This is a genomic window from Cedecea sp. VD22, from assembly GCF_037150195.1.
Classification (GTDB): Bacteria; Pseudomonadota; Gammaproteobacteria; order Enterobacterales; family Enterobacteriaceae; genus Cedecea.
In genome coordinates this window covers 1-55,998 of sequence record NZ_JBBCPX010000001.1, presented here as the reverse complement: position 1 = coordinate 55,998, position 55,998 = coordinate 1, and the positions used below count along the sequence as shown (strand labels likewise).

Here is a 55,998-nt window from a genome sequence, read left to right as displayed (position 1 = left end):
ATGTCTAATTTGTTATTTTTTTTGTTTTTATTGTTTTAAAAACAATGGGTTAATTTTATTTTTTATGGCTAAGAATATTCACTTCAGGCTATTTTTATCATTATTTCTGTGTTGCCTTGTTAATTCTATTTATGAATAATTTCTCCGCACAGTAATGGTTTAATTATAATAATGGAGTAATTTTAATGAATAATAAGTCTTTGTTGGCCTTTCTTGTTTCTGGATTATTAGTCACCCAGTCTGTCTCTGCTCTTGAATGGGGGGACTGGTCATCAGACGTGACTTCCAGTAACTCCCATGCTGATGCTGATAAAACCAATGGAAATTTCGGTGATATTAAAAATAACGTTGATACCATTGATTCAGCGCTGAATGAAAGCATTCAAAAACAGCAGACAGTCAATGACCAACAAAAAATGCTCAACGATCGGCAGAATGCCACCAACGTCAAGCAGGCCGAGTGGAATGAGAACCAGAACAGCGTAAATAGCCAGCAGAATGCGGTGAATCAACAGCAGTCCACGGTTAATGCGAACCAGGCTAACGTCAACAATCAGCAGGGGGCCATTAATCAGACCCAGGCAAATCTGAACAATCAGCAGGGGGCCATTAATCAGACTCAGGCAAATCTGAATACGCAGCAGAATACCATTAACCAGAGTCAGGCCAGGAGCAATGCTCAGTTCCAGGACTCCATCACCCAGCTTAATGGCGATCTTAACCATCTCGGTAACCGCGTGGATAAACTGGATCACAAAATGAAGCGTGGGTTTGCCTCCCAGGCGGCGCTCTCAGGGCTTTTCCAGCCCTACAGCGTTGGCAAATTCAACCTTTCTGGCTCGCTAGGCGGGTATGAATCTACCAGCGCGATGGCCATTGGTAGCGGGTATCGGTTCAATGAAAATGTCGCCGCAAAGGCCGGGATTTCAACCAATACCGAAGACTTCAAGGCCGTGACATACAATGCGGCAGTCAACTTTGAGTGGTAATGCAGCTCAACATAGCTAACTCAGTTCCCCTGGTTAACCTTATGCCCTGGTAACCAGGGGGCGGATTTTTCTGAACAGATACCTTAATCCCCCTGCGACCGCACCTCTTCTTGTTCCCGTAAAACTGAAAATTACTGGTACTTTATGGCGCTAATTTCGCATTCAGTGCGCTTCCAATCACATAAATAGATATTTTCTATACATCTTTTGTCTTGCCCGGTTCAGGCGTTTTTCATCTTTGATATTTCCTTTTACACCAGTAGCTTAAACAGCTCTTTTCGCCATCGGCAAGAGTTTCATGACGGTCTATCCTTAGTAAAGACGCCCAAAAAACCAGCGTTTCGCGAATACCCCTGTTTTCATAACGTTGTATTGATAATTGTTATCATTAACATAAGGGTATCGGCCTTCGGGCGCAGAGAATGATGAGGTGAAGAATGGATGTGCAAACCGGTTCCTTTGATCCCAATGATTTTGCCTGGCAGGGGCTGACCCTGACCCCGGCCGCCAGCGCGCATATCCGCGATCTGGCCGCCAAACAACCCGAGCTTAAAGGCATCCGCCTGAGTATCAAACAGACGGGCTGCGCTGGCTTTGGCTACGTGCTGGACACGGTCACCGAGCCGAAGCCGGACGATCTGGTCTATGAGTTTGACGGCGCGCGCCTGTGGGTGCCTCTCTCCGCCATGCCTTTTATCGACGGCACGGAAGTGGATTACGTGCGTGAAGGCCTGAATCAGATCTTTAAATTTAATAACCCGAAAGCGCAGCACGAATGCGGCTGCGGCGAAAGCTTTGGGGTATAGGCGGTACTATGTCTCGTAATACTGAAGCAACTGACGATGTCAAAACCTGGACCGGCAACCTCAATTATAAAGAGGGCTTTTTCACCGAGCTGCAGACCGAGCAGCTGGCGAAGGGCATAAATGAAGAGGTGGTTCGGGCAATCTCTGCCCGTCGTAACGAGCCCGAATGGATGCTGGAGTTTCGTCTCAACGCCTTACATGCATGGTTGAAAATGGAAGAGCCGCACTGGCTGAAGGCGAATTACGACAAACTGAATTACCAGGATTACAGCTATTACTCTGCGCCATCCTGCGGGAGCTGCGACGACACCTGTGCGTCCCAGCCCGGCGCGGTTCAGCAGCCGCCAAACGCCTTCCTGACTAACGAAGTCGAAGACGCGTTTAAGCAACTGGGTGTGCCGGTGCGCGAAGGCAGTGAAGTGGCGGTTGACGCCATTTTTGACTCAGTTTCCGTGGCAACCACTTACCGCGAAAAACTCTCCGAGCAGGGCATTATTTTCTGCTCCTTCGGCGAGGCGATTCACGACTACCCGGAACTGGTCAAAAAATACCTGGGTACCGTGGTGCCGTCTAACGATAACTTCTTCGCCGCGCTTAACGCCGCGGTGGCCTCTGACGGCACCTTTATTTACATCCCGAAAGGCGTGCGCTGCCCGATGGAGCTGTCCACCTATTTCCGTATCAACGCGGAAAAAACCGGTCAGTTCGAGCGCACTATTTTAGTGGCGGATGAAGGCAGCTATGTGAGCTACATCGAGGGCTGTTCTGCACCAGTGCGCGACAGCTACCAGCTCCACGCCGCCGTAGTGGAAGTGATTATTCACCGCGATGCGGAAGTGAAGTACTCCACGGTGCAAAACTGGTTCCCGGGGGACAACAACACCGGCGGCATTCTGAACTTCGTCACCAAGCGCGCCCTGTGCGAAGGTGAGAACAGCAAGATGTCCTGGACACAGTCAGAAACCGGCTCTGCCATCACCTGGAAGTACCCGAGCGTGATCCTGCGTGGCGACAACTCCATCGGCGAGTTCTTCTCCGTGGCGCTGACCTCCGGCCATCAGCAGGCGGACACCGGCACCAAAATGATCCACATCGGCAAGAACACCAAATCGACGATCATCTCGAAAGGGATCTCCGCCGGTCATAGCCAGAACAGCTACCGCGGCCTGGTGAAAATCATGCCCACTGCGACCAACGCTCGTAACTTCACCCAGTGCGACTCGATGTTGATCGGGCCGGACAGCGGGGCGCACACCTTCCCGTACGTGGAGTGCCGCAACAACACGGCGCAGCTGGAACACGAAGCGACCACGTCGCGCATTGGTGAAGATCAGCTGTTCTATTGCCTGCAGCGTGGCATCAGCGAAGATGACGCCATCTCGATGATCGTCAACGGGTTCTGCAAAGACGTGTTCTCAGAGTTACCGCTCGAATTCGCGGTGGAAGCACAAAAATTATTAGCCATCAGCCTCGAACACAGCGTCGGTTAAGGATTAAGGGAAAACTATGTTAAGCATTAAAGATTTACAGGTCAGCGTTGAGGATAAAGAGATCCTGCGTGGCTTAAACCTCGAAGTGAAGCCGGGCGAAGTTCACGCCATCATGGGGCCAAACGGCTCCGGGAAAAGTACCTTATCCGCCACGCTTGCCGGTCGTGAAGACTACGAAGTGACCGGCGGCTCGGTGCAGTTCAACGGCAAAGACCTGCTGGAACTGTCGCCGGAAGACCGCTCCGGCGAAGGTATTTTTATGGCCTTCCAGTACCCGGTGGAAATTCCCGGCGTCAGCAACCAGTTCTTCCTGCAAACCGCGCTGAATGCGGTGCGGGAATACCGGGGCCTCGAGTCGCTGGATCGCTTTGATTTTCAGGATCTGATGGAAGAGAAAATCAAGCTGCTGCAAATGCCGGAAGATTTACTCACCCGCTCGGTCAACGTCGGCTTCTCCGGCGGCGAGAAAAAGCGTAACGACATTCTGCAAATGGCAGTGCTGGAGCCGGAGCTGTGCATTCTCGATGAAACCGACTCCGGGCTGGATATTGATGCCCTGAAGATTGTGGCCGAAGGCGTTAACTCGCTGCGTGACGGCAAGCGTTCATTTATCGTGGTCACCCACTACCAGCGTATCCTCGACTACATCAAGCCGGACTTTGTTCACGTGCTGTATCAGGGGCGCATCGTTAAATCTGGCGATTTCAGCCTGGTGAAACAACTGGAGGAGCAGGGTTATGGCTGGCTTACCGAACAGCAGTAACGGCAACGCGCTCCAGCAGTGGCATCATCTGTTTGAAGCTCAGGGCACGGGCCGCTCGCAGGTGGCCCAGCAGCATATGCAGCAGCTGTTGCGCCTGGGTTTACCGACACGCAAGCATGAAAACTGGAAATACACGCCGCTCGACGGGTTGCTGAATAACCAGTTTGTCTTTGCGCCTCAGTCGCCTTTAAGTGCGCAACAGCGTGACGAGCTTGCCCTGCCTGTAGACGCGCTGCGGCTGGTGTTTGTTGACGGGCATTTCAGCGCCGAACTGAGCGATGACATCGCCGACAGCGGTTTTGTGATAAGTATCGACGATAACCGCCAGACGCTGCCCGCGCCGGTTCAGGGCGAAGTGTTCCTGCACCTCACGGAAAGCCTGGCGGAGACCGTGACGCATATCCGCGTGGCGCCTAACACGCAGCCTGAAAAAGCGCTGTTGCTGATGCACGTCACGCGCGGCAGCAAGGCGCAGGAGATGGCGACGGCACATTACCGTCACCACCTGATCCTTGAGCAGGGCGCTCAGGCCACGGTGATGGAGCACTTCGTCAGCCTTGACGAGGCGGCGCATTTCACCGGCGCACGATTTACCGCCGAAGTGGCCGCCAACGCGCAGCTTAGCCACTACAAGCTGGCGTTTGAAAATGCCGCCAGCTACCACTTTGCGCACAACGATCTACTGATTGAGCAGGACTCGACGGTGAGCAGCCACAGCTTCCTGTTGGGGGCCGCAGTGCTGCGCCACAACACCAGCACGCAGCTTAACGGCGAGAACAACCAGCTGCACATCAACAGTCTGGCGCTGCCGGTAAATAACGAGGTGTGCGACACCCGAACCTGGCTTGAGCACAACAAGGGCTACTGCAACAGCCGCCAGCTGCATAAAACCATCGTGCGTGATAAGGGCCGAGCGGTGTTTAACGGCATGATCAAAGTGGCTCAGCACGCGATTAAAACCGACGGGCAGATGACCAACAATAACCTGTTGCTTGGCCGCCTGGCGGAGGTGGACACCAAGCCACAGCTGGAAATCTACGCCGATGACGTGAAGTGCAGCCATGGCGCAACCATCGGGCGCATTGATGACGAACAGATGTTCTACCTGCGCTCCCGTGGTATCAGCGAACAGGCTGCACAGCAGATGATAATCTTCGCCTTTGCCGCAGAGCTTACCGAAAGTATTCGCGACGAGGCCTTAAAACAGCAGGTGCTGGCACGTATCGCCCGGCGCTTTGCAGGGGGCGAGGCATGAGTTTTTCAATCGAGCAGGTCAGGGCTGATTTCCCGATTCTGAGCCGCGAGGTCAACGGCCAGCCGCTGGCCTATCTGGACAGCGCCGCCAGCGCGCAGAAACCACAGGCGGTGATTGACGCCGAGCTTGAGTTTTATCGCCATGGGTATGCCGCAGTGCACCGTGGCATTCATACTCTGAGCGCAGAAGCAACCACCCTGATGGAAAACGTGCGCAGTCAGGCGGCACGCTTTATCAACGCGGCAAAACCGGAAGAGATTGTCTTTGTGCGTGGCACCACCGAGGGGATAAACCTCGTGGCCAATAGCTGGGGCAGCGCCAACGTCCAGGCCGGGGATAACATCATCATCAGCGCCATGGAACACCACGCTAACATCGTGCCGTGGCAGATGCTGTGTGAGCGTACCGGCGCGGAGCTGCGCGTTATCCCGCTCAACCAGGACGGCACGCTGCAGCTTGATGTCTTCCCGACGCTGATTGACGAGCGCACAAAACTGTTGGCGATTGCCCACGTTTCTAACGTGCTCGGTACCGAAAACCCGGTGAAGGAGATGATCGCTACCGCGCATCAGGCGGGCGTCAAAGTGCTGGTGGATGGCGCACAAGCGGTGATGCACCACGTCACGGATGTGGCGGCGCTGGACTGCGATTTTTATCTTTTCTCCGGGCACAAGATATACGGGCCAACGGGGATTGGCGTGTTGTATGTGAAAGAAAGCATTCTGCAGGATATGCCGCCATGGGAAGGCGGTGGGTCGATGATTGCTACCGTCAGCCTGACTGCAGGGACGACTTACGCCGCAGCCCCGTGGCGCTTTGAAGCTGGGACGCCAAACACGGCTGGCATTATCGGCCTTGGGGCAGCGTTGAGCTACGTTGAAGGGCTGGGCATGGAGGCGATTGGCGAGTATGAACGCAACCTGATGCGCTATGCTCAACACGCGCTGCAGGCCGTGCCCGATCTCACCGTATACGGCCCGGCAGAGCGCCGTGGTGTTTTGGCGTTTAATCTCGGGAAACATCATGCCTATGACGTCGGCAGCTTCCTCGACAACTACGGCATCGCGGTTCGCACCGGGCACCATTGCGCCATGCCGCTGATGGCGTTCTACAGCGTCCCGGCCATGTGCCGCGCCTCCTTTGCCATGTACAATACCGAACAAGAAGTGGATCGCCTGGTCGCCGGCCTGCAGCGCATCCACAGCCTGTTAGGATAACGGAGACGGTCATGGCCACGCTGCCGGATAAAGACAAACTGCTAAAAAATTTCAGCCGCTGTGCGAACTGGGAAGAGAAGTATCTCTACATTATCGAACTGGGCAGCCGCCTGCCGGAACTGGCGGCGGAGCAGCACAGGCCTGAACATATTATTCAGGGCTGCCAGAGCCAGGTATGGATAGTCATGCACCAGCAGCCCGATGGGGTGATTACGCTGGAGGGTGACAGCGATGCCGCTATCGTTAAAGGGCTGATCGCTATCGTATTTATTCTCTATCAGCAAATGACGCCGCAGGATATCGTGGCGTTTGATGTGCGCCCGTGGTTTGAAAAAATGGCGCTCGCACAGCATCTGACGCCGTCCCGCTCTCAGGGGCTGGAAGCGATGATTCGCGCAATTCGCAACCAAGCCACCAATCTCATTTAAGTTAGCTAAACTTAATCATACCTATGGTCCTGTTTTGCGAGGCGGTTTTCTGCCTCGCTTGTCTTTCAGCCTGCTGGCGCTCGCCAGCGCGACTACAGGAATAAAAAGTATGAAATACGCGTCTTTACTCACACTGGCCATTATCGGCGCTCTGAGCGCCATTCAGCCCGCTTTAGCCCTGGATTATCCCTTACCGCCGGAAGGCAGCCGCCTGATTGGCCAAAACCAGACTTATACCGTACAGGAAGGCGATCGTAACCTGCAGGCTATTGCCCGGCGTTTTGACACCGGTGCGATGCTGCTGCTGGAGGCCAATAACACCATTGCGCCAGTGCCTAAACCCGGCACGGTGCTGACCGTCCCCAGCCAGCTGCTGCTGCCGGACGTGCCGCGCGAGGGGATTGTGGTGAATCTTGCCGAGCTGCGGCTGTATTACTTCCCGCCAGGACAAAACATTGTGCAGGTTTATCCGATTGGTATTGGTCTGCAGGGGCTGGAGACGCCGCTGATGACCACCAGGATTGGGCAAAAGATCCCCAACCCTACCTGGACACCTACCGCCGGTATTCGCCAGCGCTCCCTGGAAAAAGGGATCAAGCTGCCGCCCGTCGTGCCTGCCGGGCCTAATAACCCGCTGGGGAGATTCGCCATGCGGCTGGCCTACGGTAATGGCGAGTACTTGATTCACGGTACCAGCGCGCCGGACAGCGTGGGGCTGCGCGTCAGCTCCGGTTGTATCAGAATGAATGCCCCCGACATCAAAGCCCTGTTTGAGCAAACGAAAACTGGCACGACGGTGCGGGTGATTAACGATCCGGTGAAATTCTCCGTTGAGCCAAACGGCGTTCGCTACGTCGAAGTCCATCGGCCGCTTTCTCAGGATGAGCAGCAGAACACGCAGACTATGCCTTACGTGCTTCCCGCGGGCTTTAGCGAGTTCCGGGCCGGTAGCGGCGTGGAGAAAGCGTTAGTGGAGAAGGCGCTATACAGGCGTGCGGGGTATCCCGTTGTGGTCTCTGCGGGGCAAACACCTGCGGCAACGATGGCGGTGCAGTCGGCGAGGAATGGCGTGGTAAATGCTGAAGAGGCGACTAGCGCGACACAGTAGCTGGTGGGGATAAATGACAGGCAAAAAAAATGGCGCACATTGTGCGCCATTTTATACCAGTGACTCTTACTTACGGTAAGAGTGAGCCTGGTTGTCCAGACGCTGGTTAGCGCGAGCGGCGTCGTCTTTAGCAGCCTGAACGTCAGAACGCACTGCGTTCACGTCGTTGCTCAGCTGATCAACTTTAGCGTTCAGAGTCTGAACGTCAGAAGACAGTTGATCGATTTTAGCGTTAGAAGAACAACCTGCCAGCATAGTAGAAGCCAGGATTACCGCGCCCAGTACCAGTTTAGTACGATTCATTATTAATACCCTCTAGATTGAGTTAATCTCCATGTAGCGTTACAAGTATTACACAAAGTTTTTTGTGATGAGAATAATTTTTTGTCGGGAATACCCCTAAATTTGATCGTTCGCTCAAAGAAGCACCGAACGGAGCCGGAAAGTTAAAAAAAAGAGAGAAAACAGGGGAATTTCATCGGATTCATCTTAATTAAGAGTAAGCTTAAATAGTAAAATCCGATTTGCATTTTTATTAAGATCTGACTGCAAGTGATATAAAAAAAGCGCCCGAAGGCGCTTTTTTGTTAATTAAACTTGTTAACAAGTCAATTACAGAACATGGACCGAGGCGGTGTTAGTGGTGCCGCTTGGGACCAGCGCACCAGAAACCATCACCACGATGTCGCCTTTACGAGCCAGGCCGCTTTCCAGCGCCACTTCTTTACCCAGGCGGTAGAAGTCGTCGGTGGAGGCAATTTCTTTCACCATCTGGGTGACAACGCCTTTGCTCAGCACCAGCTGACGCGCGGTTACTTCGTTGGTAGTCAGCGCCAGAATAGTCGCGTTCGGGAAGTATTTACGCACGGCTTTAGCGGATTTACCGCCCTGGGTGGCAACCACGATCAGCGGGGCTTCCAGTTTTTCTGCGGTTTCAACGGCGCCACGGCAAACGGCTTCGGTGATGCGCAGTTTACGGCTGTCGTTGCTGTTGTCCAGACGGCTGGTCATCACGCGGTCGGTACGCTCGCAGATAGTTGCCATGATGGTCACAGCTTCCAGCGGGTATTTACCTTTTGCAGACTCACCGGACAGCATCACTGCGTCGGTGCCGTCGATGATGGCGTTAGCAACGTCACCGGCTTCTGCGCGGGTAGGGCGCGGGTTTTTGATCATGGAGTCGAGCATCTGGGTTGCGGTAATCACCACTTTACGTGCACGAACGCATTTCTCGATCATCATCTTCTGCGCGAAGATAACTTCTTCCACCGGGATTTCTACGCCCAGGTCGCCACGAGCAACCATGATGCCGTCAGAAGCTTCGAGGATTTCGTCGAAGTTGTTCAGGCCTTCCTGGTTTTCGATCTTGGAGATGATCTGGATCCTCTCGCCGCCGTGGGCTTTCAGGTGCTCACGAATTTCAACCACGTCAGAACGCTTACGGATGAAGGAGGCTGCCACGAAGTCAACGCCCTGTTCGCAGCCGAAGATCAGATCCTGTTTGTCTTTCTCAGCCAGCGCTGGCAGCGCGATGGACACGCCCGGCAGGTTAACGCCTTTGTTCTCACCGAGGTCGCCGTTGTTCAGCACTTTACAGATAACTTTGTTGCCTTCGATGGCGGTGACTTCCATGCCGATCAGGCCATCGTCCACCAGAACGGTGTTGCCTACGGTCAGGTCATTGGTGAAGCCTTCGTAGGTCACTGCGACGATTTCGCTGTTACCAACCACGGATTTGTCGGTGGTGAAGGTAAAGGTCTGGCCTGCTTTCAGGGAGACGTCGTTACCGCCTTCCAGCTTGATGGTACGGATTTCTGGCCCTTTGGTGTCCAGCAGGATAGCGGCTTTTTTACCTGTTTTAGCAACGACGTTGCGCAGGTTTTTGATGCGCTGGCCGTGTTCTGCATAGTCACCGTGGGAGAAGTTCAGACGCATAACGTTCATGCCCGCGTCGAGCATTTTAGACAGCATCTCTTCGGATTCGGTTTTTGGACCGATGGTGCAAACGATTTTAGTCTTTTTCATGACAGTCTTATCTATAAGTTGAGGAGGAATGTTGAAATCGTGTTCCGGGAGACCGGGCTGCCGGAGCTTAAAAGAATACTGTGGTGTTGAAAGTGGCACCTGGTAAGGATAGGTGACAGAAATAAAGCGTGCAGAGGAAAGTGTGCTTGTGGTTCAGCAGGGGAAAGCGTTAGACGATGTTGTTGTATAAAAAAGGAGTCCAATGAGCTGAAACCATTCAAGTTAAGAACGGGCGTAGTATAGATAAATCTGGCTGGAAAAGGAATCAAAACCGTTGATTCAGCGACGGAGTGCACAGTTTTACAGCGAGTTGTTATCAGGGCGTTGCCAGATGTTTGAGCGTTTTCAGAGATGATGAAAATAAAAAGAAATGGTGCGTTCAATTGGACTCGAACCAACGACCCCCACCATGTCAAGGTGGTGCTCTAACCAACTGAGCTATGAACGCATTTAATACGATTTATAAAACGATAACCGACTGAATTGATTATTGTTTTATCTTCTTTGGTGAGAAGTGACAACATTATGACGGGCAATCGGGATGTTGACAAGCCCCGTAGAAACTGTCCGGTGAATGTTTGAGCTTTTTATGCTTGTTCTGGCTGGCGTTTCAATCTGGCTGCTGATAAAACCGTTTCTTCTCCGACAGTCAGAGGCATTTTTATGATAACCATTATTGGCGCTGGTGTAGCGGGGCCGCTGCTGGCTTACATGTTGCACCGCCAGGGTATTGCGGTCTGTATTCTCGAGGCTGATGCTTCTCTCGATTCACGCCATCAGGGTGGCATGCTCAATCTGAACGAAGGCACGGGTAAACCTGCACTTCGAGCGGCGGGGATGTATGAAGCCGCAATGGCTCTGGTGTTGGAGGGGGCGGATGCAACTCTGATGCGTGATAAAAACGGCCATATCTTGTATCAGGATGAAGGTGATGGCTCCCGCCCGGAAGTCGACCGCGGCGCGTTGCGCAAACTAGTGATAGAGGCGTTGCCCAAGGGGATCATTCGTTGGAACAGTCGGGTAAGGTCCGTCGAACGACAGGGCACAGGCTTTCTTCTCCGGCTAGAGAACGGCAGTACGCATGTTTGTGATGCCCTGATAGGCGCCGATGGTGCGTGGTCGAAAGTCAGGCCTTTGTTAACGGGACAGCAACCGCTTTATTCCGGAATAACCTTTGTTGAGCTGCGTTACCCGAACGTAAGCCAGCAATATCCTGCGTTGAAAGCGCTGGTGGGCAAGGGGTCGTTGTTTGCTCTGAGCGAAGGCCGGGGCATCATGGCTCACTGTGAACCTGGAGACGAGGTTTCAGCCTATGCCGCCATACCCGTACCGGAAGCGCAATCGCGCAGAACCTTTACTCGTGATGAATTGGCTGAACACTTCCGTGACTGGGGCGAATGCTATCGCGAAATGTTAATGCAAAGTGAGGGGCCGATGGTTGCCAGGCCAATCTATGTGTTACCTACCGCGGAGTTCTGGAAGGCAGCGGGAAATGTGACCCTGATTGGTGATGCCGCGCATGTTATGTCACCTTTTGCCGGGGAGGGCGTGAATCTGGCGATGGCGGATGCCGTCGATCTCGCCTATGCCATCATTTCCCAGCCTTCCAGCATGGAGGGTGCTTTTAAGGTATATCAGGAGGCAATGGCTGCACGAACCGTTCGTTTTCAGCAGGAGTCTGCCGCGAATTTTGCCATGGGGTTTGCGGCTGATGCGCCGCGGGAACTGCTGGGGTTATTCACCGGGTTAGGATCGCAGGATTAGGGCCTGTCATTCCCAAATCATTTCATCGGGATGTTGTTAATGGTCCATATGCTTCACCAGGCTGTCGATAAACAACCTCACTTTGGCTGCCAGATGTTTCCGATTAGGGTACACCACGTTCACGGTCAATGGTGTGCCGCCTAATTCAGACAGTACGGGCACCAGAGTGCCCTCTGCGACATCCCGGGCAACGAGAAAAGCTGGCAGGAAAGCGATGCCTAAGCCTGCAACAGCGGCGGCGCAAATAGCCTCTCCGCTGTCGAAGCGGATCCTGCTGTGCCCTTCAACCAACACGCTCTCATTGCTGGCCGTGAACAGCGTCCAGTTTGTCGTTTGAGGGCTCAGGCCGTAAATCAGCCGCTGGTGAAGGCGAAGATCTTCTGGCGAACCTGGTATACCTGAACTGGCCAGGTAGTCTGGGGAAGCAAACAGATGAGGGCGAATGCGCTGCACGGTTCGTGCAATAAGCTGCGAATCTTTCGGTAAATCACCCAGTCGGAGGCTGAGATCGAACCCCTCCGCGACGAGGTCCACCACGCGGTCGGTGAAATTGACTTCAATATCCAGTCTCGGGTAGGCCGCCATGAAGTGCTTCAGAAAAGGCAGAAGCACTACTTTGCCCCACGTTTCCGGGACGCTGAGCCGAAGCACTCCGCCGGGGCTGGAAAAATTCTGCCGGACACTCGCCTCTGCTTCTTCAATATCCTGCAAAATCTGTGCGCAGCGTTCATAAAAACCGTAGCCATCGCGGGTCAGGGCGACGCTTCGCGTCGTACGATGAAATAGCCGCGTTTCCAGCTGTGCTTCAAGGCGTGCAATCGCTTTTCCTGCGGCGGAACGGGTTAAGCCCAGCGCCTTTCCTCCGGCGACAAAGCTCCCGCTTTCCACGATAGCCACGAAAACTCGCAGGCTACCGAGATCGAGGTCTGAATGGCTTTTAGTGCCTGTGCGGAGTGACATTGGCGAACCTCTTTCGTCAAATCATTAAGCATAATCTTTTTTGTTTAATCACAGTAGACAATGGAGAAATAAATGCTTCCTGATAACGCACAGGCAGCCCTTAGGGGCTGGATAAAAGCCGCCAGGCCGGTTGTGAAGAAGGTATATGGCCAGTCTGATGCTGACTGGAAAGCAGTTCGGGCTGACTATGTGAAGCAGCTGGATGAGTTGTTCCCTCCCGTGGAGGGCGTAACCTTTGCCGATGCCAGCCTGGGCGGTATTGGTGCGATGTTGGTCACGCCTGAGGAAGTCACTGAGGGTCGGGTGATGATTTATATTCATGGCGGAGGCTATGTTCACGGTGGGGTCGACGCTTATCGGGGATTAACCGGGCGTTATGCTCGCGCCTTGAAGGCTAAAGTATATGCGGTAGATTATCGTCAGGCGCCTGAGTTTCCTTTCCCGACGCCAATTGATGATGTCTTTCAGGCCTACCGAGCCTTGCTTGAGCAGGGTACAAACCCGCGCTCGCTGATGATTTCGGGGGATTCTGCCGGTGGGGCGATGGTTGTCACGCTGATGCGTAAAGCGCGCGATGCTGGCCTGGCATTACCCGCCGCCGCAGTAGCTATTTCACCGTGGGCTAACTTAACGCATAGCGGCGTATCTGCAACGGTGCGGGATGGGCTGGACCCTTTATGCAGCGTAGCTTTCCTGAACCAACTGGCCCGAAGTTTCCTTGCCGGAGAACTGCCCACACATCCGGATGCTTCTCCGGTTTTTGCCGATGTACAAGGCCTTTCTCCCACGCTGATACAGGTTGGTGAAAACGAGGTGATGCTGAGCGACGCCATTCGCCTTGCATCCCACATGAGTGAGAGCCGGGTTCGTACCACTCTAGAAGTTTGGCCGGAAATGTTTCACGTCTGGCATTTGTTTGCCGGGATATTGCCGGAGGCGGACCAGGCGCTACGAAACGCGATAAGATTCTTCGAAGATGCGCTAAACCCGGTCAACATCGGGTGAGATAAAAATGATTCATCAGCAGGCGCGTGAATTGCGAGCCTTTAAATAATGGGGAGAGACAGTCGTGTCAGACAGAGAAATTATTATGCCGCCTTCCATGCAAGTACTTGCTGAACGGGCGGGATATGCACCTGCGGTGGTGGTAGGTAACACGGTTTATTGTGCCGGGCAGGTTGGGCGCACGCCTGATTTGCAGGTGATAGCTGACCCAAGGGCGCAGTTTATGGCCTGCTGGGAAAACCTGCGTCTGGTCCTTCAGGCCGCGGGCTGCAACTTTGAAGACGTTGTGGAAATGACTACTTACCACGTAGACATGAAAGAACACATGGCTGTTTTTCGGGAGGTGAAAGACGAACTGTTTCCGCGGGGACACTGTGCCTGGACCTGCGTCGGCGTGTCTGAACTGGCTCGCCCGGGGCTGCTGGTGGAAGTGAAATGTATTGCCGTGAGAAGAACGGCGTAACATAAAAAACCGGCTGAGTAAGCCGGTTTTTTATCAGATTTTGCAGGCGTCGCCGCAGTCGTCATCGGCCACAACGGCCTGAGCTTTTTTGTCTGCGTCTTCCTGGCGCTCGGCGTTGCGCGCTTCGGCTTCATCTAACCCGGAAAACACCAGATTATTGAGATCGATTTCCATAAGTTACCTGTCGTGGTTTAGTGAATGACTCGCTTTATGATATGCAACCTTTCGGGTTTTCGCATCCCCAAACACCGGCGGACGCTCAAAACGCTAAAAATGACGTTTTCATGCGCTACGGGCTTGCGTGTAAAAATGAAATTTGGAATTTATCAGCTTGAAGAAAAGCGGGTTAAAGAAGGAAACTGCTTTAGCAAATATGGTGCGTCCGAGTGGACTCGAACCACCGACCCCCACCATGTCAAGGTGGTGCTCTAACCAACTGAGCTACGGACGCACTGATATATTTGAAAATGGTGCGTTCAATTGGACTCGAACCAACGACCCCCACCATGTCAAGGTGGTGCTCTAACCAACTGAGCTATGAACGCATTGTTGTCTTGGCGACAGCGGGGACGAATATTAGCGATACACCTCGGGGCTTGCAAGGGAAAACTCGCAATTTTATTCCAGATTTCACACGATTGCCGAGCATCTGCGCAGAATGGAGAGAAAGTAGCCGCGGATGCGGCTACCGTTGTTTAATTAACGCGCGGCGCGCTGCAGGATTGTGACGGAAGGCTGACGCTGCAGCCAACGCATACGCAACATCATCATGACCGCGGCGGAAGTCAGGCCGATAATAAAGCCGATCCAGAACCCGGCCGGGCCCATCGGTTCGACGACCCAGTCGGTTAGCCCCAGAATATAGCCGGCTGGCAGCCCCAGCACCCAGTACGCGATGAACGTAATAAAGAAGATCGAGCGGGTATCTTTGTAGCCACGCAGAACGCCGCTGCCAATCACCTGGATTGAGTCGGATATCTGGTAAATGGCTGCCAGCAGCATCAGATGCGCCGCCAGCGCGACAACTGCCGGATTGTCGTTGTACAGCAGAGCAATGTGCTCCCGGAAAATAACGGTAAACAACGCGGTGCACATCGCCAGGCAAATGGCCACGCCAACCCCGGTGCGGGCGGCGATTTGTGCATCCAGGGTGGAGCCCTGCCCAAGACGGAAACCGACGCGAATAGTCACCGCGGCCCCTAAAGAGAGCGGCAGCACAAACATCAGCGAGCTGAAGTTGAGGGCAATCTGGTGCCCGGCAACGTCGGTGATACCCAGCGGGGAAACCAGCAGGGCGACAACGGCAAACAGCGTAACTTCAAAGAACAACGCCAGGGCAATCGGCAGTCCGAGCTGGCTCAGGCGCTTGACCACCGCCCAGTCCGGCTTGCTGAAACCTTCCGGGTTTTTGATGTCGCGCATCGAACGCGCTTTTTTGATGTAAGACAGCATGCTGAAGAACATCACCCAGTATACCGCCGCCGTTGCCACGCCGCAGCCCACGCCGCCCAGTTCGGGCATGCCGAAATGGCCATAAATGAAGACGTAGTTGACCGGAATATTGACCAGCAGGCCGATAAAGCCCATCACCATACCTGGCTTGGTTTTGGCCAGGCCTTCGCACTGGTTACGTCCTACCTGGAAGAACAGGTAGCCTGGCGCCCCCCACAGCAGCGCTCGGAGATAGCGAACGGCTTTATCCGCCAGTTCAGGATCGATATTGTGCATAGCGTGAATGATATGGCCCGCGTTCCACAACACCACCATCACCAGCACGGAAACCATGCCAGCCAGCCAGAACCCCTGGCGAACCTGGTGCGCAATGCGGTCACGTCGCGCCGAACCGTTGAGTTGCGCAACGGTTGGCGTTAAGGCCAATAGCAGCCCGTGGCCGAACAGAATAGCGGGCAGCCAGATGGAGGTGCCGATCGCCACGGCGGCCATGTCGGTAGCGCTGTAGCCGCCGGCCATCACGGTATCGACGAATCCCATTGCAGTTTGAGCGACCTGCGCGATGATGACAGGTATCGCCAGGGCAAGGAGCTGGCGAGCTTCGATGAGGTACTTCTGCATGATTACACCTGATTATTTTTATATGTATGAGAGACTAAAAAAGCCGCCAAAACAGGCAGCAAGAAGATGAACTGGGGAAATAACCAGTCTATTGTAGCGGGAGTTTATTTATACGCCAGTCAAAAATAGAGCCAGCGCACGCCCCGCACTGGCAAGCTGATTTTCCAACTGCTAAAGTGCGAAAATGTCTGTTAATGGCGGTAGCGTTACCGTCTGCGAATTGCCAGGAGTTTTTAGATGTTTACAGGTATTGTGCAGGGCACGGCGACCCTGATTTCCATCGATGAGAAACCGAATTTCCGCACCCACGTTATTGATATGCCGACTGAAATGCTGCCAGACCTCGAAACCGGGGCTTCGGTGGCGCATAACGGCTGCTGCCTGACGGTAACCGAAATCAATGGCAATCACGTTAGCTTTGATTTGATGAAAGAGACGTTGCGCATCACCAACCTCGGTGAGCTAAGCGTGGGCGACAGCGTGAACGTTGAGCGTGCTGCCAAATTTAATGACGAAATCGGCGGACATTTAATGTCGGGTCATATTATGACCACGGCCGAAATTTCAAAAATCCTGACCTCAGAAAATAACCGCCAAATCTGGTTTAAGATTCAGGATAAGACCCTGATGAAATATATCCTTTATAAAGGTTATGTGGGCATCGACGGGATCAGCCTGACGGTGGGCGAGGTGACCGCCACGCGTTTTTGCGTGCATCTGATCCCTGAAACACTGGAGCGCACTACGCTTGGTGCTAAAAAACTGGGGCAGCGCGTGAACATTGAAATTGACCCGCAGACCCAGGCAATTGTCGACACCGTTGAACGCGTGCTGGCTAGCCGTGAAGCGGCAATGGCAGCGGCGATTCCCGCTAGCGAATAAACATTCTTTAGCCATAAAAAACGGGGCCAGCTGGCCCCGTTTCTCGTTCTTAACCAGGATTAATCTTCTTCGTTAAACCCGTTTTCGACTGCAGTTTTCATAAACCATTCGCCGCTTTTCTTAATCGTGCGCTGCTGGGTATTAAGATCCAGCGACACAAAGCCATAGCGGTTTTTGTAGGCGTTGCACCATGACCAGTTATCGATAAATGTCCACATGTGGTAACCAAGGCAGTTGCTGCCCTCGCTGATGCCCTTATGCAGCCACTTCAGGTGGTCACGAACGAAATCAATCCGGTAATCATCGTTGATTTGGCCGTTGTCGATAAAGCGCTGTTCGTTTTCGACGCCCATGCCGTTTTCTGAAATATAGCAGGCCGGGTTGCCGTAATTTTCACGCAGATTGGTGAGAATATCGTAGATCCCGCGCTCGTAGATTTCCCAGCCACGATAAGGGTTCATTTTGCGACCCGGCATTTCGTAGGACTCAAAGAACCACTCCGGCATAAACGGACTTTCCGGGTTAACCAGCGTGTCGCGACACTTAATGCGGCGCGGCTGGTAGTAGTTAATCCCCAGTAAGTCTACGACGCCCGCAGCGAGCAGGGCTTTGTCCTCAGGCTGACAGGCCGGAAGTTTATCGTGCTCTTTCAGGAACGCGACCAGCTCAGCAGGATATTCACCGCGCAGTGCCGGGTCGAGGAAACTGCGGTTAAACATCAGGTCGGCCAGGTTGGCGGCCTTTACGTCAGCCGGGTTTTGCGAACGAGGGTAAGATGGCGTCAGGTTGAGAATGATGCCAATCTGGCCGTCATCGCTGCGGGCATGGTAAGCCTTGACCGCTTTAGCGTGGGCAAGCATGGTGTGGTAAGCGACGGTCACCGCGCGGTTGAAATCCACCACGTTAGGGTAGTGGTAGTCATAGAGGTAGCCGCATTCAACCGGAACAACCGGCTCGTTGAAGGTAAACCAGTGCTTCACGCGATCGCCGAAAAGCTCGAAACAGGTATTGGCGTAGGCGGCGTAGGCGTCAACCACTTCACGGCTTTCCCAGCCGCCTTTTTCCTGCATCACCATGGGCATATCAAAGTGGTACAGGTTGATAAATGGCTTAATGCCCTGAGCCAACAGTTCGTCAATCACCTGGTTATAGAACTCAACCGCCAGCGGGTTGACTTCACCCGTGCCCTCGGGAATCAGACGAGCCCAGGAAATGGAGGTGCGGAAAGTATTGTGATTGAGCTTTTTCAGCAGGGCGATGTCTTGCTTCCAGCGCTGATAAAAAGTTGAGGTGTTTTGCGGCCCGACGCCGTGGTGGAAACGGTTAGGCTGCTCGGCGAACCATCGGTCCCAGATGGTTTCAGATTTGCCAAAGTTCAGCGCTTCGCCCTCGGTTTGTGGGCCGGAGGCTGCGCTGCCCCACCAGAAATGCTCAGGAAATGCGTATTTCATCGTTGTCCTCACGGTCTGACCTGCCATCTCCGACAGGCAATCATTGATGCGGCTAATGCCCAGATTGTCTGTGATTGATGAAACCGGTTTCCATCCCAGGAAATGATATCTGTTAAGCAGATCAAGCCGCTAAGCGCAGGCAGGGCTAAACCTGTGAGGTTAATCACATTGGTGCGCAAAGAGAGACAATTGCAAAGAAGAAAACCCGGCATTCACCGGGTCTGTTTTAACGGGGTACGCGCAGGCCGTGCTCAATGCCCCGGCTGAAAACAACCTGCCAGAGCTGAATGTCGCGCGCACGGAAAGCGCCGGCGCAGGCATTCAGGTAGTAGCTAAACATCCTTTTAAAGCGCTCAGAATAGTTGCCTTCGATTTCTGACCAGGTTGCCAGAAAACGCTCGTGCCAGGCCATCAGCGTTTTGTCATAGTCGGCGCCGAAGTTGTGCCAGTCTTCCATCACAAAATGCGGTTCGCTGGCGTCGGCAATCTGCCGCACCGACGGCAGGCAGCCATTAGGGAAAATGTACTTATTGATCCACGGATCGACATTATTGTCGGTCTTTTTAGAACCTATTGTGTGTAGCAGGAAAATGCCGTCCGGCTTGAGGTTGCGGTCGGCAACGTCAAAGTAGGTGGCATAATTTTTAGGCCCGACGTGCTCAAACATGCCGACGGAAACAATGCGGTCAAATTGTTCGTTCAGGTCGCGGTAGTCCTGTAAAAGGATGGTGACATCCAGGCCTTTGCAACGCGCCTGCGCCATTTTTTGCTGTTCTGCTGAGATAGTCACACCAAAGACGGATACGCCATAGTTGCGTGCTGCAAACTCGGCCAGACCGCCCCAGCCGCAGCCGATATCCAGCAGCTTCATACCGGGTTTCAGCTGCAGCTTTTCGCAGATCATTTTGAGCTTGGCATCCTGAGCGTCGCTGAGATTTGTCGCGTCTTTCCAGTAACCGCAGGAGTATTGCATGTGCTTGTCCAGCATTCGGCTGAACAGATCGTTGCCAAGATCGTAATGCTCTTTCCCGACTATCCATGCGCGTTTTTTAGACTGCAGGTTAACCAGTCTTGCCGCCGCAATGCGCAGGGTATCTTTGAAATGGTGGGGGAGTTGGTTTTCCAGCCCGGCACGCAGGACTTTAGTGAAAAATATATCCAGCCGTTCGCATTCCCACCAGCCGTCCATATAGCTTTCGCCAAGGCCGAGAGAACCTTCCTGCAGAACGCGTTTAAAAAAGTTCGGGTTTTTGACCTGAATATCAAAGGGGTTTGGGCCGTTGAGGGTGATACCTGCCCGGCTCAGCATTTCATTTGCGATACGATACCATTCGTTATCTCGTACGCTCACTTCTTCTATACACGATGAACTCATAGCTTCTCCATCACCTTGTTGTGATCAGAACCTTAAAACAGCGTAGACGCTATTCCCGGCTTGTGAGAACTCTCACGGAAAATTCCGCGTGCCTGATATCCGACGTAGAACAGAGAAAGGGGGGATTCTCCCTTACTGAAAGGCCATCCATGGAAAAACGGAAGCGCTCCGGCTTCCGCAAAATAAAATTGATAAGGCTTATCGTAGAACCGCAATTACTATAAGCCCGTTTAATTGAGGGTTCAATGGAATATTGTTAGCAAGCTAATCACACAACATTCACATTATCATGCAGGTTACTGTGCGCGGGACAGCTCGCTGTGGCCCTTGTTGGGTGCTTCGCGTTGGGCCGCGTGTTGCAGGGCATAGCCCAGACCAGCAAGCAGGACTGTCGCCAGCATCACACTGGTGGTGGTCAGCAGCGGCGTAGTGACCAGCCAGGAAACCATTAAGCTTGCCAGGAAGCAAAGCCCAAGCTGCAGGGTGTTTTGCAGGGCTGCGGCTTTCCCGGTTGCCTGCGGGAAAGGCAGCAGGGCCGAGGACACCACGATAGGGTAGATGGCGCCGTTCGCCGCAGCCATCACGCAGAACGGAATAAGCAGCAGCGTCAGATCAGCATGGCCGCTCACCGCCACGCCCCAGGTGGCGACCACGCTCAGGGTATACAGCGCCAGCAGCCACGGAAGTAGCTGTTTGCCACTCCACTTTTGCAGCGCGCTGCGGCAGCCATAGCCACCAACCAGGAAAGCGACAGTCTGCGGCATGTAGCTCAGGCCAATCGCCGCGGGGCTGTAGCCCATTTCATTCAGAATAAATGGCGAGCCGGTAAGCCAGGCGAAAAAGCTGGCGGAACAGGCGGCGTAAATCAGCACGTTGCCACCGTAAACGCGGGAACGTAATAAAGAGAAGAAGCTGACTTTATTGTCTTCGGTTTGCCCGTGGTGCTGAGTCCGGGGCTTGAGGCGCAGCGTGGGGATCATCAGCAGCAAAGCGACGGCGAACAGCACGGCAAAAATAGCCTGCCATTCAAAATGGTTCAGCAGCCAACTGCCGAGCAGCGGGGCCAGCGCCGGAGAAAGCCCGACCAGCGGCATGATGGTGGCAAAAATGCGGCCAGCGCGGTTGGCGGGATAATAATCAGTCACCAGGGCCTGCCAGCTAACGGCGGCTGAGCAAACGCCCACGGCCTGAATAAAGCGCAGTACCAGCAGCGTGGTGGCATCCTGCACCCAAAGCATTCCGATACAGCCGGCGGCAAACATGGCCAGGCCAATCAACAGCACAGGTTTACGCCCGAAGCGGTCGGAAAGCGGGCCCCAGATTAGCTGGGCAAAAGCAAAGCCGGCGAGGAACAGGCTCAGGCTGGCACTCACGGCGGAGGCGGTGGTCCCCAGATCTTGTTGAATGGCGGCAAAGGCGGGCAGGTACATGTCGGTGGCCAGGAAACCCAGCACGCTCAGCCCCGCAAGCCAGATAAGAAATCCCTTTGATGGTTGCATATTTCACTCTTGATTTTGATAGCAGGTTAACGGGGCAGGAGTCTACGGAGTGCAAAACCGCTTGTGAAACGCTAATATTTGCAAATTGCATTCAAATTTTTTGCAGGCAGAAATATGTGGTCTGAATATTCGCTTGAAGTGGTTGATGCCGTGGCGCGAAACGGCAGCTTTAGCGGTGCAGCCCAGGAGCTGCATCGCGTGCCTTCTGCCATCAGCTACACGGTGCGTCAGCTTGAAGAGTGGCTGGCCGTGCCGCTGTTTGAACGGCGTCATCGGGACGTTGAACTGACCGCCGCCGGGGCGTTTTTTCTCAAAGAAGGTCGGTCTGTTATCAAAAAAATGATGGCAACGCGCCAGCAGTGCCAGCAGATAGCCAACGGCTGGCGTGGGCACCTGTCCATTGCGGTAGACAATATCGTTAAACCTGAGCGTACTCGCCAGCTGGTGCTGGATTTTTATCGTCATTTCCCGGATATCGAGTTAAGGGTTTCCCAGGAAGTGTTCAACGGCGTGTGGGATGCGCTTGCCGACGGGCGAGTTGAGGCGGCGATTGGCGCCACGCAGGCTATCCCGGTCGGGGGGCGTTACGCTTTTCGGGACATGGGGGCGCTAAGCTGGCGCTGCGTGGTTTCCGCTGACCATCCGCTTGCGCAACGGGAAGGTATCATTCTGGATGATGACATTCGTCCCTGGCCATCCCTTGTGCTGGAAGATACATCCCGTTCGTTACCCAAGCGCATTACCTGGCTGCTGGACAACCAACGCCGCGTGGTGGTGCCGGACTGGGCGTCGGGGGCGGATTGCCTGACGGCGGGATTATGCATTGGTATGGTGCCGACGCACATTGCCCAGCCGTGGCTCGTCAGGGGCGACTGGAAAGAGCTGATGCTGGAGAATCCATTCCCGGACGCGGCCTGCTGCTTAACCTGGCGGCAGGATGATGCTTCGCCCGCTTTGAGCTGGCTGCTGGACTATTTGGGTGACAGTGAGACGATGAATCAGGAGTGGCTGCAGGAGCCGGGTAACACATTCCCGGCCCCCGAAGAGGCTTAGCGGCGGTAATCGCGGAACGGGCCGTCGGCAACCGAGCGGCGTTCAATCAGACGAGGATGGACTTCAATCGTCTGCGACTGTTCGCGCTTATTAATGATGCGGTCGAGCAGCATGTTAAACGCTGTTTCGCCCAAACGCTCTTTCGGCTGGTGGATTGTGGTCAGCGCTGGAGAGAAATAGCGGGCGTTGCGCACGTTGTCGTAGCCGATGATAGAAATGTCCTGCGGCACGCGCAGCCCCATTTCGTCTGCGGCGCAAATTGCACCCATCGCCATAATATCGCCGCCGCAGAAAACGGCGGTAGGGCGATGCGGCTGGTTAAGCAGTTGCTGCATGGCGCGATAACCAGACTCTGGTTCGAAATCACCCTGAACCACCCAGTTATCCGGCACTTTGATATTGGCTTCTTCAAGCGCCTTCAGGAACCCTGCATGGCGGCCGCCGCCGGTATTTCGCTCCAGCTGACCCGGAATAGCACCGATATCGCGATGGCCACGTTCAATCAGGTAGCGGCCCGCAAGGTAGCCGCCGTGGAAGGCATTATCGACCACGGAATCGGTAAAGTCCGCACGAGCTTCGCCCCAGTCCATCACCACCATCGGAATATGGCGGTACTCTTCCAGGGTTGAAAGCAGCGTCTCAGGGTATTCGGAACACATGACCAGCAGCCCATCCACGCGTTTTTGCGCCATCATGGACAGGTAAGCGCGCTGCTTTTCAAAGTTGTTGTGCGCGTTGCCCAGAATCAGGGTGTAGCCCTTGGCGAAACAGCTGTTCTCAACGGATTCAATAATTTCCGCAAAATAAGGGGCTTCGCTTGAGGTGGCAAGCAGGCCGATGGATTTGGTGTGGTTGACCTTCAGGCTGCGAGCCACGGCGCTAGGCGAATAGTGCAGCTCTTTGATGGCTGCCCAGACGGCGTTGCGTGTCTCTTCCGCCACAAAACGGGTCTTGTTAATGACATGTGACACAGTGGTAGTGGAAACGTTTGCGCGCTTCGCTACGTCCTTAATCGTTGCCATTAGATGTCACTCCAGACCATATCGTAAACTCCTGATAACTCATGTGTTAAACGTTTGCCTTCGCTAACTCCTGGGGCAACACGTTGGTTGCAGGCCTGTCGGGGATGCGACATACAGCGGGAGGAGGGCGTTGCCGGGCGATACGCGGTAAATTAGCGAAGGATTTTGGCTTATCCCGGGGCAAAGTGGAAGAGGGAAAACCGATATCTGTGCAAATCCAGCAGGATTTTTATCGCTAATTGTGGGAAAATCACCCCACATACACTTTGTAGGGAAATAAAAGGAGCTTACGATGAGTACCGATCTGAAGTTTTCCGTGGTGACTACGGTTATCGTACTGAGTCTGATTGTTGCCGGGGCGCTAACCGCCGTCCTGCACTGATTTACAAAGGGCCGCTTTCGCGGCCCTTCTCGTATATAGAAGAAAAGCGTTGCTTCCCTCCTTCATGGTTAACCGCTAAAAATCAACCCGCCAGGTTTTGCGCAACAAATTCCCAGTTGACCAGCGCCCAGAAGTGGTCGAGATAAACCGGGCGCGCGTTGCGGTAATCGATGTAGTAAGCATGTTCCCATACGTCCACGGTCAGCAGCGGTTTTGCTCCGGTTGTTAACGGGGTGCCTGCGTTAGAGGTCGAGACGATAGCCAGGCTGCCGTCGCTATTTTTCACCAGCCATGTCCAGCCGGAGCCGAAGTTTTTGATGGCCGCTTCGGTGAACTGCTTTTTAAAGGCTTCCACGCTGCCAAAAGCGTGGTTGATGGCTGCCAGCACGTCACCGGTCGGCTCCCCGCCGGCATTCGGCGCCAGGCAGTGCCAGTAGAACGTATGGTTCCAGACCTGGGCCGCGTTATTGAAGATCCCGCCGTCAGATCCTGTCACGATCTCTTCCAGCGTTTTACCTTCAAACGGGCTGCCTTTGATCAGATTATTCAGGTTAGTGACGTAGGTCTGGTGGTGTTTGCCGTAATGGTATTCGAGTGTTTCGGCTGAGATATGCGGTGCCAGCGCATCTTTGGCATAGGGCAGGGCGGGTAGTTCGAACGACATGGCTTCACTCCTTGTTATTTTGCTTCACAATATAACTACATTTTGTGTGGTTATAAGGTTAGCAAATTACGAGAGTGCAAAAAAGCGCAATGAAACAACAAAATAAAACAGCCCGTGCCGGGCTGTTTTATTTTAATCAGTCTGATTAGCCCGAAAGGGCGCGATAAGATTAACGAATAGTTTTTGGCGTCATGACCCGGCGGGCGCCCACGTAATGGCGCTGCCAGTAATCTTCGCTCAGGGAGGTGATCTGAATATCGCGGCCGCTGCGCGGGGACTGAATAAACTTCCCGTTGCCAACGTAGACGCCAACGTGATCGGCGGTGCCACGGCCCTGGGTACGGAAGAACACCAGATCACCGCTTTCCAGTTCGCCGCGGTCAACGGAGGAGGCATCGCGCAGGTGATACATTTCATTGGCGGTGCGTGGAATACGGATATTTACCAGATCTTTATAAGCGTAATAAATCAGCCCGCTGCAGTCGAAACCTGTGCGTGGGGAAGTACCTCCCCAGCGATACGGTTTTCCAATTTGCCCCATCAGCTTGTTCATGGCCGTTTTTTGCGCTTTCTGCACGCGCACTTTATGCGCCTGCGCGATGGTCAGATTTTTTTCCGACTTCACCTTAACGCACTGCTTTTTATGCCCTTTACGATGAGTGCATTTTTCAGTGTAGGCAACGGTGGCTGAGGCTGGCTGTAGGGCTAATTTCTGCGAGGTTTTTTTGCTGCTAGTTTTAGCGAGGGTGCTGCTTTTGCCTGAGGTGGTGTGTTTTGCCACTTTGGCTTTCGCCGGTGAGGTTGTTTTTTTACCGGACTTCTTTGTGGAGGCTGTGCTGACCTTCGGTTTTGCTTTCTCTTTGCCCTTGTTGCTTTTACTGGTTGTTGTCTTGGCCGGATGGCCTTTTTGTGCAACAGGATGGCGGGCGTGCTCGGACGCCTGCGCCAAAGGTGTATAGGGCAAAGCAAATAGCAGAGCACATAGCGTGATAGAGATTTTATTTATCCGCGCCACTCGTCAATCCCCTGATAAATGAAGACACGATGCTAACCATCATGCCTGCGTATGATTTTTGCGAAACCCGACGATTCTAATGCATAAAAGCCGATAATGTTAATAGGCAAATACTATTTAACGGTCAAAAGTGGAAGCTATAGCTAAAAAATTAGCCATTCCAGGGTGTTATCCGCTGTTTAATTGATCTTGAATGAAGCAAATTGCTCATTTTCGCGCGCCGTAAAAGTGTTATTCTTAAGGTATGTTTGCGCGCCAGGCGGGGGAAAGAGAAACCCTGATAAAAATGGTGTTTTCTGCCCGGGGCGCAACTGGCTACAATGGCAGGCTATTGCCGTATCAAGGTTTGAGGAAGCATGACAATGAGCACTATTGAAAAAATTCAACGCCAGATCGCTGAGAACCCGATTCTTCTCTATATGAAAGGTTCCCCGAAGCTGCCGAGCTGCGGCTTCTCCGCTCAGGCCGTTCAGGCGCTGTCCGCCTGCGGTGAGCGTTTCGCCTATGTGGATATTCTGCAGAACCCGGACATTCGTGCTGAGCTGCCAAAATACGCTAACTGGCCAACGTTCCCGCAGCTGTGGGTGGACGGTGAGCTGGTCGGCGGCTGCGACATCATCATCGAGATGTACCAGCGCGGCGAACTGCAGGCGCTGATTAAAGAGACCGCAGAGAAGCATAAATCTGAAGAGCCAGGCGCAGAATAATTTCGCCAGCCAGTAAAAAAGCGACCCTAAGGTCGCTTTTTTTATGCTTCAGATTCCGGTTCGTCGGCCAGCGGCAGCGGCCAGCCGCCGAGGCGCTTCCAACGGTTGACGATTTCGCAGAACAGCAGGGCGGTTTGCTCGGTGTCGTACAGGGCGGAGTGGGCCTGCGAGCTGTCAAACTTCTGGCCTGCGGCGATGCAGGCTTTGGCCAGCACGGTTTGCCCCAGTACGAGGCCGCTCAGGGCCGCGGTATCAAACGTCACAAACGGGTGGAACGGGTTGCGTTTCAAAGAGGCTCGCTCTGCCGCCGCCATCATAAAGCTGTGGTCGAACGTGGCGTTGTGCGCCACCATAATCGCCCGGCTGCAGCCGCTGTCTTTAATGCCTTTTCGCACGGTTTTGAAAATCGCGTGCAGGGCATCGTATTCGCTGACGGCACCACGCAGGGGGTTATGCGGGTCAATACCGTTGAACGCCAGGGCTTCAGGCTGCAGGTTCGCGCCCTCAAACGGATCGACATGGAAGTGCAGCGTTTCGTCGGGGGATAACCAGCCGTCTTCATCCATCTTCAGGGTAACGGCGGCGATTTCCAGTAACGCATCGGTTTTAGCGTTAAAACCTGCGGTTTCAACGTCGATCACTACCGGATAAAAACCACGAAAACGGTCGCACAGGCCATGCAATTGCGTGTTGTCTGACATCAGCTTCTCTTAATACGGGGAAAATGCAGCGCGCATTATGGCAAATTTCGGGGAGTGTTGCAGTAAAGGCCGCACAACGTGCGCCTTCAGGGTGTGGATAACTCCCCAATAATAGGAGAGGAGGCCCGAAGTCATTATGAAATAAACCAGAAAAATCAATTCATTGATTTTCATCTGTTAACCACAAAGAGGGAAAAACCACGCTTTTTCCCTCTTTAATTAGCAACAATCAGGGCGCACAACACGCCCCTTGTTTGACGCTAATCGCCTGAAAATCAGTTACCCAGGCCTTTGCCCGCGTGCTTCTCTTCGATCAGCTCGATTTTGTAACCGTCCGGATCTTCAACAAAAGCGATAACGGTGGTGCCGCCTTTTACCGGGCCGGCTTCACGGGTCACGTTGCCGCCGTTATTGCGAATGCGTTCACAGGCGTCTGCGGCGTTATCCACGCTCAGCGCGATGTGGCCGTAAGCGGTGCCCAGCTCATAGCTGTCCACGCCCCAGTTATAGGTCAGTTCGATAACCGCCGTGTCGCTTTCATCGCCATAGCCGACAAACGCGAGAGAGTATTTGTACTCGGTGTTTTCGCTGGTACGCAGCAGTTTCATGCCCAGCACTTTGGTATAAAACTCGATGGAGCGTTGCAGGTCGCCAACGCGCAGCATGGTATGAAGTAGACGCATAAAATCCTCGTCGAATGAGACAGTTATTTCTGGAGTCGTTGAGTATAGCGGCGTTTGCGCGCCGCTATCAATGAAAGGTACTGCGGAGTTACAGCGTTGGGTAGTCGGTGTAGCCTTCCGCGCCGCCGCCATAGAAGGACTCAGGGCGCTGTGGGTTCAGCTCGGCATTTTTGTGCAGACGAGCCACCAGGTCCGGGTTAGCGATGAAGGAACGACCAAACGCGACGGCGTCGATCAGGCCTTTGCCGATTAGATCTTCTGCTTTCTCTGGGGTATAAGCACCTGCACCAACGATCACGCCGCTAAAACGCTCACGGACTTTGGCACGGAATGCTTCGGTGTACGGTTCGCCACCCGCCCAGTCCGGCTCGGACATGTGCAGATAGGCAATGCCACGTTTACCCAGCTCTTCAATCAGGTACAGCGCGTCAGATTCTTCGTTCGGGCCGTTGTCCACGTTCTGGAACGAACCGATTGGGGATACGCGGATCCCGATGCGATCGGCGCCCCATTCTTTGATCCCGGCATCAACCACTTCCAGCACCAGGCGAGCGCGGTTTTCGCGGCTGCCGCCATATTCGTCGGTACGGTGGTTAGAAGAAGGAGACAGGAACTGGTGCAGCAGATAGCCGTGGGCAGAGTGCAGCTCAACCAGGTCAAAACCGGCGTCACGTGCATTGCCAATTGCCTGGCGGAAGTCATCCACGATGCCCGGAATTTCGTTCAGATCCAGCGCGCGAGGCATGGAAGTATCTTCGCGAACGGCGTTGCCGTTTTCGTCACGCAGGGAAGTACGGGTCCCGGCACTCAGCGCGGAAGGCGCGACCGGAGCCTGCTGGCCTGGCTGGAGGGTAAAGTGGGAAATACGGCCGGTGTGCCACAACTGCACCGCCATGTGGCCTTTTTCAGCGTGCACGCCAGCGGTGATTTTTTTCCACGCGGCGATTTGCTCTTCGCTGTGCAGGCCCGGAGCGCCGGCGTAGCCTTTAGCCTGGGCGGACATCTGGGTTGCTTCGCTGATGATAAGCCCGGCGCTGGCGCGCTGGCGGTAATATTCGCCCATCAGCGGGGTTGGGATATCGCCTGGCTCAATACTGCGCAGGCGCGTCAGCGGAGCCATAAAGATACGGTTTGGTACGGTAATAGCGCCAACTTTGAGCGGCGTAAACAGTTTATCTGCTGACATGGTGTTTCCTCAAGTAGACCGGTCGTCTAGTAATTCAGTAAATAAAAAACCTGTCAGGCGACAGGTTCTGCCAATAGGATTCTTACGTGTGCCAGCGCGCTTTCCAGCGGCAGCGCGCTGCGGGAAATTTTTGCCTGCAGGCTGGCGCCTACCCACAGCGAGTACAGCACCATGGCCTGCTCGAGCGCTTCGCCTTCAAAGCGCAGGCTTTTTTCGCTGCGGCCTTTCTCCAGAGCATCAGCAAGCAGAGAGATTAGCTGCGAGCCGCCGTTATTCAGCGCGCCGCGCATATCTTCCGAAAGATCACAGACTTCTGCTGAAAGTTTCACTATCAGACAGTTACTCAGGTTTCCGCTCTGGCAGAAGTAGCTCAGCATATCCTGGTACCACTTCAGCAGGCGCTGGCGATAATTGCCTTCGCCGTGCGAAAAGTGTTCCGCCACGCGCAGATTAGAAGCCTGGTAATAGCGCTCCAGCATTGCCACGCCAAACGCTTCTTTTGAGCGGAAGTAGTGGTAGAAAGAGCCTTTGGGCACTTCTGCGGTGCGCAACAATTCGCTTAACCCCATGCCGGTAAAGCCCCGGGCAAGGCACAGCCGCTCGCCAATGGCGAGGAGATGTTCGCGAGTGTCGTGTTCAGGATGTCGATTCATGCGCTCAAATGTAGTAGACCAGTCAGTCTAATGCAAGAGGGAGCGGCCACTTTTTTGTGATCGCCATCCCATTAGCGCCTGCGGCAGTCGGCAAGAATATCCGTATCTTTTTGATAAACCGAGGTATGAATATTCATCATGCCGAGCAGGGTTGAGAACAAATTGTCCTGGGACACGGCGTCGCTGGCGGCCTTATTGGCCAGGCACTCGCTGTCCAGCGCAAAGCTTCGCTGGTAATCCTGTGACAGCCAGAACAGCAGCGGGATATGTGTCTGCTGCGAAGGCGCGAGCATATACGGCGTACCGTGCAGGTAAATCCCGCTTTCCCCGAGAGATTCCCCGTGATCGGCCAGGTAAACCAGCGCCGTATTCAGTTTATCCTGATGCTGTTTCAGCTTGTCGATAGTGCGGCTCAGCACGTCGTCGGTGTGCAGGATAGTATTGTCGTAGGTGTTAATCAGCGCCTGGCGGTCACAGTCCTGAATTTGATTACTGTCGCAGGTGGGGATGAAGTGGCGAAAGCTGGCCGGATAGCGCTGGTAATAAGCCGGCCCGTGGCTGCCCATCAGATGCAGCACCAGGACGGTATCCCGCTGCAGGCCGTCGAGAACATTGTCCTGGCGGTGGAGCAGCACATCGTCAAAGCAGGCGCCGTCTTTGCAGTAAACGTCCAGCTTCCACTGGGTCATATCCGTATGCGGAACACGGTCGCAGGCGCCTTTGCAGCCGCCGTCGTTATCCCGCCACAGCACGTTCACGCCGCCGTGGGCTAATACGTCCAGCAGGCCTTCCTGGTGCCGGGCGAGATCCGCATCGTAGGTTTTACGTGGCATCACTGAGAACATACAGGGCACAGAAACCGCGGTTTCCGTCCCGCAGGACGAGGCATTCTGGAAGTAAATCACTCCCTGTTTTTTGAGCTGAGGATTGGTCTCCCGCTCATAGCCGCCCAGCGAATAGTTCTCGGCTCTTGAGGCTTCACCGACGACCAACACCACCAGCGTTTTCTTCGGCTGCTGTTTAATCAGCGGGCCTCTTTGCGCGTCTTCGCCAATTTTAATCAGCGTCTGATCCCCGGCAAACCAGCGTTCTTTGCTGTAGCGGCTAATGGCACTGATGTAGTTTGCGGGCGTGACCATTTTCACCACGCTTTTATTGTTCCGGAACAGCGAAGCGTAGTCTTTGTAAAACACGGCGGCGATGAGGATTATCACCAGCAGTCCGGCGAGAATGCCGACCAGGCGAGTCAGCACGGTATGCCACCAGCGCGCCGGCTGAACCTTCACCAGGGAAAGCAACAGGGCGGGGATAATACCCAGCAAGGCCAGCCAGCTGACCAGCTGCGGCGTAACCAGCGCGGTGGCTTCCTGGGAATCTGTTTCAAACACGTTGGCCATCATGTTTTTATCAATGACGGCGCCGTAGGTGAACATAAAATAGTTGCTGGCAGCGCAGCCGATGACCAGCAGCACCAGCACGGGTTTGCGCAGCCAGGGCAGGTTCACCACGCTGAAAATCATTAGCCAGCCGCAGAACAGTACCACCGGCACCGAAGCGGCAAACAGCCAGCTATGGAGCGAGTCCGGGGCAATTAGCTGCCAGCTGCGGTGGATAAAAAGAGAATTGATCAGCGTAAAGAAAAATGCGCAGCAGAGGTTAAACTGCGCATCGTTACACTGTAACTTTTTTAAAAGGTTCATATAAGCCGTGAATACAAAACTGAATATGCGCTATCCTGGAGAGAGAAGATTAGTTGAACCTTAATTTTCAGCCGCTTTCAGTCGAGAGGCTATTTTTTAGCCGCCCCGCTTGCATCCGGGGCAGACTCAGGCTTCAATTGATGCAAAGTCGTTAATGAGGCGGGTTAGTGTCTGAGCAGCTAGAGTTCTTCCCCATTCAAAGCCCCTGCCGCGGGATCTGCCAGTCGGATGAACGCGGCTTTTGCCGTGGCTGTATGCGCAGCCGGGACGAGCGTTTCCAGTGGCAGCAAATGAGCGACGCCCAAAAGCAGGACGTGCTGCGCCTCTGCCGCCAGCGCTTATTGCGCAAGTTACGAGCAAACAAGCCAAATTCTCCTGAAGAACCTGAGCAGCCCTCACTGTTTTAATCATTCACCGCCGTTATACTCGGGGAAGATTTTTTCCTTTTTTGAGGTGATTTTTTTATGGTACAGCGTATTACGATTGCCCCGCAGGGCCCGGAGTTTTCACGCCTGGTGATGGGCTACTGGCGTTTGATGGAATGGAACATGTCCCCGCGCGAGCTGGCGAGCTTTATTGAAGAGCACGTTGAGATGGGGATCACCACGGCGGATCACGCCGATATTTACGGCGGGTACGCTTGTGAAGCGGCCTTTGGCGAAGCGATGCGTCTGGTGCCACATCTGCGCGGTAAAATGGAGATTGTCACCAAGTGCGGTATCGCCACCACCGCGAAGCCAGAAAATGCTCTTGGCCACTACATTACCGATCGCGATTACATCATCAGCAGTGCAGAAAGCTCGCTGAAAAAACTGGCCACCGACTATCTGGATTTGCTGCTGATCCACCGCCCGGACCCGCTGATGGACGCCGACGAAGTGGCGGAAGCCTTCACCGCGCTGCATCACAGCGGCAAGGTGCGCCATTTCGGCGTGTCTAACTTTACCCCGGCGCAGTTCTCCCTGCTGCAGTCTCGCCTGCCGTTCACCCTGGCAACAAACCAGGTTGAGCTTTCACCGGTGCACCAGCCGTTGCTGCTGGACGGCACGCTCGACCAGCTCCAGCAGCTGCGCATTCGTCCGATGGCGTGGTCCTGCCTTGGGGGCGGCCGTCTGTTTAACGACGATGAATTCCAGCCGCTGCGCGCCGAACTGCAGAAAGTGGCGGAAGAACTTGGGGCCGACACCATCGAACAGGTGGTTTATGCCTGGGTGATGCGCCTGCCATCTTCCCCGCTGCCGATCATCGGGTCTGGCAAAATCGAACGTGTGCGCTCTGCCATTCACTCGCTGTCTCTGGAGATGACTCGCCAGCAGTGGTTCCGCATTCGTAAGGCCGCGCTCGGCTACGACGTGCCTTAATCGTTACTGACCGCCTGCCAGGGTTCCGGCAGGCGGTGCCTGTTCCAGCTGGGACAGCGAGCAGTAAAGCCGCCAGATAATCCCCGCCAGTTCCCGCGCCGCCGGGTCGTGATGATGCGACAGCGTGTCGCACATTCTTTGCAGTTCTTTCAGTGATTCCGCCAGCGGCCTTTGCAGTACACCCCGTTCACTCATCACATCCCGCAGCGTGTGCAGGCAAACGTCCCTGACCATCGACAGCGGGTCGGAGCGTGTTTCCCAGCCGCGCAGCTGCCAGACTACGTGCGAGCAGTTGAGCAGCACCACGCCCCAGCGCAGAAGCCAGCGGCGGGCCGCCTCTTCTTTGCTACTGCTAAGCTGGCTGATGTGGTGGTACACCAGCGATTCAAACTGACTCTCGCTGTGCTGCGGTTTGCGGCTGAGCTGGTCGATAAACCCGCGCCGCAGCGCCCGGATATGGCGGCGGCTCCTGCGGGTGTCGGAGCTGGGGCGCAGTACCGAAAAAGCCAGCCATGAAATGCCCACGCCGAGGACTTTGGCGAGGTTGTCATTCATAAACCCGGCAAAGTCGTACACCGGCGGGTTGCTAACCGACAGAAACGATCCCATAAAGACAATGAGCTGCCCCCAAAGCGCGGCGCGCTTTGCCTGCTGGAGTTTCAGTAACTGCATGGTGAGCAGCAGCGGCAGCAGAAAAATAAGGAACTGCCACAGCTGGGTGACCTGAATCATCAGGCCAAATTTCACCAGGAAACTGAACAGCGACAGCCAAAGCAGGGTCCGCATCAGCAGCGTGAGCGAGCCGAGCGGTGAGGCGACCGAAGAGTAGAGCACACAGCTAATGGCGGCGAGGGACAGCGCGCCGCCGCCGGACTCCCACTGGGTACCGATGCACCAGGCGCCGGTCAGGACGATCGTTGCAAAAGTGCGCACGGCGCTCCACAGCGCTTCGGCATTGTCGGTATGGCGCGCCAGCGGCGGGGCTTCGGGCGGCGTAATTACCGACACCGGCGTGGCGTTTTCCAGCTCTCTTAGCCAGCGGCTGCTGTTGAGATAGAGCCAGCAGAAATAGCGCAGGCGGTGCCAGAATGCCTGATGGCGATAATCGTCCTGAGAATGAGGGGCGATGTGTTGCAGCAGCCGGGCAACGGTGTATTTATCGGCGTTGGGCTTGGCCAGCTCCCGCAGCAGGCTGTCCAGCACCGACCAGATATTGGCGGGTGCCTCCGGCCAGTTGAGCAGCATCCGACGCAGGCTGGATATCACGCTGGTCAGGCGCAATTGCTGGTGAAGCAGGTAGTTCAGCAGGTTGTTCTGGCGGCGGAAGCGATAGTGGCTCCAGAAGGCCTGAATGCGCAGCAGATTCATGGTCAGGATCTGGCCGATAATCCCTTCATGCGCGGTGCGAATGGCGTCGGTGGTTTCCGGCTGCCAGAGCAGACTGGCGTGTTCGAGCAGCCGGGCGTGCATGTTTTTCAGGGCGCTAACCAGAGCGCTGCCGTCCGAGGTGCTGGGCAGCACCATCATCATAAAGCCGCCGCACAATATCCCGACCACCACCTCGCACACGCGTGCCTGGGCGATATCCCACAGCTCCGTTGATTCCACGGTATTGATCATCGGGAAGGCAATAATGGCGGCGGTGTACCCGGCGAGCATGAAGGCGTAGGCCACGTTATTCTGAAAATGGCTGGAGGCCCAGGTACAAAGCGCCAGCCAGCTTGCCATGGCGAAGGTGAACAGCCAGGGATCGTTCAGCGCGTTGCCGGCAATCATTAACGAGGCTGCCGCGCCGATAAAACTGCCCGCAATCCGCCCCAGACTTTTGCTTATCACGCCGCCAACGGTGGGGAAGCTCACCACGGCGGCGGAGGTCATTGCCCAATAAGGCTCATCCAGATTCAGGCCGTAGGCAATGGCCAGCGCCATGCCCATGGCAATAGCGTTACGCAGCGCATAGCGCCATTGCCCGCCGGTGGCTTTTCCCCACGGCGTGTTATGCCACGCCAGAAAACTGAGATTCATCAGGGCTGAACGCTAACGGTGCAGGTGGTGCCTGACACCAGCGTCACGCCATCAGGAATGGCATCCAGGCTAATGCGCACCGGCACGCGCTGCGCAAGGCGAACCCACGGCACGTTCGGCTTAATGTCCGGGACCAGGTCGCTGTCGCTTTCGATGCTTTGGTCGTAGATCGCGCGGCCAATACTTTCTACTTTGCCGCTCAGCTTTTGGTTGCCGTTGTACAGCACGATCTGCACGGCATTACCCGGCTGAATGCGGCGCAGCTTGGTCTCTTCGAAATAGCCCACCACGTAAAACGAGTGGCTGTCCACCAGCGCGAAGACCGGCTTGCCTTCGCTGGCGTAGTTCCCGACGCGGGAGGTCAGGTTGGTGACCCAGCCGTCTACCGGGGCAGTGACTGTGGTTTGCGAAAGCTGCCACTGCGCCTGCTCCAGCGTGGCCCGGGCGACTTTCACTGCCGCCTGCATCGCTTTAACGTTAATGTTGGCGGTGTCCATGTCTTCGGCAGAAATATAGTTGCGCGGCAGATTCTGGCGGCGGTTCGCCTCGTTGCTGGCTTTGGCCAGATCGGACTGGGCCTTCGCCAGCTGCGCCTCGGCGTTTAGCACCGCAATGTGGTAAGGCGTGGCGTCGAGGGTGAACAACGGAGTGCCTTTACTCACAAACTGGTTGTCTTTTACGTTCAGGGTCACGATGGTGCCGGACACCTGCGGCGTGATGCTCACCTGTTCGGCGCGCACTTTGCTGTCCCGCGTCCAGGGCGACTGCATGTAATAGTTCCATAACAGCCAGCCTGCCAGCAGCGCGGCGGCAAAAACGATGAGGGTGGAAAAATATTTTATTGTTTTGATATTCATTGCGTTACCACATCACCAAAAGAGCCATGCCGGCGCTGACGGACAGCGCGAAAAGGGATAAGTCCATTAACGTGGGATGCCAGATTTCGCCGGAATAAATCCAGTCGCGCAGCAAACGGTGGACGATCAGCCAGATAAAAAAGCCGACAAACACGGCCTTAAACAGCGGAGGGAAGTAGACCGATGCCCCGACCACAAGATCCTGAAGCGGGAAACCGGACGGGCTAAAAGTGAGACTCACGTAGTGATAATCCTTTAAAAAACGGGGGTGGCTGCCGTTTCCCCTCACTTAGATGTAGAATAAAAGTATAGCTGGTTGCATAACTTCAGTGAAAGTAAGGGATTTGTTTTTAACAATTAATGCCTGCACAATAGTCTAAAATCAGTATAATAAGTTAGCAAGCTAATTATAAGGAGATGAAATTGGAATCGCCATCGCCATTAGGTTCGGATCTGGCCCGCCTGGTACGCATCTGGCGTGCGCTGATTGACCATCGCCTGAAACCTCTGGAATTGACACAGACACACTGGGTAACGCTGCATAATATTCATCAGCTGCCGCCAGATCAGTCACAGATTCAGTTGGCTAAAGCGATCGGCATTGAGCAGCCATCACTGGTTCGTACGCTCGATCAACTCGAAGAGAAAGGGTTAATCTCACGCAAAACCTGTGCAAACGACCGCCGGGCAAAACGGATTAAATTGACCGAGCAGGCCGCGCCTATCATTGAAAAGATGGAAGGCGTAATAAACGAAACGCGGGGAGAAATCCTGTCGGGTATTACTCGCGAAGAGCAGGCGCTGTTAAGCAGCCTGATTAATCGGCTTGAGCAAAATATTATTGAACTGCAGGCCCGGGATTAATCTCCCCGGTTGAACCCAAGCCTCGCTGCTTATCCAGCGGGGCTTTTTTTTACCTGACGATCCCTTACCCGCAAAAATATTCGCCCGGTAGCAAAGAGTTGGGCAGGCGTGTGAGTTTGTTTATCTCTATTTCAGAAGTCTAAATGTAAATTAATTGTTTCTCACCGCAGTCTCCCGCTTTTAATAATGCAGGCATGTTTTTAACAATGAGCCTGCATTATGTCTTATCGCATCAGTATCCTGGATAAAAGCCCGCTTGCGCCCAACGACAGCGCGACGGATGCCCTGGCCCGTACGCTGCATCTCGCGCAGCAGGCAGAGACCTGGGGTTATCACCGCTTTTGGCTGGCCGAGCACCACAACACGCCCCAGCTTGCCAGCCCTTCGCCGGAAGTGCTGATTGCCTGGATTGCCGGGCAGACGCGCCGCATTCGCGTGGGCTCCGGCGGCGTGATGCTTCAGCATTACAGCCCTTACAAAGTGGCCGAAAACTTCAATCTGCTGTCGTCCCTTGCGCCTGGCCGCATCGATCTCGGCGTCGGTAAAGCGCCGGGGGGCTTGCCGCTCTCGACGCAGGCACTGCAGCACGGGCAATCTCCGTCGGTAAAAGGCAGCTTTGATGAACAGCTCACGCAGCTCGACGACTGGCTCTCGCGACGTGAACCCGCGACGGACGAAAGCGTTCGCGCCACGCCGCTACCGGCCCAGCGCCCGGAAGGTTTTTTATTAGGCGCCAGCCTGCAAAGCGCCAGGCTGGCGGCCAGCCTGGACTGGAACTTTGTTTTTGCCGCCCATTTAAACGGCGATAAAACACTGCTGCGCGACGTAGTGACTGACTGGAAAAAGAACAGCCGCCGCGATGTGCTGGTGGCCGTACAGGCTATCGTGGCACGGGATGCAGGCCGCGCGGAAGAGCTTGCCCGACAGGTGGAAATCTGGGGCGTGGAGCTTGAAAACGGCCAGCGCGTGAGCGTGGCAAGCGAAGAGCAGGCCCACAGCTTTGCCCGCCAGTCCGGCAGCACGCTGCGAAGCCTGACGCGAAGAGAACCTTCGCTGTTCAAAGGCACGCCTGAAGCGGTGCGGGAAGCGCTGCAGGCGCTGCACGAAGAGTACGGCATTGATGAATTTATTATTGATACGCCGGTGGCAGAAGGAGCAGAACGTCTGGCTTCGCTGCAGCTGCTGGCCGAGGCCCATGCGGCTGCGGAGGTGGCTGTATGACGTTTGCTCAGCAACTGATCGACTGGCGTCGCGAGCTGCACCGGTTCCCGGAATTATCCCTTGAAGAAGTGGCAACCACCTCGCGCATCCGCGACTGGCTGCAAAGCGCGGGTATCCGCCTGCTGCCGTATTCGCTACACACCGGCGTAGTGGCGGAAATTGGCGAAGGCGAGAACGCGATTGCGCTGCGGGCTGATATCGACGCGCTGCCCATTGAAGAAGCCAGCGGCGTGGCCTTTAGTTCGCAGAATCCAGGGGTAATGCACGCCTGCGGGCATGACGTTCACAGCAGCGTGATGCTGGGCGCGGCGCTGTTGCTTAAACAGAACGAAGCGCAGCTTAACGGCCGGGTTCGCATCCTGTTTCAGCCCGCAGAGGAGCGTTTTGGTGGGGCCAGCACGCTGGTCAAGGCCGGCGTGCTGGAGGGGATCTCCGCCATTTTTGGCATGCACAATGAGCCAGGCCTGCCTGTCGGGGCGTTTGCCACACGCGGCGGCCCGTTCTATGCCAACGTTGACCGGCTGGTCATTCAGGTGCGGGGCAAAGGCGCGCATGCGGCGCGCCCGCATGAAGGCAAAGACGCGATATTGCTTGCCAGCCAATTAGTTACCCTGCTGCAAAGTATCACCAGCCGGGAGGTCAACACGCTGGATTCAGCCGTATTGAGTATTACCCGTATTGCGGGCGGTAACACCTGGAACGTGCTGCCGGAAAGCGTTGAACTGGAAGGTACGCTGCGCACCCACAGCGCCAGCGTGCGAGAGGCGGTTAAAGCTCGCGTTATTGAGATTGCGGCTGGTCTTGCCAGCGCCTTTGGGGCGGAAATTGACGTCACCTGGCATTTGGGGCCTGACGCGCTGGTTAACGATGAGCGCTGGGCAGCCTTTGCCAGTGAAGTTGCCGCCGCGGAAGGTTACGCCACGCATCATGCCGATCTGCATCTGGGCGGCGAGGATTTTGCGGTTTATCTCCAGCATATTCCCGGCGCGTTTGTCAGCATCGGCAGCGACAGCCGCTATGGGCTTCATCATCCGGCCTTCGATCCCGATGAAAGACTGATTGAACCCGCAGCCCGTTATTTCGCCCGGTTAGCCCAATCGGCGCTACAACAACTTTAACTCTAATCAGCGACGGCGGATTTTAACGTTCCGCATAAGGATAAGGCATGTCTGCAACACGACAATTAAGACTGGGTACGATATTACATGGCGCGTCGGGAAATATGTCGGCCTGGCGCCATCCTGCTGCGGTAGCCGATGCCAGTATTAATTTTGAGTTCGTCAAACAAACGGCATTCAAGGCGGAAGAGGGGAAGCTGGATTTTATCTTTGTGGCCGACGGACTTTATATTAACGAAAAATCTATCCCGCACTTTTTAAATCGCTTTGAGCCGCTGACGGTATTATCTGCCCTGGCGAGCGTGACGAAGCATTTGGGCCTGGTGGGGACATTGTCGACGTCGTACAGCGACCCTTTTACCACGGCGCGCCAGTTTGCGAGTCTCGATCATCTGAGCAACGGCCGCGCCGGCTGGAACGTGGTCACGTCTCCGCTGGAAGGATCGGCTAAAAACTTCTCCAGAACCCAGCATCCTGAACACGCGCTGCGCTATCGCATCGCCGATGAATACCTGGACGTCGTAAAAGGGCTCTGGGATTCATGGGAAGAAGATGCTTTTGTGCGCAATAAAGAAAGCGGGCAGTTCTTCGCCCCTGAAAAGCTGCACGCGCTCAATCATCAGGGGGATTTCTTCCAGGTCGCGGGGCCGCTGAACATTGGCCGCACGCCGCAGGGCAGACCAATTTTGTTCCAGGCCGGCGCCTCGGAAGACGGCAAAAAGCTGGCGGCAAAACATGCCGATGCCATTTTTACTCACCATGAATCGCTCGATGAGGCAAAAGCCTTTTACCGGGATGTGAAAAACCAGCTGGAAGGGCAAGGCCGTGGGGCTGACTCGCTGCACATCTTCCAGGGCGTGAGCGTCATCGTTGGCACGGATGCCGAAGACGCTGAACGGCAGTACCAAACCACCGCCGCGCTGGTCTCCGTCAGCGATGCCCTGAATTACCTGGGCCGCTATTTCGAACACCATGACTTTAGCCAGTACCCGCTGGATGAGCCTTTTCCCGATATCGGCGATCTGGGCCAGAACAGCTTCCGCAGCACCACCGATGAGATCAAACGCAACGCCCGGGAGCGCGGGTTAACCCTGCGCCAGGTCGCGCTTGAAGCCGCCAGCCCAAGGCCGCGTTTTTCCGGTTCGCCGGAACAGGTGGCGGACGGCCTGCAACAGTGGTTTGACGAGCGAGCTGCAGACGGATTCATCATTCAGGGCGGCACCCCGGACACCTTCCCGCGTTTTGTGGAGCAGGTTGTGCCGGTCCTTCAGGCGCGCGGCCTGTTCCGCACCGAATATCCCGGCATCACGCTGCGCGAAAGCTTTGACCTTGCGCAACCCGAAAATCGCTACGGCAAATAAAACAAATAAAGAGAAAAACGATGCAAAAAACATCCCTGCTGCTGGCGATTGCGCTGGCGTGGACGCCGCTTACCTGGGCGAACGACGTGACCATCAACGGCACCGGCGTCAGCCTGGAAGCCAACAAAGCGCCGATCAATACCGCTAAAAATCCGCAGGCCATCGCGCAGCTGCCTAAAGATTATCGATTTGCCGTTCCCGGTAAATTTACCGTGGCAGTGGCGGCGCTCAATTCGCCGCCGCTGACGGTTTTTTCTGATGACAATAAAACCCTGCTAGGCAGCGAAGTCGACATTGCCCGCCTGGTTGCCGACAGTCTGGGACTAGAGCTGAACGTGGTCCCGACCTCCTGGGAGGACTGGCCGCTCGGCGTAGCTTCCGGGAAATATGATGCCGCGATCAGCAATATTACCGTCACCAAAGATCGCAAAGAGAAGTTCGATTTTGCCACCTACCGCAAAGACTCGCTGGGCTTTTATGTGAAGTCCAGCAGCCCGATTAAATCGCTCACCCACGCGGAAGATATCGCCGGGTTGCGCATCGTCGTTGGGTCCGGCACCAATCAAGAAGCGATCCTGCTGGCGTGGAATGCGGAAAACGAGAAAAAAGGGCTGAAGCCGTTTACGCCGGTGTACACCAAAGACGATGCCGCGCTCACGCTGGCGCTGCAGTCCGGGCGAGCCGATGCCTGGTTTGGGCCTAATGTCACCGGGGCATGGAAAGCGGCGCTGACCGGTAAAACAAAGCTGGTGGGCAGCGTGGACGGCGGCTGGCCAAAAGCGGCACACATTGCGGTGACGCTGAAAAAAGGCAGTGGCCTGGTGGAACCGGTGCAGACGGCGCTCAACGGCGCGATTCAACAGGGCGACTACGACAAAGTTTTAAAGCGCTGGGGCGAAGGCGTGGAGCGTATTCCAGCCTCGGAAGTTAACCCCGCCGGTTTAGGCGATTGAGGAGGCGTATATGAGCGAATATTTTCGCGTTTTGTCCCCGGAAGCGCCGGAGCTGCAGCCAATCATTAGCGGCCTGTTTGGCGAGTACGCCGCCCGCTACGGGGATTTTTTCTCCCGTGATGCCGAAGTGGAGCTGACCGAATGGTATCTGCCGCCGCAGGGCATTTTTATCGTGCTGGAGCGCGAGGGTGAAATTATTGCCACTGGGGCCTACAAGCCCTACGACCAGCAAACCGCCGAGATCAAACGTATCTGGACGAAAAGTACGCTGCGCAAGCAGGGCCTGGCCGGACGAGTGGTTCGCGAACTGGAGAGACTGGCCCTTCAGGCTGGCTACAGCCGCATCTACCTCACCACTGGCTTTCGTCAACCGGAGGCCGTCAGGCTTTATCTGAGCGAGGGCTACGATCCGCAGTTCAGCCTGGAGGTTGACCCCGAAACGTTCAGCCTGCCGCCCTACGACGGGCGGCTACGGTTCACCAAAATCTTAGCGCTGGAAAGCCTGAGTAAAACGGCCTGAGGAGTGACGATGAAAACGTCTGAAACCATTAAAGTGGTGCCCGCGCGTTACCCGTTGCGCACCGTGGGGGCAGTGATTGCGCTGTTTGTGCTCGCGGTGGTGGTGCAATCCGTCGCGTTTAACCCTCGCTGGGAATGGGGCGTTTTTGCCCACTGGTTTTTTGATCCGGTCATTCTGGAGGGATTGGGGCAAACGCTGTTGTTAACGCTGCTGGGCACGGCGCTGAGCGTGGTGCTCGGGGGCTTACTCGCGCTGGCAAGGCTCTCTTCTTCCTGGCTGTTGAGCAGCCTGGCCTGGAGTTACATCTGGCTGTTTCGCTCCCTGCCGCTGATTGTCGTGCTGATCGTGCTCTACAACTTCTCCTACCTGTACGACACGCTGTCGATTGGGGTGCCTTTCACCAGCATCGTCTGGGGCAGCTACGACACGATTAACGTGCTGGGGCAGTTTTCGACGGCAGTAGTGGGGCTGACGCTGGTGCAAAGCGCCTACACCGCAGAGATTGTTAGAGGTGGTTTTCTGGGGGTGGATCACGGGCAATACGAAGCCGCCGCAGCGTTAGGTTTGCCCGCGTGGCGGCGTACCGTGCGGATTATTTTGCCGCAGGCGCTGCGCACGATCCTGCCCGCCGGGTTCAACGAAATCATCAGCCTCGCTAAAGGCACGGCGATGGTTTACGTGCTGGCGATGCCGGAGCTGTTTTACACCATCCAGATGATCTACAACCGCACGCAGCAGGTGATCCCGCTGCTGATGGTGGCGGCCGTCTGGTATCTGGTGATCACCAGCGTACTGTCGGTGATTCAGTACCTGGTTGAACGCTCGCTGGCCCGCAGCGAACGCCGCTCCGCCATCAACCAAACGCGCACCGCCCGCAGCGCTGCGCCGTCCACAGCCCCCGTTGCCCAGGAGCCGGTCCATGCCAACCTCTCATAACGGCCATATTTCCATTACCGGCGTCAGCAAATATTTCGGTCGCCATAAGGCGCTGGATGATGTTTCGCTTGAGATCCCGCCTGGTACGGTGACGGTGATCCTCGGGCCATCCGGATCCGGTAAATCTACGCTGTTGCGCACCATCAACCACCTTGAGCGGGTGGACGAAGGCTACATCCAGATTGACGGCGATTACATTGGGTACCGTCTGAAAGGGGACAAACTGTACGAGCTGAAAGAAAAGGAGATCCTGCGCCAGCGGGCCAACGTGGGCTATGTCTTTCAGAACTTCAATCTGTTTCCCCACATGACGGTGCTGGAGAACCTGATTGAAGCACCGGTGGCTCATAAACAGCTGAGCCGCAAAGAGGCGATTGAGCGTGCGTATGATCTGCTGGACATCGTCGGGCTGCGCAATAAAGCCGATGCCTGGTCGCGGCACTTATCCGGCGGGCAGCAGCAGCGTATTGCCATTGCCCGCGCGCTGGCACTGAGCCCACGGGTGATGCTGTTTGATGAGCCAACGTCAGCGCTTGACCCTGAGCTGGTCGGCGAAGTGCTGGACGTGATTAAAAGACTGGCCCGTTCGGGCACGACGCTTGTAGTCGTCACGCATGAAATCGGCTTTGCACGGGAAGTGGCCGATCAGGTGGTGTTTATGGTCGACGGCAAAATTGTCGAGCAGGGAAGCAGCGACGAAGTGCTGAATCGCCCGCAGCACCCGCGCACCCGTCAATTTTTATCGAAGGTGCTGTGAGATGAAATATGGCTTTATCGCGCTGTTGATCTCTTTTTCCGCTTTGTCCGCGCAGACGAATATTGACCTTGTTGCCAATGAAAAGCCTTTGAGCGTGGCGCGGGATGAAAAGGCGATTGCCAAAATCCCCGCAGGCTACAGGTTTGTCGAGCCCGGTACATTAACGGTGGCGATCTCCGCGCTTAACTCTCCGCCGCTGGCGCTGCTGGCCAGCGATAACCGCACGCGCATAGGCAGCGACCCGGACATAGCCCGCCTGCTGGCCGGTAGCCTTGGCCTGAAACTGAAGCTGGTGCCGACCGCGTGGGAAGACTGGCCGCTGGGCATCACCTCCGGGCGCTATGATGTGGCGCTGGTAAACATTGCCGTGACGGAGCAGCGGAAAGAGAAATTTGATTTTGCCACCTATCGCGTGGACTCGCTCTCTTTTGCGGTGAAGGCCAGCAGCCCGATTCAGTCTATCGCTAAGGCAGAAGATCTCGCCGGGCGGAAGGTTATCGTCGGGTCAGGTACAAATCAGGAGCGTATTTTGCTAGGCTGGAATGCAGAAAACGAAGGTGCCGGGCGCGAGCCCGCCTTGCCTGTGTATGTGACCGACGATGCCTCCGCCAACCTTTATATTCAGTCTGGCCGGGCCGACGTATTTTTTGGACCGCAGTCAATCACCGCCTATAAAGCCGCGTTAACCGGCACTACGCGTGTGGTTGGGCTGGGGCCGAAAAAGGCCTATGTGGCGACGACAACGAAAAAGGGCAACGGGCTGGTGTACGCGCTGCAGGCGGCGCTGGATGGCGCTATTCAGCGGGGAGAGTATCAGCAGGTGCTTGCGCGGTGGGGGGAGCAGGGGGAAGAAGTTGCCCAGTCGGAGGTGAATCCGCCCGGCATTACTTACTAACAGAAAAGGCCCGCTATGCGGGCCTTAATTCATTTGGCGATGTTGTCTTAGCGAGGAGCAACGGTGATGTTGTTGCCGCTGCCGGAGATGGCTACACGCTGGCCAACGGAGTAACGGGTGTCACCCTGTTTCTGCACGGCGATGATGGTCTGGCCGTCATCTTTACGGATTTCCAGCTCAACGCCTTTGCTGTTGCCCATTGCGCCGCCGACGGCATCACCCGCCAGGCCACCGGCTACGGCGCCGCCTGCGGTGGCCAGAGTACGTCCGGTGCCACCGCCGACGGTGTTACCCAACAGGCCACCCAGTACCGCACCGCCGATAGCCCCGATAGTGCTATTGCTGTCGCTGCCTTTGATGGTCACCGCGCGAACGTGGGTAATGGTCCCGTAGGTCACGGTTCTTACCTGTTTAGCTTCAGACGCGTTGTACACATCGCCGGACAGCCCTTCGTTGGCGCAGCCAGCAAGGGTGAAAGCAACCAGTGAAACTGCCAAAATACGTGAAATCATTTGTACCTCTCCTGTGAACCATCAACGCTCGGTGAGCATCCGTTATGACTAAATTATATGGCAATTCCTGGCCATAGTTCATGTTTGTTCTACAACAATCCTGTAAAAATAGTAAATCAAATGTCTTTAACAACAATTAAACCGCCGCGCTGTGCGAGTTTGGCTTAAATGCCGTACTGCTTTCTGCCGCGACTGACACAGATTATTAATTAATATTATTAATAAATCATAATATTGCGTGCTAGTTTAACCACATTAATTTACCGCCCCGGCGAGAATAAGGAGTGACGGATGAAGTCAGGTCGTTATATAGGCGTGATGTCAGGCACCAGTCTGGATGGTATCGATGTGGTGCTGGCTGCTATCGACGAACATCTGGTCGTTCAGCAGGCGAGCTACAGCCACCCGATGCCGCTGGCCATCAAAAACGCGGTTCTTGCCGTTTGCCAGGGGCAGCAACTCACGCTGTCCCAGCTAGGCCAGTTGGACAACCGGCTGGGTAAATTGTTCGCCGAGGCGGTGCAAATCCTTATTAAGCGCGAAGGGCTGCGGCCTGAAGACGTCACGGCCATTGGCTGCCACGGGCAAACGGTGTGGCATGAGCCGCAGGGCGAGGCCGCCCACACTATGCAAATTGGCGACAACAACCATATTGCCGCGCTGACCGGTATTACCGTCGTCGGTGATTTTCGCCGCCGCGATATGGCGCTTGGCGGGCAGGGCGCGCCGCTGGTGCCGGCGTTTCACCAAGCGTTGCTCGCTCATCCGGTTGAGCGCCGAATGGTGCTCAACATCGGCGGCATTGCCAACCTCTCTTTGCTGATCCCAGACCAGCCGGTCAGAGGCTACGACACCGGGCCCGGTAATATGCTGATGGATGCGTGGATCTGGCGGCAGCGTGGAAAAGGCTATGACAAAGACGCCGAATGGGCGAGCCAGGGCAAAGTCGTTCTTCCTTTGTTGCAGCAAATGCTGAGCGATCCTTACTTCGCCTCACCTGCGCCCAAAAGTACGGGCCGCGAATACTTTAACTATGGCTGGCTTGAGCGCCAGCTTGCGATGTTCCCGGCGCTTGCCGGAGAAGATGTGCAGGCCACGCTGACTGAGCTGACGGCGACAACCATCGCCGAGCAGGTACTCCTGAGCGGCGGCTGTGAACGACTCATGGTGTGCGGCGGAGGCAGCCGTAACCCGCTTCTGATGGCGCGCCTCGCTGCGCTGCTGCCGGGTACGGAAGTGACGACGACCGATGAAGCCGGGATAAGCGGGGACGATATGGAAGCGCTGGCGTTTGCCTGGCTGGCCTACCGAACAATGTCCGGCCTGCCGGGCAACCTGCCTTCGGTAACCGGTGCCTCTGAGCCGACCATCCTCGGTGCCATTTATCCTGCTAATCCGCGTCATAATAAGAGTTAACTGAAATTATCTTCATCCCGCAGCCGCTAAACTGCTAGCGTTAAGGAGGGCGCATGCCCTCCAGGGATAACAAGATCTTCAGGATACTCAGATGAAAAAACTGCTCGTTGCCACCGTGCCACTGCTGCTCGCCGGCTGTAGTTACTACAACGCTTTTCTCGAAAAAATGCATACCGATACGCTGGCGTATCAGTGCGATGAAAAACCGCTCACCGTGAAGCTGAATAACGACAAACAGCAGGTTAGCTTTGTCTACGATAACCAGATGCTGAACCTGACGCAGGGGCTTTCCGCGTCCGGCGCACGTTATACCGACGGCGTGTACGTCTTTTGGTCGAAGGGCGACAGCGCAACCGTCTATCGCAAAGACACAATCGTGCTGAATAATTGCCAGCTACAGACGGCCAAACGTTGAGATTTCTCAGGGTGGAGAGCACAATAGCTCCACCCGAGGATAGCCTGATGTAACGCCATGTCTGATAACGACTCTTTGCAACAGATTGCGCATTTGCGCCGCGAATACACCAAAGGTGGCCTGCGCCGCCACGATCTCACCGACACCCCGCTGCCGCTTTTTGAACGCTGGCTGGCTCAGGCCTGCGAAGCCAAACTTGCCGACCCGACTGCCATGGTCGTGGCCACGGTTGACGAAAACGGCCAGCCGTATCAACGCATCGTCCTGCTAAAGCATTTTGATGAAAAAGGGCTGGTGTTTTACACCAACCTGGGCTCCCGCAAGGCGCACCACATCGAACACAACCCCCGCGTTAGCCTGCATTTCCCGTGGCATATGCTGGAGCGCCAGGTGATGGTGCAGGGCACCGCCGAGCGGTTATCCACCCTCGAAGTGTTGAAATACTTCCACAGCCGCCCGAAGGACAGCCAGATAGGCGCCTGGGTATCGAAGCAATCGAGCCGCATATCCGCGCGCGGCGTGCTGGAAAGCAAATTCCTCGAGCTGAAACAGAAGTTTCAGCAGGGGGAAGTGCCGCTGCCGAGTTTTTGGGGCGGCTACCGCGTCAGCATCGACCAGATGGAGTTCTGGCAGGGGGGCGAACACCGTCTGCACGATCGCTTTCTCTACCAGCGCGACGGAACTGCCTGGAAAATAGACCGCCTCGCGCCGTAAAGTCAGGATTTTCACCTTTAGCGCTGGTGCTAACTGCACCAGCCCTTTATTCTATGTGCCCTCAAAATGAATTCTTTCGCCAGTGGGCGAAAAGCCGTGTACCGGCAAAGGTGCAGTCGTATTAGAGATGGAGAATTTGATGTCGAACATCAATTTGATCAAACAATTGCAAGAGCGGGGCCTGGTGGCCCAGGTGACGGATGAGGATGCGTTAGCAGAGCGACTGGCGCAAGGGCCAATTGCACTCTATTGCGGCTTCGATCCGACCGCCGACAGCTTGCATTTGGGCCATCTGGTTCCACTGCTGTGCCTGAAACGCTTTCAGGAAGCAGGCCATAAGCCGGTTGCCCTCGTGGGCGGCGCCACCGGTCTTATCGGCGACCCAAGCTTCAAAGCCGTTGAGCGTAAGCTGAACACCGAAGATACCGTGCAGGAGTGGGTGGAAAAAATCCGCCGTCAGGTTGCGCCGTTCCTCGACTTTAACTGCGGGGATAATTCTGCCGTCGCCGCAAACAACTACGACTGGTTCGGCAGCATGAACGTGTTGACCTTCCTGCGTGATATCGGCAAGCACTTCTCTGTTAACCAGATGATTAACAAAGAAGCGGTAAAACAGCGTCTGAACCGCGACGACGTGGGGATCTCTTTCACCGAGTTCTCTTACAACCTGCTGCAGGGTTACGACTTCGCCTGCCTGAACAAACTGCACGGCGTGGTGCTGCAGATTGGCGGTTCTGACCAGTGGGGCAACATCACCTCCGGTATCGATCTGACCCGCCGTCTGCATCAGCAGCAGGCTTTCGGCCTGACCGTGCCGCTGATCACTAAATCCGACGGCACCAAATTCGGTAAAACCGAAGGCGGCGCGGTCTGGCTTGATCCGAAGAAAACCAGCCCGTACAAGTTCTACCAGTTCTGGATCAACACCGCGGATGCCGATGTGTATCGCTTCCTGAAGTTCTTCACCTTTATGGACATTGCAGAGATCAATGCCCTGGAAGAAGAAGACAAAAACAGCGGGGCTGCACCTCGCGCCCAGTACGTGCTGGCCGAGCAGGTCACCCGTCTGGTGCACGGTGAAGAAGGTCTGACCGCGGCCAAGCGCATTACTGCCAGCCTGTTTAACGGCAACCTGAGTGAACTGAGCGAAGCCGACTTTGAGCAGCTGGCTCAGGACGGCGTGCCGATGGTCGAAATGGATCGCGGTGCCGACCTGCAACAGGCGTTGGTGGATTCCGAGCTGCAGCCATCCCGTGGCCAGGCGCGTAAAACCATCTCGCAGAACGCAATCACCATCAACGGTGAAAAACAGTCTGACCCGGAATACTCCTTCACCGAAGGCGACATCCTGTTTAACCGTTACACCCTGCTGCGCCGCGGTAAAAAGAACTACTGCCTCGTCTGCTGGAAATAAGTTATCGGAACAGAAAAGCACGGCTTATGCCGTGCTTTTTTTTAGCAAGCACAACACCTGGCGATACCTGAGTCGAAAATGAAAAACATTCTTGCCATCCAGTCCCACGTGGTATTTGGTCACGCCGGTAACAGCGCCGCCGAATTCCCGATGCGCCGCCTGGGCGCCAACGTCTGGCCGTTGAACACGGTGCAGTTCTCCAACCACACGCAATACGGGCAATGGACCGGCACGGTGATGCCCGCCAGCCACCTGAGCGAGATTGTGCAGGGGATTGCGAATATCGGCCAACTGGAGCGCTGTGATGCGGTTCTGAGCGGATATCTGGGCTCGGCTGAGCAGGGCGAACATATTCTTTCCATTGTGCGTCAGGTAAAAGCGGCTAACCCGAAGGCAAAATACTTCTGTGACCCGGTGATGGGTCACCCGGAGAAAGGCTGTATCGTGGCGCCTGGCGTGGCGGAATACCACACGCGCTACGCCATGCCTGCCAGCGATATCATCGCGCCGAACCTGATTGAGCTGGAAATTCTCAGCGGCCACAGCGTAAACAACGTGGACGAAGCCGTGGCGACGGCCCGGGAGCTGATTGCTCAAGGGCCGGAAATTGTGCTGGTGAAGCACCTGGCGCGCGCAGGCTACCAGCAGGATCGTTTTGAAATGCTGCTGGTGACGGCGGACGAAGCCTGGCACATCCATCGCCCGCTGGTGGATTTTGGCGAGCGCCAGCCGGTTGGCGTGGGTGACGTGACCAGCGGCCTGCTGCTGGTTAAGCTGCTGCAGGGGGCAACGCTGCGTGAAGCGCTGGAGCACGTTACGGCGGCGGTGTACGACATTATGGTCGTCACCAAACGCATGGCCGAGTACGAACTGCAGCTGGTCGCGGCTCAGGACGGGATTGCCAAACCCGAACACTATTTCACCGCGGTGAAGCTCTGAAATAAAAAACGCCCTCAGCAGAGGGCGTTTAGTTTCTGACAAAGAGGAAAAAAACGTGGTTTTTCCCTCTTTGTAGTTATCAGCCGAAAATCAATGAATTGATTTTCCTATTCTTTTACCGAACTGACTGGTATCACTTCTCTCGCCGACGTTTTGCTATCCAGACCTGATTTAAATCCCTTCGGCGGTCAGCGCCGCAGACACAGCCGGGCGCGCCTTCATGCGCTCAACGTAGGCTTCGATGTTTGTCAGCCCGGCCAGATCCAGCTTCAGGCCATAGGCCCAGCGCAGCACGGTAAACAGGTAGGCGTCCACCACGGTGAAGCGGGTCCCCATCAGCCACTGCTTATCCTGCAGCGACTCGTTCACATAGTGGAATTTCTTCTCCATCTGCTTGCGAACCACGGCCTTGAACTCTTCAGGGGTTGCCGGGTTGAACAGCGGAGAAAAGCCTTTATGCAGCTCGGTTGCCACATAGTTCAGCCACTCCAGCGTGTGGTAGCGAGTCATGCTGCCTGCTGGGGCCAGCAGATGGCGATCGGGCACTTTATCCGCCAGGTATTGCACGATAGCCACGCCCTCGGTCAGCAGAGAGCCGTCATCCAGTACCAGAGCGGGCACCTGTCCTTTGGGGTTAATGGCGAGAAAATCGTCACCGTTTTCGGTGCGCTTGGTCGCGAGGTCAACTTTCACCAGCGAAAAGTCCAGGCCAGATTCACGCAGGATAATGTGTGGGGAGAGGGAACAGGCACCGGGCTTGAAATACAGTTTCATGACGAACTCCTTTAGGGCGCTAAGATAACTTATGTTAGTGCGGACACCGGGAAAAAAAAAGCCGCCAGCTGTGAGGCCGGCGGCTAAATAATCATTTTTCCTGGAGAAATTACGCGGTAGCGGTTTCGTTAACCTTTTCGGCTTTGTCTTCGCTCAGCGTCATGCGGTTCAGCTTCGGCGCGGTCAGCAGCATCAGCACGGCAATCACGCCGGTGACGATACCGATCTGCATGAAGACACGACCGTACACTTCCAGAGACTGCAGCGGGTCAGTCACGTTTTCCGGCACCGCCATTAGGCCTGCAACTTTACCGGCGATGATTGCTGCACCCGCAGTCGTCAGGAACCAGCTGCCCATGATGAAGCCCATCAGGCGCTGTGGTACCAGCTGTGCCACCATTGCGAGGCCCAGGCCGGAGATCATCAGCTCACCAATACTCTGCAGCGCATAGCTCAGAATCAGCCAGTTTACGGACACAATACCCGCTTCGTTAGCGAACTTCGCGCCAACCGGCAGAACCAGGAAGGCGAAGGAGCACAGCACCATCCCGATTGCGAACTTGTGCGGCATCGGCAGGCGGTCGCCCATTTTGTTGTAGATAGCGGCGAGAATCGGGCTACCGATCATGATCCAGAACGGGTTCAGCGCTTGGAACTGCTCGGCTTCGAAAGTGATGCCCAGAATTTCGTGGCCCACGTTGCGAATAGCGAAGAAGTTCAGGGAGGTTGGCATCTGGCTGTAAAGCACGAAGAAGACGATAGCTTCAACCATCAGGATGAAGGCCACGATCATCTTGCGGCGAGCCGCGCCTTTCATCGCAAAAGCTTCTTTCGCGAAGATAATAACGATACCCAGTGCAACGAAGCCCAGCACGGCGCGAGCAATGCCCTGGTTGTGCAGCAGCCAGGTTGCCACGGCAATAAGCACTACAACGCCTGCGATGGTTGCCATCAGCTTACCGAAGTGCACCGGTGCGAAGTCAGGCTTGGAACCATAGTTCTTCACCCACCTCTTACAGAAGATGAAGTTCACCAGCGTAATCAGCATGCCCACGAAGCTCAGGGAGAACGCGGTGCTCCAGCCATACTGCGCCGCAAGCCATGGGGTGGCGAGCATAGAGAAGAAGGAGCCGATGTTGATGGACATGTAGTACATGGTGAATGCACCGTCCAGACGCGGGTCGTCTTTCTCATAGCAGGTTGACAGCAGCGCGGAAGGGTTAGCCTTGAACAGGCCGTTACCTACGGCGATGGTCGCCATCCCGATATACACCACGCTCACGTCGTGGCCGGAGTAGGCCACAAGGGCGTAACCGATAGCCAGTACGACGGTACCAAGCATGATAACGCGTTTGGTGCCGAGGACTTTATCGCCCAGCCAGCCGCCAATCGCGACCAGGCCATAAACAAGGGCGCTAAAGGAGGAGAACAGCGTGATGGAGTCCGCTTCGGACATGCCCAGCATTTTGACCAGGTAAACGGCCATGATGCCTTGCAGGCCGTAATAGCCGAAACGCTCCCAGAGTTCGATAGAGAAAATCAGGTAGAACGATTTAGGTTGCTTAAAGGCGTTTAGACTAACGCTTTCTGCTGGTTCTTTGTTTGCAGTCGACACATATACCTCTTTTTTTACATCCCGCTTTAATTAAGGGGCTTACTTATGTCTTACCGCATGGGTAAGCATTTTTCTTGTTATTAGGAAGGAAAAACGGGGGGTAATGTTCACTATCCAGGGGTTGCAGGCAAGGGGTTTGTAATATTCTGTTACATATATCCATGGCAAGATAATACGCCATCAGGTGAATTGTTATTCAGCGTTAAATTTTACCAATTCATTTATTAACGATTTTTTGTCTTTTTTCAAAGCGATTTTTTAACATTATAGTTATATATTCTGCTTATGAAGCTGTGATGCAGTGTTAATGACCACTATATTCAATATGTCTGGCCTATTGTATGGCCGTAGATCCATTATTGCTAACGATAGCAAGGCGTTAGTGGTGATTTCGTTACCTTTACGCAACCTCAGGTTATCAAAGTGATGCAGATCACAAATTTATAGAAATTTCTTATCGCAAACAAACGATTAACCTGGTGAGCCGATTATTGAGCGGACAATATAAAATCATCCCGCGTTATTTCCGGCATAAAAGTGTGCAAAAAGGGCGTTTATAAGGCAGGGAAGTACAGAGGAAGCCCGAGGCTGGCCCCGGGCGAGGCGATCAGGCGTCAACCTTCTCTTTAAATTCGCAGAGATCTTCGATAATGCATGAGCCACAGCGCGGCTTGCGCGCGATGCAGGTATAGCGGCCATGGAGGATCAGCCAGTGATGGCAGTCGACCTTAAATTCTGCCGGAACCACCTTCAGCAGTTTTTCCTCTACCTGCTCGACGTTTTTCCCGGCAGCAAACTGAGTGCGGTTACACACCCGGAAGATATGGGTATCGACGGCAATCGTTGGCCAGCCGAAGGCCGTGTTCAGCACGACGTTGGCAGTTTTACGGCCTACGCCCGGCAGCGCCTCAAGCGCCGCCCGGTCCTCAGGGACTTCGCCACCGTGCAGGTCAAGCAGCATGCGGCAGGTTTTGATCACATTCTCCGCTTTGCTGTTAAACAGGCCGATGGTTTTGATGTACTCCTTTACGCCGTCTACCCCAAGCGCCAGCATCGTCGCCGGGGTATTGGCGACAGGGTACAGCTTTGCCGTCGCCTTGTTGACGCTGACGTCGGTGGCCTGAGCGGACAGCAGAACCGCAATCAGCAGCTCAAAAGGGCTGCTGAAATTGAGTTCGGTTGTCGGATGAGGATTGTTGTCTCTCAGGCGGGTGAGGATCTCAACGCGCTTGCTGTTATTCATTAAGCCTTCTCTGCATTGCCTGCTACGGCGGCGGCGCTTTCGCGGGCGCGACGTGCCTTCATTTTTTCATCAATGAGGTATTTTATCGCCAACAGCATACCGAGGCCAATAAAGGCGCCCGGCGGCAGCATGGCGAGCAGGAAAGGCGTGTCGGTATGGAAGACTTCAATGCGCAGCACTTTCGCCCAGTTGCCAAGCAGGCCGTCCGCGCCGTCAAACAGGGTGCCGTTACCAATAATCTCGCGAATCGAGCCTAAAACAAACATTGCGCTGGTCGCGCCCAGCCCGGTGGCAAACCCATCCAGCGCGGCATAAGGCACGCTGGCTTTTGCCGCGTAGGCTTCGGCTCGCCCGACGACGATACAGTTGGTGACGATGAGCGGGATAAAGATCCCCAGCGACTGGTAGAGCCCAAATGCATAAGCGTTGATCAGCATCTGCACGATACTGACCACCGAGGCGATGATCAGCACGTACACCGGAATACGAATCTCAGCGGGCACCCAGCGGCGAAGGGCGGAAATTGTCCCGTTGGTCAGCGTCAGTACCAGCGTGGTTGCCAGCCCAAGCCCGAGGGCGTTGGTGGCGGTGGAGGTGACGGCCAGCAGCGGGCAAAGGCCCAGCAGCTGAACCAGCGCCGAGTTATTTTTCCACAGCCCGTTTACCAGGACGCGTTTTGTTTCGCTCATTGTTGTTCTCCACAGGCCGGCAATTCGTTGAGCTGCGCGGGCAGGGTTTCTGCAAACAGGCCAGCGCGCTTAACGGCATTGACTACCGCGCGCGGGGTAATGGTTGCCCCGGTAAACTGCGTGAACTGCCCGCCGTCTTTTTGGACCGCCCAGCTCGGGTCATTGCTGCCCTGAATGCGTTTGTTAGCAAAGTGGGTGATCCAGTCGCTGAGACGCAGTTCTATTTTATCCCCAAGCCCCGGCGTTTCGTGGTGTTCGGTCACGCGGGTGCCGAGGATGGTGCCGTTAAAATCGGCGGCAACCAGAATCTGTATAGCACCAGAATAGCCGTCCGGCGCGGTGGCTTCCATGACAACGGCAACGGGCTTATCGCCTTTACGCGCCACATAAATATGTCGGGCGCCTTTGCCGAGCGAGGAGTCCTTCACCACCAGGCAGCTGTCCTGAATAGGGTTATCGTAGACGTCATCGGCAATCACCTGATCAAATAACATTTTTTGCTGCAGCGCCGATTGCTGGGCAATTGTCGGTTTGGTGAGTTCGTTGACCAGCGCCGTCAGCCCGGTAAACAGAGCGGCAAACAGCGCCAGGGCTACGCCATGCTTTTGCATTGTTTTAAACATAGCGTCTCCTTAGCGGTGGCCGTACGCGCGAGGGCGGGTGTAGTAGTCGATCAGCGGCACGGTAATATTACCTAGCAGCACGGCGAACGCCACGCCGTCTGGGTAGCCGCCGTAAGTGCGAATCAGCCAGACCAGCAGGCCAACCAGCGCCCCGAAAATCAGTCGTCCACGGTTGGTCGTTGAGGCGGTGACCGGGTCAGTCAGGATAAAGAACGCGCCGAGCATGGTCGCACCGGAGAACAGATGCACCATCGGCGACAGGCATTTTTCCGGGGCAATAACCCAGCCGAGCGTGGAGCAGACGACCAAAGCCACCAGGAAGCCCGCCGGGATATGCCAGCGAATGGTGCCGCGCCACAGCAGGAACAGACCGCCCGCCAGATAAGCCAGGTTAACCCACTGCCAGCCGAGGCCCGCCAGTGCGCCGCCATAGATTGGCGCACTCAGAAGTTGCTCTGCGGAGTGCCCCGCGTGCAGACCGGTTTTGAAGGTGTCCAGCGGCGTGGCCTGGCTGATGCCGTCCACGCCCATGCGCAGCGTATCCATGGTACCGCCGGTGGCGGTTGCGCCGTGGAAAATCACCTGCAGGCTGTCAACAAAACCCGGTACGCTGGCGGCAATGGATTGCGGCGGCAGCCAGGAAGTCATCTGCACCGGGAAAGCAATCAGCAGCACAACGTAGCCAATCATCGCCGGGTTAAACGGGTTATTGCCAAGGCCGCCATAGAGCTGCTTGGCAATGATGATGGCAAACACCATCCCGACAACCACCATCCACCATGGCGCGAGAGGCGGAATACTGATCCCCAGCAACAGGCCGGTGAGCAACGCCGAGTTATCGGCAAGGTGGTTTTGTACGGATTTTTTGCGCAGACGTAGCACCAGCGCTTCGGCGACCATAGCGCTGACGATCCCCAGTACAACCTGAATCAGCGTTCCCCAGCCAAACCAATACCACTGCATCGCGATGCCGGGCAGGGCTGCGAGACAAACCAGCATCATAATCCGCGCGGTGCTGCGCTGATTATGGGTAAACGGGGAGCTTGCGATTTTAAAAACCATTTATTCCTCTGGAGACATCTGAGCGGCTTTACGCGCCTGAACGCGGGCAATTGCCGCAGCCACTGCAGCTTTGCGTGGATCTTGTTCTTCTTGTGGGGCTGATTGTTCGCTTTCCGCTTTCTGCGCCGCTTTGCGAGCCTTGGCTCGGGCAATGGCAGCTTCAACGGCGGCCTTACGCGGGTCAACGGCTTCTGGCTCAACGACAGCTGGCTCAGGGCTTTCTGCGTTTTGCGCCGCTTTGCGAGCCTTGGCTCGGGCAATGGCGGCCTCAACGGCGGCCTTACGCGGGTCAACGGCTTCTGGCTCAACGACAGCTGGCTCAGGGCTTTCTGCGTTTTGCGCCGCTTTGCGAGCCTTGGCTCGGGCAATGGCGGCCTCAACGGCGGCCTTACGCG

At 55.4% G+C, this 55,998-nt stretch carries 55 protein-coding genes, 3 tRNA genes and 2 pseudogenes; 30 read left to right on the top strand and 30 right to left on the bottom strand.

Features of this window, described 5'->3' with window-relative positions; translation table 11 throughout:
• Positions 1-185 precede the first annotated feature (185 nt).
• The 8 genes from WFK85_RS00300 to ldtE all read left to right on the top strand — a co-directional run bounded on the left by WFK85_RS00300 (position 186) and on the right by ldtE (position 8,056).
• On the top strand, positions 186-989 hold the full coding sequence (locus tag WFK85_RS00300) for a YadA C-terminal domain-containing protein (RefSeq protein ID WP_336708091.1): 804 nt from the start codon (positions 186-188) through the stop codon (positions 987-989).
• 437 nt (positions 990-1,426) lie between these two features.
• Entirely contained in the window at positions 1,427-1,795 is a 369-nt protein-coding gene (gene sufA / locus WFK85_RS00295) for a Fe-S cluster assembly scaffold SufA (protein ID WP_039292468.1), read from the top strand.
• A gap of 8 nt (positions 1,796-1,803) precedes the next feature.
• The gene (gene sufB, locus WFK85_RS00290; RefSeq protein WP_336708092.1) at positions 1,804-3,285 is read left to right on the top strand and encodes a Fe-S cluster assembly protein SufB; all 1,482 of its coding nucleotides are present in this window, start codon (positions 1,804-1,806) and stop codon (positions 3,283-3,285) included.
• A gap of 16 nt (positions 3,286-3,301) precedes the next feature.
• A complete protein-coding gene (gene sufC / locus WFK85_RS00285; protein WP_008456510.1) occupies positions 3,302-4,048 on the top strand; it encodes a Fe-S cluster assembly ATPase SufC in 747 nt (248 codons plus the stop codon).
• A complete protein-coding gene (gene sufD / locus WFK85_RS00280; RefSeq protein ID WP_008456509.1) occupies positions 4,023-5,303 on the top strand; it encodes a Fe-S cluster assembly protein SufD in 1,281 nt (426 codons plus the stop codon). Before sufC ends, sufD begins: the two co-directional genes overlap by 26 nt.
• On the top strand, positions 5,300-6,520 hold the full coding sequence (gene sufS, locus WFK85_RS00275) for a cysteine desulfurase SufS (RefSeq protein ID WP_166874784.1): 1,221 nt from the start codon (positions 5,300-5,302) through the stop codon (positions 6,518-6,520). Before sufD ends, sufS begins: the two co-directional genes overlap by 4 nt.
• An 11-nt stretch (positions 6,521-6,531) precedes the next feature.
• Positions 6,532-6,948, top strand: coding sequence for a cysteine desulfuration protein SufE (gene sufE, locus WFK85_RS00270; protein WP_336708094.1), 417 nt, complete (start codon positions 6,532-6,534; stop codon positions 6,946-6,948).
• Between the two features lie 109 nt (positions 6,949-7,057).
• Entirely contained in the window at positions 7,058-8,056 is a 999-nt protein-coding gene (gene ldtE, locus WFK85_RS00265) for a L,D-transpeptidase LdtE (RefSeq protein WP_336708096.1), read from the top strand.
• 66 nt (positions 8,057-8,122) lie between these two features.
• On the opposite strand, the gene WFK85_RS00260 is transcribed toward ldtE, so the two are convergent.
• From WFK85_RS00260 to WFK85_RS00250, 3 genes are all read right to left on the bottom strand, one after another.
• A complete protein-coding gene (locus WFK85_RS00260; RefSeq protein WP_008456504.1) occupies positions 8,123-8,359 on the bottom strand; it encodes a major outer membrane lipoprotein in 237 nt (78 codons plus the stop codon).
• A gap of 309 nt (positions 8,360-8,668) precedes the next feature.
• On the bottom strand, positions 8,669-10,081 hold the full coding sequence (pykF, locus tag WFK85_RS00255) for a pyruvate kinase PykF (protein ID WP_008456501.1): 1,413 nt from the start codon (positions 10,079-10,081) through the stop codon (positions 8,669-8,671).
• Between the two features lie 371 nt (positions 10,082-10,452).
• Positions 10,453-10,529, bottom strand: a tRNA-Val gene (locus tag WFK85_RS00250).
• A gap of 215 nt (positions 10,530-10,744) precedes the next feature.
• On the opposite strand from WFK85_RS00250, the gene WFK85_RS00245 reads away from it, so the two are divergent.
• Complete coding sequence (locus WFK85_RS00245; protein WP_336708098.1) at positions 10,745-11,845, top strand: FAD-dependent oxidoreductase; 1,101 nt, start codon at positions 10,745-10,747, stop codon at positions 11,843-11,845.
• A gap of 36 nt (positions 11,846-11,881) precedes the next feature.
• Here WFK85_RS00245 and WFK85_RS00240 read toward each other — a convergent pair whose 3' ends face one another.
• Complete coding sequence (locus WFK85_RS00240) at positions 11,882-12,805, bottom strand: LysR family transcriptional regulator (RefSeq protein ID WP_336708100.1); 924 nt, start codon at positions 12,803-12,805, stop codon at positions 11,882-11,884.
• A 72-nt stretch (positions 12,806-12,877) separates the two neighbouring features.
• On the opposite strand from WFK85_RS00240, the gene WFK85_RS00235 reads away from it, so the two are divergent.
• Positions 12,878-13,810, top strand: a complete 933-nt coding sequence (locus tag WFK85_RS00235) for an alpha/beta hydrolase fold domain-containing protein (protein WP_166994105.1) — start codon at positions 12,878-12,880, stop codon at positions 13,808-13,810.
• 64 nt (positions 13,811-13,874) lie between these two features.
• The gene (locus WFK85_RS00230) at positions 13,875-14,273 is read left to right on the top strand and encodes a RidA family protein (RefSeq protein WP_336708101.1); all 399 of its coding nucleotides are present in this window, start codon (positions 13,875-13,877) and stop codon (positions 14,271-14,273) included.
• 33 nt (positions 14,274-14,306) lie between these two features.
• On the opposite strand, the gene WFK85_RS00225 is transcribed toward WFK85_RS00230, so the two are convergent.
• The 4 genes from WFK85_RS00225 to mdtK form a co-directional block, all read right to left on the bottom strand.
• On the bottom strand, positions 14,307-14,447 hold the full coding sequence (locus tag WFK85_RS00225) for a hypothetical protein (RefSeq protein ID WP_008456485.1): 141 nt from the start codon (positions 14,445-14,447) through the stop codon (positions 14,307-14,309).
• Between the two features lie 200 nt (positions 14,448-14,647).
• Positions 14,648-14,724 (bottom strand) — tRNA-Val (locus WFK85_RS00220).
• A 17-nt stretch (positions 14,725-14,741) separates the two neighbouring features.
• A tRNA-Val gene (locus WFK85_RS00215) sits at positions 14,742-14,818 on the bottom strand.
• A 154-nt stretch (positions 14,819-14,972) separates the two neighbouring features.
• Positions 14,973-16,346, bottom strand: a complete 1,374-nt coding sequence (mdtK, locus tag WFK85_RS00210; protein WP_166994109.1) for an MdtK family multidrug efflux MATE transporter — start codon at positions 16,344-16,346, stop codon at positions 14,973-14,975.
• A 237-nt stretch (positions 16,347-16,583) separates the two neighbouring features.
• Here mdtK and WFK85_RS00205 point away from each other — a divergent pair, with 237 nt between their 5' ends.
• The gene (locus WFK85_RS00205) at positions 16,584-17,228 is read left to right on the top strand and encodes a riboflavin synthase subunit alpha (RefSeq protein ID WP_336708103.1); all 645 of its coding nucleotides are present in this window, start codon (positions 16,584-16,586) and stop codon (positions 17,226-17,228) included.
• Positions 17,229-17,287: 59 nt separating this feature from the next.
• Here the strand turns inward: WFK85_RS00205 and WFK85_RS00200 are convergent, their stop codons facing one another.
• The 3 genes from WFK85_RS00200 to punC form a co-directional block, all read right to left on the bottom strand.
• Entirely contained in the window at positions 17,288-18,679 is a 1,392-nt protein-coding gene (locus WFK85_RS00200; RefSeq protein WP_213715784.1) for a glycoside hydrolase family 1 protein, read from the bottom strand.
• A gap of 226 nt (positions 18,680-18,905) precedes the next feature.
• Complete coding sequence (gene cfa / locus WFK85_RS00195) at positions 18,906-20,054, bottom strand: cyclopropane fatty acyl phospholipid synthase (protein ID WP_166874760.1); 1,149 nt, start codon at positions 20,052-20,054, stop codon at positions 18,906-18,908.
• 296 nt (positions 20,055-20,350) lie between these two features.
• A complete protein-coding gene (gene punC, locus WFK85_RS00190) occupies positions 20,351-21,553 on the bottom strand; it encodes a purine nucleoside transporter PunC (protein ID WP_336708106.1) in 1,203 nt (400 codons plus the stop codon).
• A 114-nt stretch (positions 21,554-21,667) separates the two neighbouring features.
• On the opposite strand from punC, the gene punR reads away from it, so the two are divergent.
• Positions 21,668-22,606, top strand: coding sequence for a DNA-binding transcriptional activator PunR (punR, locus tag WFK85_RS00185; protein WP_166994117.1), 939 nt, complete (start codon positions 21,668-21,670; stop codon positions 22,604-22,606).
• Here the strand turns inward: punR and purR are convergent.
• Positions 22,603-23,628, bottom strand: a complete 1,026-nt coding sequence (purR, locus tag WFK85_RS00180) for an HTH-type transcriptional repressor PurR (RefSeq protein WP_166994119.1) — start codon at positions 23,626-23,628, stop codon at positions 22,603-22,605. The genes punR and purR overlap by 4 nt on opposite strands.
• Before the next feature lie 292 nt (positions 23,629-23,920).
• Between purR and cydH the strand changes: the two genes are divergently transcribed.
• A complete protein-coding gene (gene cydH / locus WFK85_RS00175; protein ID WP_008456477.1) occupies positions 23,921-24,010 on the top strand; it encodes a cytochrome bd-I oxidase subunit CydH in 90 nt (29 codons plus the stop codon).
• Between the two features lie 82 nt (positions 24,011-24,092).
• On the opposite strand, the gene sodB is transcribed toward cydH, so the two are convergent.
• Both sodB and WFK85_RS00165 read right to left on the bottom strand, forming a co-directional pair.
• Entirely contained in the window at positions 24,093-24,674 is a 582-nt protein-coding gene (sodB, locus tag WFK85_RS00170) for a superoxide dismutase [Fe] (protein ID WP_008456476.1), read from the bottom strand.
• Between the two features lie 169 nt (positions 24,675-24,843).
• Positions 24,844-25,689: an NlpC/P60 family protein gene (locus tag WFK85_RS00165; RefSeq protein ID WP_166994121.1), complete on the bottom strand. Its 846-nt coding sequence runs from the start codon at positions 25,687-25,689 to the stop codon at positions 24,844-24,846.
• Between the two features lie 362 nt (positions 25,690-26,051).
• On the opposite strand from WFK85_RS00165, the gene WFK85_RS00160 reads away from it, so the two are divergent.
• Entirely contained in the window at positions 26,052-26,396 is a 345-nt protein-coding gene (locus WFK85_RS00160; RefSeq protein ID WP_008456474.1) for a Grx4 family monothiol glutaredoxin, read from the top strand.
• 41 nt (positions 26,397-26,437) lie between these two features.
• Here the strand turns inward: WFK85_RS00160 and rnt are convergent, their stop codons facing one another.
• The 5 genes from rnt to eptA all read right to left on the bottom strand — a co-directional run bounded on the left by rnt (position 26,438) and on the right by eptA (position 31,319).
• On the bottom strand, positions 26,438-27,097 hold the full coding sequence (gene rnt, locus WFK85_RS00155) for a ribonuclease T (RefSeq protein ID WP_008456473.1): 660 nt from the start codon (positions 27,095-27,097) through the stop codon (positions 26,438-26,440).
• Positions 27,098-27,372: 275 nt separating this feature from the next.
• Complete coding sequence (gloA, locus tag WFK85_RS00150) at positions 27,373-27,780, bottom strand: lactoylglutathione lyase (protein ID WP_039292495.1); 408 nt, start codon at positions 27,778-27,780, stop codon at positions 27,373-27,375.
• Between the two features lie 88 nt (positions 27,781-27,868).
• The gene (locus WFK85_RS00145) at positions 27,869-28,966 is read right to left on the bottom strand and encodes an alkene reductase (RefSeq protein WP_336709536.1); all 1,098 of its coding nucleotides are present in this window, start codon (positions 28,964-28,966) and stop codon (positions 27,869-27,871) included.
• Between the two features lie 53 nt (positions 28,967-29,019).
• The gene (locus WFK85_RS00140; RefSeq protein ID WP_008456467.1) at positions 29,020-29,619 is read right to left on the bottom strand and encodes a TetR/AcrR family transcriptional regulator; all 600 of its coding nucleotides are present in this window, start codon (positions 29,617-29,619) and stop codon (positions 29,020-29,022) included.
• A gap of 71 nt (positions 29,620-29,690) precedes the next feature.
• Positions 29,691-31,319, bottom strand: a complete 1,629-nt coding sequence (gene eptA / locus WFK85_RS00135) for a phosphoethanolamine transferase EptA (RefSeq protein ID WP_336709534.1) — start codon at positions 31,317-31,319, stop codon at positions 29,691-29,693.
• A gap of 167 nt (positions 31,320-31,486) precedes the next feature.
• Between eptA and WFK85_RS00130 the strand changes: the two genes are divergently transcribed.
• Both WFK85_RS00130 and WFK85_RS00125 read left to right on the top strand, forming a co-directional pair.
• Positions 31,487-31,726: a DUF1289 domain-containing protein gene (locus WFK85_RS00130; RefSeq protein ID WP_008456463.1), complete on the top strand. Its 240-nt coding sequence runs from the start codon at positions 31,487-31,489 to the stop codon at positions 31,724-31,726.
• 57 nt (positions 31,727-31,783) lie between these two features.
• Complete coding sequence (locus WFK85_RS00125; RefSeq protein ID WP_008456461.1) at positions 31,784-32,680, top strand: aldo/keto reductase; 897 nt, start codon at positions 31,784-31,786, stop codon at positions 32,678-32,680.
• Between the two features lie 3 nt (positions 32,681-32,683).
• On the opposite strand, the gene WFK85_RS00120 is transcribed toward WFK85_RS00125, so the two are convergent.
• Genes WFK85_RS00120 through WFK85_RS00110 form a run of 3 tightly spaced genes read right to left on the bottom strand, consistent with a single transcriptional unit; the run spans position 32,684 to position 35,803 of the window.
• Positions 32,684-34,705 carry an FUSC family protein gene (locus WFK85_RS00120; RefSeq protein ID WP_008456459.1) on the bottom strand — a complete coding sequence of 674 codons (2,022 nt, stop codon included), beginning with the start codon at positions 34,703-34,705 and terminating at the stop codon, positions 32,684-32,686.
• Entirely contained in the window at positions 34,705-35,562 is an 858-nt protein-coding gene (locus WFK85_RS00115) for an HlyD family secretion protein (protein WP_336709531.1), read from the bottom strand. Before WFK85_RS00115 ends, WFK85_RS00120 begins: the two co-directional genes overlap by 1 nt.
• Before the next feature lie 4 nt (positions 35,563-35,566).
• Positions 35,567-35,803, bottom strand: coding sequence for a DUF1656 domain-containing protein (locus tag WFK85_RS00110; RefSeq protein ID WP_008456455.1), 237 nt, complete (start codon positions 35,801-35,803; stop codon positions 35,567-35,569).
• Between the two features lie 176 nt (positions 35,804-35,979).
• Here WFK85_RS00110 and slyA point away from each other — a divergent pair, with 176 nt between their 5' ends.
• The 8 genes and pseudogenes from slyA (at position 35,980) to WFK85_RS00070 (ending at position 44,187) form a co-directional block, all read left to right on the top strand.
• Positions 35,980-36,426, top strand: coding sequence for a transcriptional regulator SlyA (slyA, locus tag WFK85_RS00105; protein WP_034808293.1), 447 nt, complete (start codon positions 35,980-35,982; stop codon positions 36,424-36,426).
• A 219-nt stretch (positions 36,427-36,645) separates the two neighbouring features.
• On the top strand, positions 36,646-37,647 hold the full coding sequence (locus WFK85_RS00100) for an LLM class flavin-dependent oxidoreductase (protein ID WP_336709528.1): 1,002 nt from the start codon (positions 36,646-36,648) through the stop codon (positions 37,645-37,647).
• Positions 37,644-38,765, top strand: coding sequence for an amidohydrolase (locus WFK85_RS00095; protein ID WP_336709526.1), 1,122 nt, complete (start codon positions 37,644-37,646; stop codon positions 38,763-38,765). Before WFK85_RS00100 ends, WFK85_RS00095 begins: the two co-directional genes overlap by 4 nt.
• Positions 38,766-38,812: 47 nt before the next feature.
• A pseudogene (locus tag WFK85_RS00090) lies at positions 38,813-41,079 on the top strand (NtaA/DmoA family FMN-dependent monooxygenase).
• A gap of 10 nt (positions 41,080-41,089) precedes the next feature.
• Entirely contained in the window at positions 41,090-41,599 is a 510-nt protein-coding gene (locus tag WFK85_RS00085; RefSeq protein ID WP_166874724.1) for a GNAT family N-acetyltransferase, read from the top strand.
• Positions 41,600-41,608: 9 nt separating this feature from the next.
• Entirely contained in the window at positions 41,609-42,535 is a 927-nt protein-coding gene (locus WFK85_RS00080; RefSeq protein WP_336709524.1) for an amino acid ABC transporter permease, read from the top strand.
• On the top strand, positions 42,519-43,292 hold the full coding sequence (locus WFK85_RS00075; protein ID WP_166994137.1) for an ATP-binding cassette domain-containing protein: 774 nt from the start codon (positions 42,519-42,521) through the stop codon (positions 43,290-43,292). The genes WFK85_RS00080 and WFK85_RS00075 overlap by 17 nt, the downstream gene beginning before the upstream one ends.
• Position 43,293: 1 nt before the next feature.
• The gene (locus WFK85_RS00070; RefSeq protein WP_166994139.1) at positions 43,294-44,187 is read left to right on the top strand and encodes a transporter substrate-binding domain-containing protein; all 894 of its coding nucleotides are present in this window, start codon (positions 43,294-43,296) and stop codon (positions 44,185-44,187) included.
• A gap of 47 nt (positions 44,188-44,234) precedes the next feature.
• On the opposite strand, the gene WFK85_RS00065 is transcribed toward WFK85_RS00070, so the two are convergent.
• Positions 44,235-44,699, bottom strand: a complete 465-nt coding sequence (locus WFK85_RS00065; protein WP_008456437.1) for a glycine zipper 2TM domain-containing protein — start codon at positions 44,697-44,699, stop codon at positions 44,235-44,237.
• Positions 44,700-44,990: 291 nt separating this feature from the next.
• Between WFK85_RS00065 and anmK the strand changes: the two genes are divergently transcribed.
• The 5 genes from anmK to pdxY all read left to right on the top strand — a co-directional run bounded on the left by anmK (position 44,991) and on the right by pdxY (position 49,597).
• Positions 44,991-46,115, top strand: a complete 1,125-nt coding sequence (gene anmK / locus WFK85_RS00060) for an anhydro-N-acetylmuramic acid kinase (protein ID WP_336709520.1) — start codon at positions 44,991-44,993, stop codon at positions 46,113-46,115.
• Positions 46,116-46,206: 91 nt separating this feature from the next.
• The gene (gene mliC / locus WFK85_RS00055; RefSeq protein WP_008456434.1) at positions 46,207-46,530 is read left to right on the top strand and encodes a C-type lysozyme inhibitor; all 324 of its coding nucleotides are present in this window, start codon (positions 46,207-46,209) and stop codon (positions 46,528-46,530) included.
• 57 nt (positions 46,531-46,587) lie between these two features.
• A complete protein-coding gene (gene pdxH / locus WFK85_RS00050; protein ID WP_008456433.1) occupies positions 46,588-47,244 on the top strand; it encodes a pyridoxamine 5'-phosphate oxidase in 657 nt (218 codons plus the stop codon).
• Between the two features lie 139 nt (positions 47,245-47,383).
• Positions 47,384-48,658, top strand: coding sequence for a tyrosine--tRNA ligase (tyrS, locus tag WFK85_RS00045; RefSeq protein ID WP_008456432.1), 1,275 nt, complete (start codon positions 47,384-47,386; stop codon positions 48,656-48,658).
• Positions 48,659-48,736: 78 nt separating this feature from the next.
• Positions 48,737-49,597, top strand: a complete 861-nt coding sequence (gene pdxY / locus WFK85_RS00040; protein ID WP_008456431.1) for a pyridoxal kinase PdxY — start codon at positions 48,737-48,739, stop codon at positions 49,595-49,597.
• Positions 49,598-49,768: 171 nt separating this feature from the next.
• On the opposite strand, the gene gstA is transcribed toward pdxY, so the two are convergent.
• From gstA to WFK85_RS00005, 7 genes and pseudogenes are all read right to left on the bottom strand, one after another.
• Positions 49,769-50,371, bottom strand: coding sequence for a glutathione transferase GstA (gene gstA, locus WFK85_RS00035; RefSeq protein ID WP_166874700.1), 603 nt, complete (start codon positions 50,369-50,371; stop codon positions 49,769-49,771).
• A 109-nt stretch (positions 50,372-50,480) separates the two neighbouring features.
• Positions 50,481-51,986 (bottom strand): dipeptide/tripeptide permease DtpA, encoded by a 1,506-nt coding sequence (dtpA, locus tag WFK85_RS00030; RefSeq protein ID WP_336709516.1) that lies wholly within the window; start codon positions 51,984-51,986, stop codon positions 50,481-50,483.
• A 607-nt stretch (positions 51,987-52,593) separates the two neighbouring features.
• Positions 52,594-53,229, bottom strand: coding sequence for an endonuclease III (gene nth / locus WFK85_RS00025; RefSeq protein ID WP_008456428.1), 636 nt, complete (start codon positions 53,227-53,229; stop codon positions 52,594-52,596).
• The gene (locus tag WFK85_RS00020) at positions 53,229-53,918 is read right to left on the bottom strand and encodes an electron transport complex subunit E (RefSeq protein ID WP_008456427.1); all 690 of its coding nucleotides are present in this window, start codon (positions 53,916-53,918) and stop codon (positions 53,229-53,231) included. Before WFK85_RS00020 ends, nth begins: the two co-directional genes overlap by 1 nt.
• Complete coding sequence (rsxG, locus tag WFK85_RS00015; protein ID WP_336709513.1) at positions 53,915-54,541, bottom strand: electron transport complex subunit RsxG; 627 nt, start codon at positions 54,539-54,541, stop codon at positions 53,915-53,917. Before rsxG ends, WFK85_RS00020 begins: the two co-directional genes overlap by 4 nt.
• A gap of 9 nt (positions 54,542-54,550) precedes the next feature.
• Positions 54,551-55,603 (bottom strand): electron transport complex subunit RsxD, encoded by a 1,053-nt coding sequence (rsxD, locus tag WFK85_RS00010; RefSeq protein ID WP_008456425.1) that lies wholly within the window; start codon positions 55,601-55,603, stop codon positions 54,551-54,553.
• Positions 55,604-55,998: pseudogene (locus WFK85_RS00005) on the bottom strand (electron transport complex subunit RsxC); the annotation flags it as partial.

Excerpts from the sequence above, each read along its gene's own strand:
- WFK85_RS00300 (WP_336708091.1), top strand. The coding sequence starts at position 186 with ATGAATAATAAGTCTTTGTTGGCCTTTCTTGTTTCTGGATTATTAGTC.
- sufA (WP_039292468.1), top strand. The coding sequence starts at position 1,427 with ATGGATGTGCAAACCGGTTCCTTTGATCCCAATGATTTTGCCTGGCAG.
- sufB (WP_336708092.1), top strand. The coding sequence starts at position 1,804 with ATGTCTCGTAATACTGAAGCAACTGACGATGTCAAAACCTGGACCGGC.
- sufC (WP_008456510.1), top strand. The coding sequence starts at position 3,302 with ATGTTAAGCATTAAAGATTTACAGGTCAGCGTTGAGGATAAAGAGATC.
- sufD (WP_008456509.1), top strand. The coding sequence starts at position 4,023 with ATGGCTGGCTTACCGAACAGCAGTAACGGCAACGCGCTCCAGCAGTGG.
- sufS (WP_166874784.1), top strand. The coding sequence starts at position 5,300 with ATGAGTTTTTCAATCGAGCAGGTCAGGGCTGATTTCCCGATTCTGAGC.
- sufE (WP_336708094.1), top strand. The coding sequence starts at position 6,532 with ATGGCCACGCTGCCGGATAAAGACAAACTGCTAAAAAATTTCAGCCGC.
- ldtE (WP_336708096.1), top strand. The coding sequence starts at position 7,058 with ATGAAATACGCGTCTTTACTCACACTGGCCATTATCGGCGCTCTGAGC.
- WFK85_RS00260 (WP_008456504.1), bottom strand. The coding sequence starts at position 8,359 with ATGAATCGTACTAAACTGGTACTGGGCGCGGTAATCCTGGCTTCTACT.
- pykF (WP_008456501.1), bottom strand. The coding sequence starts at position 10,081 with ATGAAAAAGACTAAAATCGTTTGCACCATCGGTCCAAAAACCGAATCC.
- WFK85_RS00245 (WP_336708098.1), top strand. The coding sequence starts at position 10,745 with ATGATAACCATTATTGGCGCTGGTGTAGCGGGGCCGCTGCTGGCTTAC.
- WFK85_RS00240 (WP_336708100.1), bottom strand. The coding sequence starts at position 12,805 with ATGTCACTCCGCACAGGCACTAAAAGCCATTCAGACCTCGATCTCGGT.
- WFK85_RS00235 (WP_166994105.1), top strand. The coding sequence starts at position 12,878 with ATGCTTCCTGATAACGCACAGGCAGCCCTTAGGGGCTGGATAAAAGCC.
- WFK85_RS00225 (WP_008456485.1), bottom strand. The coding sequence starts at position 14,447 with ATGGAAATCGATCTCAATAATCTGGTGTTTTCCGGGTTAGATGAAGCC.
- mdtK (WP_166994109.1), bottom strand. The coding sequence starts at position 16,346 with ATGCAGAAGTACCTCATCGAAGCTCGCCAGCTCCTTGCCCTGGCGATA.
- WFK85_RS00205 (WP_336708103.1), top strand. The coding sequence starts at position 16,584 with ATGTTTACAGGTATTGTGCAGGGCACGGCGACCCTGATTTCCATCGAT.
- WFK85_RS00200 (WP_213715784.1), bottom strand. The coding sequence starts at position 18,679 with ATGAAATACGCATTTCCTGAGCATTTCTGGTGGGGCAGCGCAGCCTCC.
- cfa (WP_166874760.1), bottom strand. The coding sequence starts at position 20,054 with ATGAGTTCATCGTGTATAGAAGAAGTGAGCGTACGAGATAACGAATGG.
- punC (WP_336708106.1), bottom strand. The coding sequence starts at position 21,553 with ATGCAACCATCAAAGGGATTTCTTATCTGGCTTGCGGGGCTGAGCGTG.
- punR (WP_166994117.1), top strand. The coding sequence starts at position 21,668 with ATGTGGTCTGAATATTCGCTTGAAGTGGTTGATGCCGTGGCGCGAAAC.
- purR (WP_166994119.1), bottom strand. The coding sequence starts at position 23,628 with ATGGCAACGATTAAGGACGTAGCGAAGCGCGCAAACGTTTCCACTACC.
- cydH (WP_008456477.1), top strand. The coding sequence starts at position 23,921 with ATGAGTACCGATCTGAAGTTTTCCGTGGTGACTACGGTTATCGTACTG.
- sodB (WP_008456476.1), bottom strand. The coding sequence starts at position 24,674 with ATGTCGTTCGAACTACCCGCCCTGCCCTATGCCAAAGATGCGCTGGCA.
- WFK85_RS00160 (WP_008456474.1), top strand. The coding sequence starts at position 26,052 with ATGAGCACTATTGAAAAAATTCAACGCCAGATCGCTGAGAACCCGATT.
- rnt (WP_008456473.1), bottom strand. The coding sequence starts at position 27,097 with ATGTCAGACAACACGCAATTGCATGGCCTGTGCGACCGTTTTCGTGGT.
- gloA (WP_039292495.1), bottom strand. The coding sequence starts at position 27,780 with ATGCGTCTACTTCATACCATGCTGCGCGTTGGCGACCTGCAACGCTCC.
- WFK85_RS00145 (WP_336709536.1), bottom strand. The coding sequence starts at position 28,966 with ATGTCAGCAGATAAACTGTTTACGCCGCTCAAAGTTGGCGCTATTACC.
- WFK85_RS00140 (WP_008456467.1), bottom strand. The coding sequence starts at position 29,619 with ATGAATCGACATCCTGAACACGACACTCGCGAACATCTCCTCGCCATT.
- eptA (WP_336709534.1), bottom strand. The coding sequence starts at position 31,319 with ATGAACCTTTTAAAAAAGTTACAGTGTAACGATGCGCAGTTTAACCTC.
- WFK85_RS00125 (WP_008456461.1), top strand. The coding sequence starts at position 31,784 with ATGGTACAGCGTATTACGATTGCCCCGCAGGGCCCGGAGTTTTCACGC.
- WFK85_RS00120 (WP_008456459.1), bottom strand. The coding sequence starts at position 34,705 with ATGAATCTCAGTTTTCTGGCGTGGCATAACACGCCGTGGGGAAAAGCC.
- WFK85_RS00115 (WP_336709531.1), bottom strand. The coding sequence starts at position 35,562 with ATGAATATCAAAACAATAAAATATTTTTCCACCCTCATCGTTTTTGCC.
- slyA (WP_034808293.1), top strand. The coding sequence starts at position 35,980 with ATGAAATTGGAATCGCCATCGCCATTAGGTTCGGATCTGGCCCGCCTG.
- WFK85_RS00100 (WP_336709528.1), top strand. The coding sequence starts at position 36,646 with ATGTCTTATCGCATCAGTATCCTGGATAAAAGCCCGCTTGCGCCCAAC.
- WFK85_RS00095 (WP_336709526.1), top strand. The coding sequence starts at position 37,644 with ATGACGTTTGCTCAGCAACTGATCGACTGGCGTCGCGAGCTGCACCGG.
- WFK85_RS00085 (WP_166874724.1), top strand. The coding sequence starts at position 41,090 with ATGAGCGAATATTTTCGCGTTTTGTCCCCGGAAGCGCCGGAGCTGCAG.
- WFK85_RS00080 (WP_336709524.1), top strand. The coding sequence starts at position 41,609 with ATGAAAACGTCTGAAACCATTAAAGTGGTGCCCGCGCGTTACCCGTTG.
- WFK85_RS00075 (WP_166994137.1), top strand. The coding sequence starts at position 42,519 with ATGCCAACCTCTCATAACGGCCATATTTCCATTACCGGCGTCAGCAAA.
- WFK85_RS00070 (WP_166994139.1), top strand. The coding sequence starts at position 43,294 with ATGAAATATGGCTTTATCGCGCTGTTGATCTCTTTTTCCGCTTTGTCC.
- WFK85_RS00065 (WP_008456437.1), bottom strand. The coding sequence starts at position 44,699 with ATGATTTCACGTATTTTGGCAGTTTCACTGGTTGCTTTCACCCTTGCT.
- anmK (WP_336709520.1), top strand. The coding sequence starts at position 44,991 with ATGAAGTCAGGTCGTTATATAGGCGTGATGTCAGGCACCAGTCTGGAT.
- mliC (WP_008456434.1), top strand. The coding sequence starts at position 46,207 with ATGAAAAAACTGCTCGTTGCCACCGTGCCACTGCTGCTCGCCGGCTGT.
- pdxH (WP_008456433.1), top strand. The coding sequence starts at position 46,588 with ATGTCTGATAACGACTCTTTGCAACAGATTGCGCATTTGCGCCGCGAA.
- tyrS (WP_008456432.1), top strand. The coding sequence starts at position 47,384 with ATGTCGAACATCAATTTGATCAAACAATTGCAAGAGCGGGGCCTGGTG.
- pdxY (WP_008456431.1), top strand. The coding sequence starts at position 48,737 with ATGAAAAACATTCTTGCCATCCAGTCCCACGTGGTATTTGGTCACGCC.
- gstA (WP_166874700.1), bottom strand. The coding sequence starts at position 50,371 with ATGAAACTGTATTTCAAGCCCGGTGCCTGTTCCCTCTCCCCACACATT.
- nth (WP_008456428.1), bottom strand. The coding sequence starts at position 53,229 with ATGAATAACAGCAAGCGCGTTGAGATCCTCACCCGCCTGAGAGACAAC.
- WFK85_RS00020 (WP_008456427.1), bottom strand. The coding sequence starts at position 53,918 with ATGAGCGAAACAAAACGCGTCCTGGTAAACGGGCTGTGGAAAAATAAC.
- rsxG (WP_336709513.1), bottom strand. The coding sequence starts at position 54,541 with ATGTTTAAAACAATGCAAAAGCATGGCGTAGCCCTGGCGCTGTTTGCC.
- rsxD (WP_008456425.1), bottom strand. The coding sequence starts at position 55,603 with ATGGTTTTTAAAATCGCAAGCTCCCCGTTTACCCATAATCAGCGCAGC.